Below are 56,797 nucleotides of genomic sequence, written 5' to 3' on the forward strand. Positions count from 1 at the left end.
GACTACGGTAACCAGCTGCGCGAAAAGCAAAAAGTCAAGCGCATGTACGGCATCCTCGAGCGTCAGTTCCGCCGCTACTTCGCTGAAGCTTCGCGTCGCAAGGGTAACACCGGCGAAACCCTGCTGCGTCTGCTGGAAGCGCGTCTCGACAACGTCTGCTACCGCATGGGCTTCGGTTCGACCCGCGCTGAAGCGCGCCAGTTGGTCAGCCACAAAGCGTTCACCGTGAACGGCAACGTCGTCAACATCGCGTCGTACGCGGTCAAGACCGGCGACGTCATCGCTGTCCGTGAAAAAGCCAAAAAGCAAGTTCGTATCGTCGAAGCGCTGTCGCTGGCTGAACAGATCGGTATGCCGAGCTGGGTGTCGGTTGATGCGAAAAAAATGGAAGGCACCTTCCGTTCGTTCCCAGAACGTAACGAAATCGCCAACGACGTCAACGAAGCACTGATCGTCGAACTGTACTCGCGTTAATTCGTAGCATAGTTAGTCACGTTTCCCGCCCGCTCCATCTGGAGTGGGCGTTTTCACTAATGCCATCAGCCTTATCGGCGTAACGAGCCGAGGGTATTGAAAAGGACATTTACATGCAAAACAGTTTGTTGAAGCCACGTATCATTGATGTTGAAGCCCTGGGCGCCGGTCATGCCAAGGTCACGATGGAGCCGTTCGAGCGTGGCTATGGCCACACGCTGGGCAATGCGCTGCGTCGCGTGCTGCTCTCGTCGATGGTCGGCTACGCGCCAACCGAAGTGACCATCGCCGGTGTCGTGCACGAGTACTCGTCGCTCGACGGCGTGCAGGAAGACGTCGTCGACCTGCTGCTCAACCTGAAGGGCGTGGTCTTCAAAGTGCACAACCGTGATGCCGTGACCTTGACCCTGAAAAAGGAAGGCGAAGGCGCCATCCTGGCCTCCGACATCGACCTGCCGCACGACGTCGAGCTGATCAACCCGGATCACGTGATTGCTCACCTGACCGCTGGTGGCAAGCTGGACATGCAGATCAAGGTCGAAAAAGGCCGTGGTTATGTGCCCGGTAACGTCCGTCGCCTGTCGGAAGACACCAACAAGACGATCGGCCGCATCATCCTGGACGCGTCGTTCTCGCCAGTGCGCCGCGTGTCGTACTTCGTTGAATCGGCCCGCGTCGAACAGCGTACCGACCTGGACAAGCTGATCATCAACATCGAAACCAACGGCGTCATCACGCCGGAAGAAGCGATCCGCCAGTCGGCCCGCGTCCTGGTGGACCAGTTGAATGTGTTCGCTGCCCTGGAAGGCACGGAAGCTGCCGCCGAAGCGCCATCGCGCGCGCCGCTGGTCGATCCGATCCTGCTGCGTCCAGTCGACGATCTGGAATTGACCGTGCGTTCGGCCAACTGCCTGAAAGCCGAAAACATTTACTACATCGGCGATCTGATCCAGCGTTCGGAAAACGAACTGCTCAAGACGCCAAACCTGGGCCGCAAGTCGCTCAACGAGATCAAGGAAGTGCTTGCATCGCGCGGCTTGACTCTGGGTATGAAACTCGAGAACTGGCCACCTGCCGGTCTGGAGAAGTAATTTGCAGCATCCCGGCCTGGCGTGTTGCCAGGCCGGCTATAACCCCCACTAACCGGTCCGCAAATTATGCGCATTTGTGCATAACTTGATCGAAGAACTGGAATAAAACCGAAAGGAATTACCATGCGTCACCGTCACGGCCTTCGCAAGCTGAATCGTACTTCGTCCCACCGCCTCGCCATGCTGCGCAACATGACCGTTTCCCTGCTGCGTCATGAAGCCATCAAAACGACCCTGCCAAAAGCCAAGGAACTGCGCAAAGTAGTTGAGCCGATCCTGACGATGGGCAAGACCGACACCCTGGCCAACAAGCGTCTGGCTTTCTCGCGTCTGCGTGACCGCGAAATGGTCTTGAAGCTGTTCGCTGAACTGGGCCCACGCTACGCCAACCGTAATGGTGGCTACCTGCGTATCCTGAAAATGGGTTTCCGCGTCGGCGACAATGCACCGATGTGCTACGTTGAACTGATGGACCGTCCTGACGTCTCCGACGTCGACGCTGCACCGACCGCCGAGTAATCGACGTTCTGTCTCGTTGCACAAAAATGCCGCTCGCATGAGCGGCATTTTTTATTTCGGCGCGCCATTCGCCGGCGCGGGTACCGTCGCCGGGTCGTCCGCCGCCCGCAGGTACACGCTGTCGAACGGGCCTTCGCCGCTCACTTGCAGCTCGGCCGGGCCGACGGTGTACGCGTAGTGGCGTACCCTGGGCGGCACCTGGTGAAAGGCGCCCGCTTTCAGGGCCCGTGCCGTTTTCTTGTCGATCACGTCACCGATCCCCACGAACAGGGTTCCCCGCAGCACCGTGAGGGTCTCGCCACGGGGGTGAAAGTGGGGCGCCACCACGTAGGCGCCGGGCACCCGCAGGCGCAAGGTGTAGGGGCCGTCAGCGGCCGGGTCGCCCTGCAGCATCGCGAACGTGGCGCCGCGCGGCAAGCTCGGTGGAGCCGGCAGCCAGACCAGGCCATCGGCATCGAGAAACACCGGCTCGCGCGTGGACAAGGCCGACGCGGGCCAGGCGGCGGCCAGCAGGGTCAGCACGATGGTGCGGGTGAAAGAGCGTTGCATGCGATCTCCTGGCTGGCCCACGTGGGTATTTCAGCGTTGTCGGCACCGTCACTTTCATCATAGCCAATGGGGGGCGCAGGTCAATGTGAGATACCGCGGGTTATAATTCACTTTGACAATAGCGGTGGGCGCAAGGGCTGTGCGCCACGCCACGAACAGCGATTTTCTAGAGGGTGTGACACGGTGGATACAAGGGCGGACAAGCGGGCAAGGGCGATAACGAAAGGCATGCGGGCATGAACGAACGCATCCTGTCGGTCGCCGTGACCAGCGACTTCGACGTGATTGCCGCGCGCCAGCGCGCCCGCCAGATCGCTCAGGCCTGCGGCTTCACCGCGCTCGATCAGGCGCGCATTGGCACGGTGGTGTCTGAACTGGCCCGCAATATTTTTAATTATGTGGGCGCCGGCACCGTCTCGTTCGCCATTGCCGGCCAGGCCGCGCCCCAGCAGTTATTGATCACGCTGGAAGACCACGGGCGCGGCATCGTCGACCTCGACCTGATCCTGGCCGGTGGCTACCGCTCCAGCACGGGGTTGGGGCTGGGCATCCTGTCGGCGCGCCGCCTGATGGACCACTTCGATATCGCCAGCGGCAGCGGCGGCACCAGGATCACCGTGGGCCGCCAGTTTCCCGCCCAGGCGCCCCTGATCAGCGTGGCCGACTTCGGTGCCATTGTCGGGAAATTCGATGCCCTGCCCACCAACGCGGCCCTGTCGGAAGCGCGCCACCAGAACCGCGAGCTGACCGACGCCCTCGACGCCTTGCAGGCGCGGCAAGATGATTTATTGCTGGCGACGACGCGCCTGGAAGACACCAACCGGCGCATCGAGGCCCTCAATGCCCTGCTCGACGACAAGGCCGCCGCCCTGCAGCGGGCCGACCGCAGCAAGGACGAATTTCTCGCCATTCTCAGCCACGAGCTGCGCGGCCCCCTGTCGGCTGCCGGCATGGCCGCCCAGTTGCTGCAATCGAAAATCGTCACCCCCGCGCGCGTGACCCAGATGGGCGAGTTGATCACGCGCCAGGTGGTGCACATGAGCAAACTGGTCGAGGACCTGCTCGACGTCTCGCGCGTGAGCCGCGGGTTGGTACAGATCGACAAGGGGCCAGTCGAGCTGCACGAGGTGGTGGCTGCGGCGGTCGAGCAGGTGCAGTCGGCCGCCAACCTGAAACACCATCAGATCGTCCAGCGCCTGGGCCGGGTGCGCCTGCTGGTACTGGGCGACCGCACGCGACTGGTGCAAATTGTCAGTAATCTGCTGACCAATTCGATCCGCTACACGGACGACGGCGGTGGCATCGAAATTCGCCTGGAAACGCGCGGCGTGATGGCGGCGCTGTGCGTGGTCGACAACGGCAGTGGCATCGGGCCGGACCTGATGCCGCGCCTGTTTGACCTGTACGTGCAGGCCGAGCGCTCGTCTGACCGCACCGGTGGCGGGCTCGGCCTGGGGCTGGCCCTGGTCAAGAACCTGGTCGAGGCGCACGAGGGCACCGTCACCGCCGACAGCGCCGGCGAAGGCCACGGCAGCACCTTCACGGTCTGCCTGCCCCTGTACCTGGAGCGGCGCGCGCACTGATCGTGCCGTTGTCGGCAGCGCGGGCAAACAATGGTCGGCTCGGTGTAAGATGCACGCTGCCGAAGTTCTCCCACCAGGATCATCATGTTTCAAGCGTTGCCCCGTCTGTTCGCCTTTTTATTGCTGATGTGGGGAACGCTGCTGGGCGCCCAGGCGGCCGATGATTATCTGCCACCCGAACAAGCATTCAAATTTTCCGCCCGCATGCAGGACGGCAGCCATGTCGCCGTCACCTATGAAATTGCCGACGGCTACTATATGTACCGCGAGCGTTTCAAATTCGGCGCCGACGGCGCCACCGTGGGCGAGCCGGTATTCCCCGCCGGTAAAGTCAAGTTCGACGACACGTTTCAAAAGAACGTGGAAACCTACCGCACATCGGTCACCATCGTCCTGCCCGTCAACGCACCGGGCCTGTTCACGATTACTGCCCAGTCGCAAGGCTGCGCCGACGCCGGCTTGTGCTACGCCCCCCAGGACGCCAGCGCCCGCCTGATGGGCAACAGCACGGCCAGCACCGCCCCCCCGGCGCTGGCCACCACGCCCGCCGCCAGCCTGGCGCCTGCGCCGGTCATGCCCGCAGCGAGCGTGCCCGCCGCCGGGGCGAGCGTGGCCACCTCGGAGCTGGGCAGCATCGCCCTGGTACTGGGCGGCGGCCAGTTGCTGGCCATCGTCCCCGCCTTCTTTTTACTGGGCCTGGGCCTGGCATTTACCCCGTGCGTGCTGCCGATGGTGCCGATCCTGTCGTCGATCATCGTCGGCGAGGGCGCCCACATCGCGCGCGGCCGCGGCCTGCTGCTGTCGGTGGCGTATGCGCTGGGCATGGCGATCGTCTACACGGCGCTGGGCGTGGCGGCGGGCCTGGCCGGCGAAGGCCTGGCCGCCGCCCTGCAAAATCCCTGGGTGCTGGGCGCCTTCGGCCTGTTGATCGTGCTGATGTCGCTGTCGATGTTCGGCCTGTACGAACTGCAGATGCCCAGCGCGCTGCAAAGCCGCCTGGCCGGCGCCTCCGGCAAGCAAAAGTCGGGCAAGCTCGGCGGTGTGTTCGTCATGGGCGCCATTTCCGCCCTGATCGTCGGCCCCTGCGTGGCCGCGCCACTGGCCGGCGCGCTGGTCTACATCAGCCAGTCGCGCGACGTGTTCATTGGCGGCGCCGCCCTGTTTTCGATGGCCATCGGCATGAGCATTCCCCTGCTGCTGGTGGGCGTGTCGGCCGGCTCGCTGCTGCCCAAGGCCGGCCGCTGGATGGAAGCGGTCAAGCGCTTCTTCGGCGTGCTGATGCTGGCCATGGCGATCTGGCTGGTCTCGCCCGTGCTGCCGCCCATGGTGCAGATGCTGGCCTGGGCCGCCTTGCTGCTCGGCTACGGCTTTTATCTGATGCGCCTGAGCGGCCAATGGTCGGCCAATGCCTTCGGCGCCGCGCTGGCGGTGCTGGGCATCCTGCAACTGATCGGCGCCGCCAGCGGCGGCCGCGATGCGCTCGCGCCCCTGTCGCACCTGGCCGCGGCCGGCCATGCGCAGACGGGCCTGCAATTTACCCGCGTCAAGACCGTCGCCCAGCTCGACGCCGCCCTGGCCCAGGCCGGCGGCAAGACCGCCATGCTCGATTTTTATGCCGACTGGTGTGTCTCGTGCAAGGAAATGGAAAAATTGACTTTTGTCGCGCCCCAAGTCAAGGCGCGCCTGGCCGATAGCGTGCTGCTGCAGGTGGACGTCACCGCCAATGACGAGGCCGACAAAGCCATGCTCAAGCGCTTCAATTTGTTCGGGCCGCCAGGCATCATCCTGTTCGACAAGACGGGCCAGGAAATTGCCGACAGCCGCGTCATCGGCTACCAGGACGCCGCCAAGTTCAGTACCTCGCTGGCAAAGCTGCGCTGAGCCGCCGTTGACGGCAGGCGTGCAGAGATGAAAAAGGGAGCCGAAGCTCCCCTGGTCGAGACGGGCCGATCGGCAGCTTAGCCGCGCGGTGGCGGGCCGCCCTGGGGGCCGCCATGAGGTCCACCCTGGGGGCCACCATGGTGGCCGCCATGACCCCGATGGCCGCCACGGCCACCGGGGCCTTCCAGGCCGTGTTCATCGAAAATTTTCTTTTGCGCCGGCGTCAGCACGGAATAAAAGGTGTTCAGGGCGCCCACGGACGACTTCATTTTCGCCAGGTGCTGTTCGCCCATGGTGATCATTTTTTCCAGGCGCTGGGGGGCGCTCAGGGTTTTCCAGCCGGCGCCGTCGGCGGCCGGGCGCAACAGGTCGCCGCTGGGCTTGATGGCGGCCTGGTAAGCGCTCCAGGCTGCTTCCTGGCCGCCCGTCAGTTGCAGCAGATCGTGCAGTTTGGCCTGGCGACGGGCCCAGTGCTCGCCCATCCTGGCGGCCCGTTGTTCGGGCGTCATGGCGTGGCCGGGACGGCCTTCCGGCGCCGCCGGGGTCTGCGCCTGCACGGCGAAGGCGCTGCTGCCCATGCCGAGGACGGCGAGGGCGATCACGAGGTGTTTGCGGACGGTGTTCATGGTGGCTCCTTTGAGCGTGAAATAAACTGCGGTGAAGTGCGGTGCATCGCGAGGACGCCTTGCACACAGTCCATCATGACGAGCGCGTGTAACATTGGCGTGTCCGCCAGCTCGTACTTTGTATCAATATGTTTCGTCCCAGTGTGTATACACATGGCGATACAAAGTCGCTGTGCAGCGGGGGGATAAGTGGGGATAATTCGCCGTATGGATACTCCTTCTACCATCTTGATCGTCGACGACGATCGCGATATCCGCTCCCTGCTGGCCGAATATCTCGAGACGAACGGCTACCGCGCGCTGGTCGCGGCCGACGGCACGGCCATGTGGAAAGTGCTCGACGAAGCGCGCCCCGACCTGCTGGTGCTCGACTTGAACCTGCCCGGCGACGACGGCCTGACCCTGTGCCGCAAGCTGCGCGCGCACTCGAGCCTGCCAGTGATCATGCTGACCGCCCGCGGCGAGCCGCTCGACCGCATCCTGGGGCTGGAAATGGGCGCCGACGATTACTTGCCCAAGCCCTTCGAGCCTCGCGAACTGCTCGCGCGCATCCGCAGCGTGCTGCGCCGCAGCCACGCGATGCCGTCCAACACGCCGTCTGACAACGCCCAGCAGATGAAGTTCGCTGGCTGGACGCTGGACCTGACGGCACGCCACCTGCTCAACCCGGACGGCCTGGTGATCATGCTGTCGGGCGCCGAGTTCCGCCTGTTGCGGGTGTTTCTCGAGCACCCCAACCGCGTGCTCAACCGCGATCAATTGTTAAACCTGACCCAGGGCCGCGACGCCGATCCCTTCGACCGCTCGATCGACATCCAGATCAGCCGCTTGCGGCAAAAGCTGGGCGAGGATGCGCGCCTGCCGCAAATCATTAAAACCGTGCGCAACGGCGGCTACGTGCTGGCCGGCCAGGTGACCGTGGAGCCGCAGGCATGAGGGCATTCTTCGGCTCGATGACGGGCCGGGTCTTTATTACCTTGCTGCTGGGTATACTGATGAGCGCGGCGCTGACCCAGTGGGCCGCCGACGCCGAGCGGCAGCGCGCCATCGAAGGGGTGCGCGATGTGCACGCCCTCGAGCGCGCAGAACAATTGATCATGGCCACCGAGGTGGTGCCGGCCTCGGCCCGGCTGGCTTACCTGGCGGTGGCCAACCGCCCCGGCGTGCGGCTCGAACAGGTGCACGCCGACTTGCCGCACGCGGCCCAGCCCAGCGAATTTGCGCTGGCGCTGAGCGGACGCATGGGCAGCGCCTACCAGATCGTCTCGATTGCGGGCCGTCCCGCCGCCTGCGCCGCGCCGCGCCCGCAACCGTCGATGTTCGGTCCGCGCCAGGGACCGCCGTGGCGGGGCACCTGCGAAGTGCTCGACATCCGCCTGCGCGACGGCGAGCAGCTGCGCATGTCGGTGCTGCCGCCACGGACTTTTCCCATCGCGGAAAAAACCAACTTTACCTCCATCATCGTGCTGTTTCTGGTCAGTATCGGTTTGCTGGCCTACCTGGTGGCCCGCATGACCACGCGGCCCCTGAAACAGCTGGCGCAAGCGGCCAAGGACCTGGGCAACGACATCAACCGGGCGCCGCTGGCGCTGACGGGCGCCAGCGAAATCCGCCAGGCCAGCGCCGCCTTCAACGCCATGCAGGCGAGAATTCGCCAGTACATCTTTCAGCGCACCCAGATGCTGGCGGCGATCACCCACGATCTGCAAACGCCGCTCACGCGCTTGCGCCTGCGGCTGGAAAAAGTGGGCGACCCCGATCTGCAGGAGCGCCTGATCGGCGACCTGTCGGCCATGCAGGCGATGGTGCGCGAAGGGCTCGACCTGGCGCGCAGCATGGACACCACCGAAGCGATGCATTCGCTGGACGTCGATTCGCTGCTCGACAGCGTGTGCGCCGACGCCAGCGACAGCGGCCAGCAGGTGCAACTGACGGGCTGCGCCAATGTCGCCGTGCTGGGCCGGCCAATGTCGCTGCGCCGCTGCCTGGTCAACCTGATCGACAACGCCGTCAAATATGGCCAGCGCGCCGCCGTCTCGGTCGACCGCCAGCCGGGCACGGTGCGCATCCGCATCCGCGACAGCGGTCCCGGGATTGCGCCGGCCGAACTGGCGCGCGTGTTCGAGCCGTTCTACCGGGTCGAAACCTCGCGCTCGCGCGAGTCCGGTGGCACGGGGCTGGGCTTGACCATCGCCCGTAACATTGCCGAGCAGCACGGCGGCACCGTCACGCTGCTGAACCGGCGCGAAGGGGGGCTGGAAGTGACGCTATTATTGCCAGAGACGTGAGGGGAGGGGCCGGCGTACCATCGCGCCGGGCCGTTTAAGGCAAGAATTGTCACCTGAGAAACAAGCTGTGCGACAATGTCTTCGCAGTTTTTCCCGACGGCTTTATTCTTTTCGATCCAACATCAAATAACGAAACAGCCGTCCACGAGACGGCCAGGAACCAGCATGAGCAAACCTTCCATCGGCGTCATCGCCGCCGCCCTCGCCATCGTCGGCGCCACTGCCTGGTACCTGGTCGGCGTGGGCAACCATGCGCCCGCCGGCGCCAACAAGGCCGGCGCGGCCCAGCCCGCCACGGTGGTGAGCGTGATCAAGCCACTGCGCCAGGATGTGCCGGTGGCCTTGCAGTCGAACGGCACCGTCACGCCCCTGAGCACGGTGGACCTGCGCCCTCAAACGACCTCGACCATCCGCACCGTCCACATCAAGGAAGGCCAGTTCGTCAAGAAAGGCGAGCTGCTGTTTTCGCTCGACGACCGCAGCGACGCCGCCAATGTCGACAAGGCCCATGCCCAGATCGCCCGCGACCAGGCGGCGCTGGCCGACGTCGAACGCCAGTACAAGCGCAGCGCCGAACTGGTGGCGCAGAAATTCCTCGCCCAGAGCGCCCTCGACACCCTCAACAGCCAGGTCGATTCGGCGCGCGCACTGCTCAAGGCGGACCAGGCGGCGCTGCGCGCGTCGGGCGTCTCGGCCAGCTACAACGCCATCCGCGCGCCGATGGCGGGCCGGGTTGGCGCCATCAATGTCTATCCGGGTAGCCTGGTGCAACTGAGCACCTCGCTCACCACCATCACCCAGCTCGACCCCATCACCGTCTCGTTCACCCTGCCCGAGACGGCGCTGGGCGACCTGCTGGCGGCGCAAAAGCGGGGCAAGGTGGCCGTGCAGGTTACGCCCCCCGGCAGCATCAACGCCAAGCCCGTGACGGGCACCATCAGCTTCATCGACAACACCGTCGATTCCCTGTCCGGCACCATCCGCGTCAAAGCGCAGTTCGACAACCGCGACAGCAGCCTGTGGCCGGGCCAGTACGTCAACACCCGCATCACCGTGCAAAACCTGGCGGACGCCGTGGTGATTCCGCAAACGGCGATCATCATCAACACCCGCGGCACGTTTGTGTATGTCGTCGACGCCGACCAGTCGGCGCGCCAGGTGCCGGTGGCGCGCCTGCACGCCTGGGGCTTGAATGCGGCCGTGTCGGGCCTGACGGGCGACGAGCAGGTCATCACCGACGGCAAGCAGAACTTGCGGCCGGGCGGCAAGGTCAAGCTGGCCGAGACGGGCGAGAAGCAGGGTGAGAAGCAGGGCGAGAAGCAGCTTGAGAAGCAGGGCGAGAACATCGGTGACAAGAAGGGCGCAGAGGGCGGCAAGGCATGAATATTTCCGAACTGTGCATCCGGCGTCCCGTCATGGTGGTGCTGCTGTCGATCAGCATGATCCTGGTCGGCATCCTGGCCTACCGCAGCATTCCCGTGGCGGCCCTGCCCAGCTATAACACCCCCGTCATCAACGTCAACGCGAACCTGTCGGGCGCCAGTCCGGAAACCATGGCCTCGTCGGTGGCCTTGCCGCTGGAAAAGCAGTTTTCCACGATTGCCGGCATCAACCTGATTACCTCGTCGAGCACCCAGGGCTCCACCTCGCTGACGCTGGAATTCGATCCCTCGATCGACATCAACACGGCCGCCGTCGACGTCCAGGCCGCGCTGCTGGGCGCCCAGCGCCAGTTGCCGGCGGAAATGACGGAATTGCCGTCCTACCGCAAGGTCAATCCGGCCGATGCCCCGGTGCTGTTCATGACCATGACCTCGCCGTCGATGAGCTTGTCGGACCTGAACGACTACGCGGAAAACCTGATCGCCCCCAGCCTGTCGACCCTGCCGGGCGTGGCCCAGGTGACGGTCAACGGCCAGAAGCGCTTTGCCGTGCGCGTGCGGGCGCAGGCGGACCTGATGAATGCGCGCAACCTGTCGATGGATGAACTGGCCATCGCCCTGCGCGCCGCCAACTCGAATTCGCCGCTGGGCATCCTCGACGGCCCCAGCCAGACGCTGACCATCCAGGGCAATGCGCAACTGATGAAGGCCAGCGAATTTGCCGAACTGATCGTCGCCAACCGCAACGGCGATCCCGTGCGCCTGAAGGATGTGGCCACCGTCGAGGACAGCTTTCAGTCCGTCAAGACGGCCGGCAGCTACAACGGCGAGCGCTCCATCGTGCTGCTGGTGCAGCGCCAGCCGAATGCCAACACGGTCGAAGTGGTCGACGCCGTGCGCAAACTGTTGCCCCGTTTCGAGTCGCAAGTGCCGGCCTCGATCAAGATCAACCTGGTCAACGACCGTTCCGTGTCGATCCGCGAAGCCATCCACGACGTCAACCTGACGCTGGCGCTGACGGTGGCGCTGGTGGTGCTGGTGATTTTCCTGTTCCTGCACCGCGCCGCCGCCACCTTCATTCCGGCCATCACCATGCCGATCTCCCTGCTCGGTGCGCTGGCGCTGCTCAACTGGCTGGGCTACAGCCTCGATAACGTCTCCCTGCTGGGCATCACCCTGGCCGTCGGCCTGGTCGTCGATGACGCCATCGTGGTGCTGGAAAATATCGTGCGGCACATCGAGATGGGCAAAAAACCCCTGCACGCGTCCCTGGTGGGCGCCAAGGAGATGGGGTTCACGATTATTTCCATCTCCATTTCGCTGGTGGCCGTGTTCATCCCGATTTTCTTCATGCCCGGCGTGATCGGCCTGCTGTTCCATGAATTCGCCGTCGTCGTCGGCCTGTCGATCCTGGTCTCGGCGATCGTCTCGCTGACCCTGGTGCCGATGCTGGCCAGTCGCCTGCTGCCACCCCACGTGGAAAATGGCGAGGGCGAAAAAAGCTTTATCGGCCGCCACTTCGAAGCCGCTTTCGCCAAGGTGCGCAACGGCTACGCCAGCAGCCTGGACACGGCGCTGGCGCACCGCAACATCGTGCTGCTGGTGGCGCTGGCCACTTTTGCCCTGACGGTGGTGCTGTACGTGACGATTCCCAAGGGGTTTTTCCCCGAGGAAGACCTGGGCCAGATCCAGGTGACCACCGAAGCGGCCGAGGATACGTCCTCGGCGGCCTTGCTGGCGCTGCAGGAAAAAGCCGTCGCCATCATGATGGCCGATCGCGCCGTCAAGGACGTCACCTCGTTCACGGGTGGCGGCAACAGCGGCCGCATGTTCATGGTGCTCAAGCCCCGGGGCGAGCGCGACAAGATGCCGGTGGTGCTCGACCGCCTGCGCAAGGCCACCCGCGCGCTGCCCGGCATCGCCGTCTACCTGCGTCCCGTGCAGAACTTGCAACTGGGCGGGCGCCAGTCGAAGAGCCGCTACCAGTACACCTTGCAAAGCGTGGGCGCGGGCGCCGAATCGCTGGGCACCTGGGCGACCCGGTTCCAGGACGGCATGCGCAACAACCCGAATTTCCGCGACGTCACCAGCGACTCGCAGAACCGCGGCTTGCAGGCGCAGCTGAAAATCGACCGCGACAAGGCCAACACCCTGGGCGTGGCCATGGTCGACGTGCGCACCGCCCTGTACGCCGCGTTCGGCGAGCGCCAGGTCTCGACCATCTACGCCCCGGCCGCCTCGTATTACGTGATCCTCGAAGCGGCCGAGCAGGACCGCCAGTTCGACGACGCCCTGCAGCGCGTGTCGGTGCGCAGCAAGGACGGCCAACTGGTGAAACTGGCCAGCTTCGCCACCGTCGAGCGCACGGTGGGGCCGATTTCCGTCAACCACCAGGGCCAGTTGCAGGCCATCACCCTGTCGTTCAACCTGGCGCCGGACGTGCCACTGGGCGTGGCCACCGCCGCCATCGACAAGATGGGGCGCGACATGCGCTTGCCGGCCGCCGTCATCACCCGCTACGGCGGCGACGCCGCCGTTTTCCAGGATTCGCAGTCGAGCCAGATCATCCTGATCGTCGCCGCGCTGGGCGTGATCTACGTGCTGCTGGGGGTGCTGTATGAAAGTTTCATTCACCCGCTGACGATCCTGGCGGGCTTGCCCTCGGCGGCGGTGGGGGCGCTGCTGACCTTGCGCATCTTCGGCCTGGACCTGACCATGATCGCCATCATCGGCATCCTGATGCTGATCGGCATCGTCAAGAAAAACGCCATCATGATGATCGACTTCGCCCTCGACGCCCAGCGCAACCAGGGCATGACCCCGGCCGCGGCGATTCGCGAAGCGTGCGTGCTGCGCTTCCGGCCCATCCTGATGACCACGCTGGCCGCCTTGATGGGGGCGCTGCCGATCGCCCTGGGCCTGGGCGCCGGCGCCGAGCTGCGCCAGCCGCTGGGCCTGGCGGTGTGCGGCGGCTTGCTGTTCTCGCAAGTCATTACCCTGTACATCACGCCCGTGATTTATTTGTTCCTCGACAAATACAGCGGCTCCGGGCCGATGGACGACCAGCAGTTTGCCGAGGCCGAGGCGGCCGGCACGGCGCATTAACGAAAATTTACATGGCTTAGGCCGGGCTTAGCGCGATACATTCTGTAACATGCGCGGGCCCGGACTCTTGTAAGCTGCGCAGATGGCTTGATTTTTACCGGGCCTGGCCAGAACGTCGCTGCTCCCGAAGGTGTTTCGCGCCGCGCGCCCAAACCGGGTAGACTGCGGCCATCAGCGGGACGGATATCTCCCTTCGAGGCCATCACACATTGATTGAGCAGACCCTTATTTTGCGCGACCACCCCCATCACACCCATACCGACGACGAGATCTGCGCCCTGTGCGGGCAAGCGTTGCCGGTCGCCGGCGTGAGCGAGTACGGCCGGAAAAAAACCAGTCGTACCGGCATCGCCGTCACGGTGCTGCTGCACTTGCTGCTGATCGCCATTTACTTTCTGCAACCGAACCACGAGCGCCACGCGCCGCCGCCGGCCGGCGCCACCATGGTGTACATCGCGCCGCTGCCGCAAGGCAAGCCGAAGAAGACGCCGCCCCAGCAGCAGGCGCCCAAGAAAGCACCGAAGAGCAAGCCGACACCGCAGCCGGTCAACGTCAAGCGGCTGCCCAACACCATCACCTTGCCGGACGATAAACCGCCGCCCGTGCAAGTGGTCGAGCAGGCCCCGCCCACCCCGGCCAAGTCGACGCCGCCGCCCGAGACGGACATGCAAGCCTATGTGGAAGCGCGGCGCAAGGCGCGTGGGGCCAAGGACCCCAGCGAGGCCCCGGGCGAAGAGAGCGAGAACGCCAAGGCCACCCGTATTTCGATGGCCAATATTGCCTCCGCCAACGGCCGCTCGCGTGGCGACGACAACAATGAATCGGGTGGTGTATTTTCGATCACCAACAAGACCTTCAACCGTGCCGACGTCAAGTTCCGCGGCTGGAATCCGACGTTCAAGCGGCGCTGGCTGCAGCAGGTGACGGTGGAGCAGGGCACGGAGCGCGATATCGAGACGGCCATCGTCAATAAGATGATCGAACTGATTCGCAAGGAAAAAACCGGCGACTTCGACTGGGATTCGCACCGCTTGCAGCGGGTGGTCAAAATGAGTGCACGGCCACAGGACACGGCCGAACTGCAGGCTTTCCTGTTCAAAGAGATGTTCCCGGAATACAAGCCGCCGCGTCGTTAAACGCACAAGGGGGCGGGCACGCATGCGCGCCCGCCCCCTTGTTGTCGAATACCGCTGGCGCGTGATTAGCGCTGCAGCAGTCGCGCAATATCGCGCGCGAAATACGTCAGCACGCCGTCCGCGCCCGCCCGCTTGAACGCCATCATCGACTCCATCATGACCTTGTCGTGGTCGAGCCAGCCGTTTTGCGCGGCCGCCTTCAACATCGCGTACTCACCGCTGACCTGGTAGGCAAAGGTGGGCACGCGGAACTCGTCCTTGACGCGCCGCACGATGTCCAGGTAGGGCATGCCGGGCTTGACCATGACCATGTCGGCCCCTTCGGCCAGGTCCAGGCCCACTTCGCGCAAGGCTTCGTCGGAGTTGGCCGGGTCCATCTGGTAGGTGTTCTTGTCGGCCTTGCCCAGGTTGGCCGAGGAGCCGACGGCGTCGCGGAACGGGCCGTAAAACGCCGAGGCATACTTGGCCGAATACGCCATGATGCGCGTGTGGATGTGGCCGTTATCTTCCAGCGCGGCGCGGATGGCGCCGATGCGCCCGTCCATCATGTCCGACGGCGCCACGATGTCGACCCCGGCCCGCGCATGGGTGAGCGCCTGCTTGATCAGCATGTCGATGGTCGCTTCGTTGACGATGTAGCCGTTCTCGTCGGGCAGGCCGTCCTGGCCGTGGGTGGTGTAGGGGTCGAGCGCGATGTCGGTCAGGATGCCCAACTGGGGAAAGTGCGCCTTGAGCGTCTTGATGGCGCGCGGCACCAGGCCGTCCGGGTTGGTCGCCTCGGCGCCGTCGTAGGTCTTGAGGGCGCCATCGATGACGGGAAACAGGGCGATCACGGGAATGCCCAGGTTGACGCAATCTTGCGCAACTTCCAGCAGCAGGTCGACCGATACCCGCTCCACGCCCGGCATCGACGCCACCTGCTGGCGCTCGTTTGCGCCGTCGAGAATGAAGACGGGATAGATCAGGTCGTGCGGCGTGATGGTGTTTTCACGCATCAGGGCGCGCGAAAACGGATCGCGGCGCATGCGGCGCAGGCGGATCGACGGGTAGGCGGCAGGAATATGGGCGGGCATGGTGGGCGTTAGTCCTCGGTGTCTACAGGGTCGACCAGCACGGCGTCGGGGTCGGTTTCCACATCGACCAGGCCGAGCAGGTCGATGATCTTGTCGTTCGCTTCGTCGATGCCCACGCGCTTGAGGGCGGAGAACAGTTGCACGGTGAACGGAAAGCCTTCGCCGTCTTCATCGACGTAGCTGGCGAGCATTTGCTCGGCCTTGCGCAGGGCGTTGGTGGACTCGTTGCGGTTGAGCTTGTCGGCCTTGGTCAGGATGCAGTGGATCGGCTTGCCGGTGGGGGCGAACCATTCGAGCATCTGGATGTCGAGGTCGGTGAACGGGCGGCGCGAGTCCATGATCAGCACCAGCGCGGCCAGTTGCTCGCGGCGCTGGACGTAATCGCCCAGCAGCTTTTGCCAGTGCAGCTTGGCCGAACCGGACACTTCCGCGTAACCGTAGCCGGGCAAGTCGACCAGCAACGCTTCGATTTCGTCGAGACGGGTGGGGTCCTTGCGGTGCTGGCCCACGTGGGCACCACCGATGGAAAAGTAATTGATGTGCTGGGTGCGACCGGGGGTCTTGGAGGCGAACGCCAGCCCCTTCTGATTGGTGAGGATGTTGATGGCCGTCGATTTGCCGGCGTTGGAGCGGCCGGCAAAGGCGATTTCTGGGGCGACGGTGGTCGGCAGATCGCGCAATTGGTTGACGGTGGTAAAAAATCGGGCTTGCCAGAGTTTGGACATGGAGTGGGGTAAATTGCAATAAAAGCTGGCGATAACGCAAGAAAGCTATTGTACAATAAGAGGTTACGATGTCCGCATCCCGCCTTGACGGGGGACCTGAAAAATTGCAGGCGCGAGACCGCCTGCTGCAGGGCATCGGCCGGGCGTCCCTCAATAAAATCAATTTTTACATGGTCAGGGTGTTTGAATGAATCGAGCTTTGTTCCCGTCCGCCGTCACGGCATTTGTGAAATCGCTGATCGTTCTGGCCATCGTCGCCGGCACGGCCCAGGCCCAGGACGCCGGCCACGGCGCCGCCGCCGCGCCGGCCGCGAAAGTCGATCCCGCCAAGGGCGCCACCCTGTACGACAGCGGCGACGCCGCGCGCGGCTTGCCCGCCTGCGTGTCCTGCCACGGCGCCGCCGGCAACTCGACCATCGTCGCCAACCCGAAATTGTCCGGCCAGGTCTCGAATTACGTCTACAAGCAGCTGGTCGACTTCACCGGCCCCAACCGCGTCAACCCCATCATGACGGCCTATTCGAAAATGCTGACGGACGACGAGAAGAAAAACGTCGCCGCCTACCTTGCCAGCCAGGTCCCCAAAGCGGGCGCGGCCAGGAACAAGGACACGCTGGAAACGGGCCGCAAGATTTATCGGGGCGGCATCGCCGACAAGGGCGTGGCCGCCTGCGCCAGCTGCCACGGCGCCGCCGGCGATGGCTTGCCCATCCAGTACCCGCGCCTGGCCGGCCAGCACCAGGATTACACGGTCGCCCAGCTGACCACGTTCCGCAGCGGTGGCCGCAAGAACAGCGCGCCCATGAGCACGCTGGCCCAGCGCATGTCCGACGACGAAATGAAAGCTGTTGCCGATTACATCGCCGGCTTAAAATAGGCGGCTATCACGCACGCGGTGAAGTGGGGCGGCACGCGTCAGCGGGCCGCCCTTTTTTGTTGCAACCAGGATTAATCAATGCGCAGTAAGGAAATCGAATCACGCCGTCGGCCCCCCTATCTTGGCGATGTCGTCGAGCTGGTGTCGTCGATGCGCTTTGCCATCAGCTTGCTTGCCATCATCGCCATCTCGGCCATGATCGGCACGGTGATGCCGCAAAACGCGCCCATGCCCAACTACGTCGACCAGTTCGGCCCGTTCTGGTTCGAGGTGTTCAAGCACCTGGGCCTGTACGCGGTGTACTCGGCGTGGTGGTTCCTGCTGATCCTGGTGTTCCTGATTGCCTCGACGGCCCTGTGCATCACCCGCAACGGCCCGCGCATGCTGCGCGACATGCGCAGCTGGCGCGAGAACGTGCGCGAGGAATCGCTGCGCAATTTTCACCACAAGGCGGTGTGGCGCACGGCCCTGGCGCCGGCCGAACTGGCACGCCAGAGCGTGGCGCGGCTGGCCGACGCGGGCTACCAGGCCAAGGTCGTCACCAAGCCGAACGGCGTCCTGGTGGCGGCCAAGAAGGGCGCGTTTAACAAGCTCGGCTACATTTTTGCCCACAGCGCCATCATCGTCATCCTGGTGGGCGGCATGCTCGACTCCGATTTGCCCATCCGCTTCCAGCAATGGTTCATGGGCAAGACGCCGTTTGCCGGCAACGGCCTGATCTCGCAGATTCCCGCCCAGCACCGGCTGGGACTGGGCAATCCCACCTTCCGCGGCAACACCGAGATTCCCGAAGGGGGCAGCAGCCCCGTGGCCATCATTCCGCAAGCGACCGGGGTGCTGGTGCAGGAGTTGCCGTTCACGATCGAGCTGAAAAAATTCCACATCGATTTCTATTCGACGGGCATGCCGAAACTGTTCGCCAGCGACGTCGTCATCCGCGACCACGAGACCAATCGCACCTTTCCGGCCACCATCGAGGTCAACAAGCCGCTCATCTACAAAGGGGTGGCGGTCTACCAGTCCAGCTTCGGCGACGGCGGCAGCAAGCTCACGCTGACCGGTTTCCCCATGACGGGCAGTGACGCGAGCGGCTTTCCCGTCAAGGGCGAAGTCAATGCCGCCACGCCCTTCAAGCGCGGCAACGAGCAGTACAGCATCGAATGGACGGGGTTTCGGCCGTTCAACGTGGAAAACCTGGGCAGCCAGGATGCCCGCGCCGTCAAGCAGGGCAGCAGCCTGAACGAGCAACTGTCGGCCAGCCTGGACAAGCATTCCGGTTCGGCCGCCAAGAACGCCAACAACAAGGACTTGAAGAACGTGGGCCCCAGCGTCCAGTACAAGCTGCGCGACAGCACCGGCCAGGCGCGCGAATACCAGAATTACATGCAGCCCGTCACCATCGATGGCGGCCAGGTCTACCTGTCGGGCATGCGCGCCAGCGAAGCGGAGGCATTTCGTTTCCTGCGCATTCCCGCCGACGACGCCCACAGCGTGCGCGACTGGATGAGCCTGCGCGCCGCCCTCGCCAACCCCGTCATGCGTGCCGAGGCGGCTGCCCGCTACGCGCGCCAGGCCATTCCGCCCGCTGCCAGTGCCGAAGCGGCCGCCTTGTCGGCCCAGTTGCAGGAGTCGACCGCGCGCACGCTGGCCATTTTCGCCGGCAAGGGTGCCGGCGACGGCGGCCTGGCCGCGGTGGCGAAATTCATCGAAGGCATCAAGGTGCCGGCCGAGGAACAGACCAAGGCGGCGAATATTTTCATGAAGATGCTCGACGGCAGCCTGTGGCAGCTGTGGCAAGTGGCTCGCGAGGGCGCCGGACTGGCGCCGGCCGCGCCCAGCGAGGCGCACGCCCGCTTCCTGCAACTGTCGATGCTGGCCTTGTCGGACAGCGTGTTTTACGGCGCCCCCGTCTACCTGCAGCTCGATGAGTTCGTCGAGGTCAAGGCTTCCGTGCTGCAGGTGACGCGCTCGCCCGGCAAGAAAGTGGTCTACCTGGGCTGCTTCCTGCTGATCCTGGGCGTGTTCTCCATGTTTTATATTCGCGAGCGGCGCCTGTGGATCTGGATTGCCGACAGCGATGGCGGCAGCGAAGGCTTGATGGCCATGAGCACCCAGCGCAAGACGCTCGATTTCGAGCACGAATTTAACGATATGACAGCCAAGCTGGCGCAATCGGCGTAAGCTGGCCCGGTTCAGGAGACTACGATGGAATTATCACAAACACCGCCCGGCGCCGCCGCCTACGTGCAGGCGCCCGGCTATTTCCGCCGCTTGCAGGTGCTCGACTGGCTGTTCGCCGTCGTGCTGGCGGCAGGCGCCGGCTTCGCCCTGCAGCGCTACGGCAGCTTCATGGATGTCTACGAGCAAGCCATCCTGGTCTGCGCCGTGCCCACCTTCGCCGCCCTGGGCTGGCACTGGAAACCGGTGCGCACGCTGATGCCGCTGGTGGCCGTGCTGGCGTTCTGCGCCATCGCGCTGTACGGGGGCAATCTCGATATGGCGAACAAGAAATTTTTCCTCAAATACATGCTGTCGTCGCAGTCGGCGATCCTGTGGATGAGCACCCTGTTCGTGTTTTCCACCGTGTTCTACTGGATCGGCCTGGTGGCCCGCTCGCCGTTCGGCGGCGCCGTCGGCTCCAAGCTGTGCTGGGCGGCCGTGGTGCTGGGCTGGACCGGCATGATGGTGCGCTGGTACGAGTCCTACCTGATCGGCAGCGACGTCGGCCACATCCCCGTGTCGAACCTGTACGAAGTGTTCATCCTGTTTTCGATGATCACCGCCATGTTTTATCTGTACTACGAACAGCACTACGGCACCCGCCAGCTGGGCGCCTTCGTGCTGCTGGTGATTGCCGCCGCCGTTGGCTTCTTGCTGTGGTACACCGTCACGCGCGACGCCGCCGACATCCAGCCGCTGGTGCCGGCCCTGCAAAGCTGGTGGATGAAAATCCACGTGCCCGCCAATTTCATCGGCTACGGCACCTTCGCCCTGGCCGCCATGGTGGGCGCGGCCTACCTGCTCAAGTCGCACGGCTACCTGGTCGACCGCCTGCCCCCGCTGGAAGTGCTCGACGACGTCATGTACAAGGCCATTTCCGTCGGCTTCGCCTTCTTCACGGTGGCCACCATCCTGGGCGCCCTGTGGGCCGCCGAGGCCTGGGGCGGCTACTGGTCGTGGGACCCGAAAGAAACCTGGGCGCTGATCGTCTGGCTCAACTACGCGGCCTGGCTGCACATGCGCCTGATGAGCGGGCTGCGCGGCAGGGTGGCGGCCTGGTGGGCGCTGGTGGGCTTGCTGGTGACGACGTTTGCCTTCCTGGGAGTGAATATGTTCCTGTCGGGTTTGCACTCGTATGGCAAGTTGTAAGGGCAGGTCATCAGCGGGTCAGCGCACGAAACAATGTAACAATTTGGTGTATGGTTAAGGCAAATTAAAGGATTGCGCCCCATCCTGTGAAGGTGCAGTTTCACACCACTGATTGTTAAGGAACGCCATGCAGATCCCACGCCGTCCGAACGGACTCGATGTACCGTACTCCTCCGAAATCACGCCGCAGGCCGTCTACGAACAGCGCCGTGAATTCATCCAGAAGATGGCGCTGGGCGCCGTCGCCGGCGGCGCCCTGTGGGAGATGGCCAACCGCGAAGCGTTCGCGCAGACGCCGGCGGCCAAACTGGCCGCCAAGCTCAACCCCGCCTACTCGGCGCTGGACAAGCCGACGCCGTTCAAGGATGCCTCGACCTACAACAATTTCTACGAGTTCGGCACCGACAAGTCCGAGCCGGCCGTCAACGCCCACACCCTGAAAACCCGGCCGTGGACGGTGTCGATCGAGGGCGAAGTCAACAAGCCCATGACGATCGACATCGATGCGCTGACCAGGCTGGCCCCGCTGGAAGAGCGCGCCTACCGCCTGCGCTGCGTCGAGGGCTGGTCGATGGTCATTCCGTGGATCGGTTACTCGCTGTCGAACCTGATCAAGAAGGTCGAGCCGACGGGCAACGCCAAGTTCATTGAATTCGTCACCCTGGCCGACCCCAAGCAAATGCCGGGCGTGAACAGCCGCGTGCTCAACTGGCCTTACGTCGAAGGCTTGCGCATGGACGAGGCGATGCACCCGCTGACCTTGCTGACGGTGGGCATGTACGGCCAGGTCCTGCCGAACCAGAATGGCGCCCCCGTGCGCATCGTGGTGCCCTGGAAATACGGTTTTAAATCGGCCAAGTCGATCGTCAAGATCCGCTTCGTGAAGGAGATGCCGAAAACCGCGTGGAATGTCTCGGCGCCGTCCGAATACGGCTTCTATTCGAACGTCAATCCTGACGTCGACCACCCGCGCTGGTCGCAGGCGAGCGAGCGCCGGATCGGCGAAGACGGCTTCTTCCAGAAAAAACGCAAGACCCTGATGTTCAACGGCTACAGCGATGTCGCCTCGCTGTACACGGGCATGGACCTGAAAAAGAACTTCTGATCATGGCGGCCTTCACCCCCGGCGCGCGCCAGGTCAGCGCCATCAAGGCGATGATTTTCCTGCTGGGCTTGATACCGGTGGCGAAGATGGCCTACCTGACGGTGAGCGGGCAGCTGGTCGAGCCGCTCGAGCACATCACCCGCGGCACGGGTGACTGGACCTTGTATTTTCTGTGCATCACCCTGGCGGTGACGCCGCTGCGCCGCCTGAGTGGCTGGAACTGGCTGGTGAAACTGCGCCGCGAAGTGGGGCTGTTTGCGTTTTTCTACGCCTTCCTGCACTTCATGACCTTCCTCTGGTTCGACCATTTCTTCGACCTGGCCGCCATGTGGAAAGACGTCGTCAAGCGGCCCTTCATCACCGTCGGTTTTATCGCCTTCGTGCTGCTCATTCCGCTGGCGGCCACCAGCACCAACGCCATGATCCGCGCACTGGGCGGCAAGCGCTGGCAATGGCTGCACCGGCTGATCTACCTGATCGCGCCGCTGGGCATCCTGCACTTCTGGTGGATGAAGGCGGCCAAGCACAATTTCCAGGAGCCGATCATCTTCGGCGCCATCGTGGCGCTGCTGCTGGGCATGCGGCTTTACTGGAAACTGCGCAAGCCGGCGCGCGCGGCAATGCCGGCGCGCGCCGGCGATCCGCTTACTTGACCACTTTTTCCAGCGCGAACAGGTCGGCCGCCTGTTCGCGTTCGCGCACCAGGTGGGCGGTGGCGCCGTCGATGAGCACTTCGGCGGCGCGCCCGCGCGTGTTGTAGTTCGATGCCATCGACTGGCCGTAAGCGCCCGCGCTCATGATGGCCAGCACATCGCCCGGTTCGGCCGACAGGATGCGGTCGTGCGCGAGCCAGTCGCCCGATTCGCACACGGGGCCGACGACGTCGTACAGGTCGGCCGAGGTGCCGCTGCGCGGCTGCACGGGCTGCACGCCCATCCATGCCTGGTACAGGGCCGGGCGCATCAGGTCATTCATGGCCGCATCGACCACGCAGAAATTCTTTTCTTCGCCTTTTTTCAGGTATTCGACGGTGGTCAACAGCACCCCCGTGTTGCCGACGATGGAACGGCCCGGCTCGAAAATGACCTTGATGGGCACGCCGTCATGGCGTTCGCGGCGCCACTGGTCGATGCGGTGGAACAGCCGGCCCAGGTAATCGGCCACCGGCACCGGCGGCGCTTCGCCCGCTTCGCCATAATCGATGCCCAGGCCGCCACCGATGTCCAGGTGGTGCAGCACGATGCCTTCGAGGGCCAGGTCGTCGATCAGGTCGATGAGCTTGTCGAGTGCTTCGAGCAGGGGCGCGTCGTCGAGCAGTTGCGAGCCGATGTGGCAATCGATGCCGGCCACTTCCAGGTGGGGCAGGGCGGCGGCGACGCGGTAGGTGTCCATGGCATCGTCGAAGGCGACGCCGAACTTGCTCGCCTTCAGACCGGTGGCGATATAGGGGTGGGTCTTGGCGTCCACATTCGGGTTCACGCGCAGCGAGATGCGGGCGGTCTTGCCCATGCTGCCGGCCACGGCATTGAGGCGGTGCAGTTCGGGGATCGACTCGACGTTAAAGCACAGGATGTCGTGGCTGAGCGCCAGGCGCATTTCCTCGACGCTCTTGCCGACACCGGAAAAAATCACTTTGCGGGGATCGCCCCCCACCGCCAGCACGCGCAGCAGTTCGCCGCCGGAGACGATGTCGAAACCGGCGCCGCGGCGCGCCAGCAGGTCGAGAATGGCCAGGTTGGAATTGGCCTTCATGGCGTAGCACACCAGCGCCGGGCGGCCGCTGCAGGCGTCGGCGTAGGCATCGAAATTGTGCAGCAAGGCCGCTTTCGAATACACGTACAGGGGCGTGCCATAGTGCGCGGCGACGGACGACAGCGCGGTGGTTTCGGCGTGCAGGACGCCATCGTGGTAATCAAAGTATGGCGTGGTGTGGGGCATGGCGGGCTGATCGTACTTGCGGGTTAATAGGTGGATACGGTGTTATGGCGACGGCGTGCCAGCGGGCTGGGCGGGTACGGTGGAGATCACCGGGGGCACCGGCGCCGGCTGCACGACGGGGGGCCGGGCGACGGTTTTGGGCATGTACAAGGGGCCGGTCTGGCCGCAGCCGGGCAGGGCGAGGCAGAACACAATTGCGGGCGCGAGCGCGGGAAGAGACTTCACGTTTAGAATCACTGTCTGATTGATGGAATTTGGACCACGACTTGGAGTGTAGCATGAGCGAAACAGAATTTTTGGACCTGGCCGAAAGCACCTTGAATACCATCGAGGCGGCCATGGACCGCCTCAACGATGAAGACGTCATCGACGTCGAATGCAAGCGCAGCGGTAACGTGCTCGAGATCGAATTCATCGATAACGGCAGCAAGATCATCGTCAACAGCCAGGCGCCCATGCAGGAATTGTGGGTGGCGGCGAAGGCGGGCGGTTACCACTACAAGCGGGTGGACGCGCAGTGGATCAACACCCGCGACGGCTCGGAACTGTTCGCCGCCCTGTCGACCCTGGCCAGCGGCCAGGGCGGCGCCACCGTCACACTGTAAGTTCCCACAGGGGGACGACCCGTCCCCCTCGCCTTGCACCCGTCAGAACAACTCGTTCTTGACCGCATCCTTCTGCTTCTCTTCGGCCGGCGTGCCGCGCGTGCCCACGTCCAGGCTTTGCACACCCGTCCCCGGCGGGTTCTCCGCATAATAATATTCGTCGCCATACTGGACCAGTCCGGCCGGCACCACGCGCTCTTCGACGGGCACGGTCTTGAGCGCCTTTTGCATGTAGTTGATCCAGATGGGCAGGGCCAGGCCGCCGCCCGTTTCCTTGTTGCCCAGGTTGCGCGGCTGGTCGTAACCGATCCAGGCGATGCCCACCATATTGCCCGCGTAGCCGGCGAACCAGGCGTCGATCGAATCGTTGGTGGTGCCCGTCTTGCCGGCCAGGTCGGCCCGTTTCAGTACCAGCGCCTTGGTGGCGGTGCCATAGCGCACCACGTCCTTGAGCATGCTGTCGACCAGGAAGGCATTGCGCTCGTCGATGACGCGGTTGCCGTCCACGCCCGCCTTGTCGGGCGCCGCCTGCGACAGGATCTTGCCGTCGGCGTCCGTCACTTTCGAGATCAGGAAGGGGCTGACCCGGTAGCCGCCGTTGGCGAACACGGCGTAGGCGCCGGCCATCTGCAACGGCGTCGTCGAGCCCGCGCCCAGCGCCAGCGTCAGGTAGGGCGGATTCTTGTCGGGATCGAAGCCGAAGCGGCTCGTGTATTCCTGGCCATACTTGGCGCCGATCTTGTGCAGGATGCGAATCGAAATCATGTTCTTCGATTTCGTCAGGCCGCGCCGCATGGTCATCGGGCCGTCGTACTTGCCGTCGTAGTTTTTCGGCTCCCACGCCTGTCCGCCCGTCTGGCCCGCATCGAAGGAAATCGGGGCGTCGTTGATGATGGTGGCCGGCGACAGTCCCCGCTCGAGCGAGGCCGAATAGATGAAGGGCTTGAACGAGGAGCCGGGCTGGCGCCAGGCCTGGGTGACGTGGTTGAACTTGTTGCGGTTGTAGTCGAAGCCGCCCACCAGGGCGCGAATCGAGCCGTCGGTGGCGTCGGCGGCGACGAAGGCCGATTCGATTTCCGGCATCTGCGTCACGCTCCAGGTGGCGCCGCCCTCCTGGGTCACGCGGATCACGGCGCCGCGGCGCAGGCGGCGGTTGGGCGCGGCCTTGTCGGAGAGCCATTCGCGGGCGAACGCCAGGCCGGCGCCCGATATGCGGATTTCTTCGCCCGAGGCGGTGACGGCGACGATGCCGCTGGCGTTCGCCTGCAGCACCATGGCGGCGATGATGTCGTCGCTGTCGGGGTGCTCGGCCAGCTCCGTCTCGATCGCTTCGTCGGCGTCTTCCTTCACGTTGGGAATGTCGATGTAGGCGTCCGGGCCCCGGTAAGGGTGGCGCTTTTCATAGTCCATCACCCCGCGGCGCAGCGCCAGGTAAGCGGCGTCCTGGTCGGCCTTGGTGACGGTGGTAAACACGTTCAAGCCCCGCGTGTAGGTTTCTTCCTTGAACTGCTCGTAGACCAGCTGGCGCGCCATTTCCGCCACGTACTCGGCGTGCACGCCGAACTCGCCGCTGTCGGTCTTGATTTTCAGGGGCTCGGCCTTGGCCGTTTCAAACTGGGCGTCCGTGATGTAGCCCAGCTGGTGCATGCGCACGAGGATGTACTGCTGGCGCATGCGCGCGCGCTTGGGGTTGACCACGGGGTTGTAGGCCGACGGCGCTTTCGGCAGGCCGGCCAGCATGGCCGCTTCGGCCACCGTGATGTCTTTCAGATTCTTGCCAAAATAAATTTGCGCCGCTGAACTGAAACCGAAGGCCCGCTGGCCCAGGTAGATCTGGTTCATGTAGACCTCGAGGATCTGGTCCTTGCTGAGGTTTTTTTCGATTTTCCACGCCAGCAACACTTCGTAGGCCTTGCGCTTCAAGGTCTGTTCGGACGACAGGAAGAAGTTGCGCGCCACCTGCTGGGTGATGGTCGAGGCGCCCTGGCGGGCGCCGCCGGTGGCGTTGTGCACGGCAGCGCGCAGGATGCCCAGGTAGTCGACCCCGCCATGCGAATAGAAGCGGTCGTCCTCGATGGCCAGCACGGCTTTTTTCATCACCGTGGGGATCTCGGCAAACCGCACGAGGGTGCGCCGCTCCTCGCCGAATTCACCGATCAGCACGCCGTCGGCGGAGAACACCCGCAGCGGCATTTTCGGACGGTAATCGGTCAGGGTGTCCAGTGCCGGCAGGTTCGGATAGGCCATCGCCAGCGCGAACACCACCACCAGCACCGCCGCCAGCGCGCCGCCGCCCAGCACACCCGCCACGATCAGCGCGATACGCCTGGGCGTGAGCGGCCGGCCGCCGGGCGTGGCCTGCGAGGACCGGGCCTGTTTGTCGGATTTTGTCGAGCCGTTCGATGACTTCATGCGCGCACATCTTTCAGTTAACTAAACCCGTGCATTATACGGGAGCCCTGCGGCAATTCCCGCTTCGGCAAGGGGGTACTGCAAGGGGGAAAGTTTGCCTCAAGGTCAACTCCGATGGCAGTTTATAATGGCCGGCCCCCCTTCCAGTGGTGCAGCCGACAACTGTGATGTCGGCCCGCTCACAGAGTGTGGCATCCACGCCCGTACACCGAATGTTCCAATGTAGAAATACCTTTACACCCCGCGAAGAGTGTTGCTACGATTTAATGTGCCGCCTTACGTGATTCAGCTAAGTGGCGGTTTTTTAACAAATTCCACGTCGTTGAGCGCGATTGATATCGGTTCGGCAATGTCATCTTGCAGGCCGTATCGGCATCGCGGTAGTTGAGGAGTACGGTCGGAATGATAAATCTAGCTTCCCTGTTCGGCAAAGTCAGCCCCCCGCTGGTCGGCCTGGATATCAGCACCTCGGGCATCCGCATGGTGGAGCTGGCCGACGCCGGCAAGGGCGCACTGCGGCTCGAGCGCTACGCGTCCGAGCCCTTGCCGCGCGGCGCCGTGGTCGACGGCAACATCGAAAACATGGAGCAAGTGTGCGAGGCCGTGCGCCGCGTGTGGAAAAAAAGCGGCACCCGGGTCAAGCTGGTCGCCATGGGCATGCCGCCCGCCTCCGTCATCACCAAAAAAATCATCTTGCCGGCCGGCCTGTCGGAAGACCAGCTCGAAGTGCAGGTCGAATCCGAAGCGAGCCAGTACATCCCGTTCGCCCTCGATGAAGTCAGTCTCGACTTCGACGTGCTGGGCATGGCCACCAATTCGCCCGAGGACATCGACGTCATGCTGGCGGCGGCGCGCAAGGAAAAGGTCGAGGACCGGGTGGCGATTGCCGAAGCGGCGGGCCTGAGCGCCACCGTGATGGACATCGAATCGTATGCGGCCCGCGCCGCCCTCGAGCGCGTCACCTCGATCCAGCCGGGGGCGTCCGAACAGATCGTCGCCCTGTTCCAGATCGGCGCCGCCGTCACCCAGATTTCCGTCATGATCGGCAGCGAAACCATTTATGAGCGCGAGCAGCCGTTCGGCGGCAACCAGCTCACCGCCGACCTGGTGCGCGCCTACGGCCTGTCGTTCGAAGAAGCGGACGCCAGGAAGCGCGCCGGCGAATTGCCCGATGGTTACCAGGCCGATTACGCCGCGCCGTTTCTCGAAAACGCCGCCTCGGAAATTTCCCGCGCCATCCAGTTTTTCTACACCTCGACGCCGTACACCCGGGTTGACCAGCTGTACCTGGCCGGCGGCTGCGCCGTGATGCCGGGCCTGCTCGATATCGTCGCCGCCCGCACCAAGATTTCCACCGCTGTCGTTTCGCCCTTCAAGGGCATGGCGCTGGCACCCGGCGTGCGCGAAGCGAGCCTGCGCGCCGAAGCGCCGGCCTACCTGGTCGCCTGCGGGCTGGCCCTGAGGAGGTTCGGCTGATGATACGCATTAACCTGTTGCCGCACCGCGAGGCCAAGCGCAAGCAGAAGAAAGCCGCGTTCGCCGCCCTGATGGCACTCGGCGGCATCCTCGGCGCCGTCGTCGTGCTGGCCGTGGGCGGCTACAACGCCACCCAGATCGCCATCCAGGAAGAGAAAAATGGCCTGCTGACGCGGGCGAACACCGAACTCGACAAGAAAATTGTCGCCATCGCCACCCTCAAGCAAGAGATCGAAGCGCTCAAGGCGCGCCAGCAAGCGGTCGAAGACCTGCAGGGCGACCGCAATCAGCCCGTCTACCTGCTCGACGAACTGGTCAAGCAGACGCCGTCGGGCGTGTATCTGAAAAGCGTCAAGCAGGACGGTCAGCGCGTCACCCTGACCGGCTTTGCCCAGTCGCAGGAGCGGGTGGCCGAACTGCTGCGCAACCTGGCCGGCAATTCGCCGTGGCTCGATCGTCCCGAATTGACGGAAGTAAAGGCGGCAATTTTGCAGCAAAGTAAAGCCGGCAAGAAGGTCGTGGAATTCGTCCTCACCGTGGGCATCAAGCGCCCGCGCGACAAGGATGGCGACAAGCCGGGCGTGAAAACGCTCGCGGCGGCGCCAGGCGCCACGTCCCAACCCGCGGCAGCGCCGAAGTAAGGAATGGCCATGGATATCAATCTCAAAGAGTTCAGCGCCTCGATCGGCAGCCAGTTCGAAGGTCTGGCCGGACGCCATCCGGGCCTGTGGCCGCTGGCCCCGCGCGTGCTGTGTGCGATCGGGGTGATGGTGGGCGTGGTCGGCCTCGGTTACTGGTTTTACTGGAGCAACCAGTTCGAGACCCAGGACCGGCTCGTCGCGGCCGAACTGGGCTTGCGCGACCAGTACAAGATCAAGATGGCCCAGGCCATCAACCTCGAGGCGCTCACGGCGCAGAAGGTGCAGGTCGACCAGTACGTCGAGCGCCTGCAGAAACAGTTGCCGAACAAGGCGGAGATGGCGGCCTTGCTGTCCGATATCAACCAGGCGGGCCTGGGTCGCGGCCTGCAGTTCGACCTGTTCCGGCCGGGCCAGGTGGTGGTGCGCGATTACTACGCCGAGCAGCCCATCGACATCAAGGTGACCGGCAGTTACCACGACATCGGCGCCTTCGCCGCCGACATGGCCAACCTGCCGCGCATCGTCACCCTCAACAATATGTCGCTCATCGCCGGCAAGGATGGCGCGCTGGTGCTCGACGCCGTCGCCAAGACGTTCCGCTACCTCGATCCGGACGAAGCCAATGCCCAGCGCAAGGCCCGCCTTGAACGCGAGCGCGCTGCCAAGGGAGCGGCCAAATGATGCGCCCGATCCGTCTTTGCGTCCTCGCTGCGGCCCTGCTGCTGGCCGGCTGCGGCGCCAGCAACGTGCACGAAGTGCAGACCTGGATGGACCAGGTCAAACGCGACACCAAGGTCTCCGTCAAGCCGATCGCCGAGCCGAAGACGTTTATTCCGTTCGCCTACATGGCGCGCGAGAGCCTCGATCCGTTCACGCCGAATAAACTGCTGGCCGAACTGGCGCGGGTGGCCGACACCAACGTCGACCGGCTCAAACCGGACATGGCGCGCCGCAAGGAGGTGCTGGAAAACTATCCGCTCGACACCCTGAGCATGGTCGGCACCATGCAAAAGGCGGGCGTCAACTACGCGCTGCTGCAGCTTGACCGCCAGGTCTACCAGGTCAGGGCGGGCCAGCGGATCGGCCAGAATTTCGGCACCATCATCGCCGTCGGTGAATCGGCCGTGAGTATCAAGGAAGTGGTGCAAGATGCGGGCGGCGAATGGGTCGAGCGCTTGGCGAAGCTGGAATTGCAGGAAAGTAAGGAGTCAAAAAAATGAGCACTTTAAAAATTTCCCGCATTGGACGACAGGCGGCACTGGCGCTGAGCTGCCTGGCCCTGCTGGCGCCCGCAGCGCTGGCCCAGGCGCCCGCCGCCGCGCAGCCCGCCCAAGCCCAGGATAACGCCATCGAATCGATCACCGCCAGCGCCCATGGCGGCAACGTGATCGTCAATATCGGCATGCGCACGGCGCCAAAAAAATTGCCGATCGGCTTTTTGATCAGCAACCCCAGCCGCATCGCCCTCGATTTCGGCGCCACCGCCAACGCCACCGGCAAGAACAGCCAGGACCTCAATGTGGGCGACCTGCGCAGCGTCAATGTGGCCCAGGCGGGCGAGCGCACGCGCCTGGTGCTCAACCTCAAGCGGCCCCTCAATTACGCCACCGCCATCGACGGCAAGTCCGTCATCGTCACCGTCGAAGGCTCGGGCGGCGTCGCCCAGGCCGTCAACAGCGCGGGCCTGCCCGTGAAGGTGCAGCAACTGCCGCCTGGCCGGCAAATGCTGCGCGACCTCGACTTCAAGCGGGGCGCCAACGGCGAAGGCCGCATCGTCGTCGATCTGCCCAACAGCCAGGTGGCGGTCGACGTGCGCCAGGTGGGCAGCAAGGTGCTGGTCGATTTCATGAACACGGGCGTGCCGGCCAGCCTGCGCCGCCGCCTCGACGTCACCGATTTCGGCACCCCCGTGTCGCTGGTGACGACCGCGCCGCAGGGCGAGAACACGCGCATGACGATCGAAGCGCGCGGCGCCTGGGAGCAGACGGTGTACCAGAGCGACACCCAACTGGTGATCGACGTCAAGCCGGTCAAGGAAGACCCCAACAAGCTGACCGCGGGCGGGCCCGGTTATCGGGGTGAAAAGCTGTCGTTCAATTTCCAGAACGTGGAAGTGCGGGCGGCATTGCAAGCCATTGCCGATATTTCGGGCCTGAACATCATCACCAGCGATTCGGTGACGGGCAACTTGACCTTGCGCCTGAAGGAAGTGCCGTGGGACCAGGCGCTTGACGTGATCCTGCAGGCCAAGGGCCTCGACATGCGCAAGAACGGCACGGTGCTGTGGATCGCGCCGAAGGAAGAATTGCTGAGCAAGGAAAAGCTCGAACTCGAGCAGCGCGCGCAAATTGCCGACCTCGAGCCCCTGCGTTCGGAAATTTTTCAGCTGAACTATCAGAAGGCCGAGTCCTTCCGCACCGTGCTGGGCATCGACGCCGGCCCCGAAAGCCGCAACCGCATCCTCTCCAAGCGGGGCAGCGCCATCATCGACGCCCGCACCAACCAGATGTTCGTCACCGACATCGCCTCGAAGATCGAAGACATCCGCCGCCTGATCCTCAAGACCGACATCGCCTCCAAGCAGGTGCTGATCGAAGCGCGCCTGGTGGAAGCGAACGACAGTTTCAGCCGCAACCTGGGCGCCAAGCTGGGCTTTTCCGACCTGCGCACCCAGCGCAACGGCGATGGCGGCTATCAGCTCAGCGGTAACAACCGCCTCGCCATCGGCGGCAACCTCACCGGCGCGGGCCAGGTCAGTGGCCAGGTCTCTGGCGCCGACTCCTTCGCCAACAGCCAGTTGATCAACCTGCCCGCCGCCGCCATCGGCACGGTGCCGCCGGCCACGGTGGCGTTTTCCCTGTTTTCGGCCGCCGCCAACCGCTTCCTCAACCTGGAACTGTCGGCGCTGGAAGCGGACGGCAAGGGCAAGATCCTGTCGAATCCCCGCGTGCTGACCGAAGACAAGATGGTCGCCGTCATCGAGCAGGGTATCGAATTGCCCTACCAGGTCGCCACCAGCAGCGGGGCCACCTCGATCACTTTCAAAAAGGCCAATTTGCGCCTGGAAGTGACGCCCCAGATCACCCCGGACGGCAACATCATGCTCGACGTCGAAGTGAACAAGGATTCCAAGGGCGACGTCACGCCGGCCGGTTTCGCCATCAACAACCAGCACGTGAAAACCAAGGTGCGGGTCGAAAACGGCGGCACCGTCGTGCTTGGCGGCATTTACCAGCAAACCGACCGCACCAGCGCCACCAAGGTGCCCCTGCTGGGCGACGTGCCCTTCCTGGGACACTTGTTCAAGACCACCGGCCGCGAAACGACGAAAACCGAACTGCTGGTGTTCCTGACGCCGAAAATCGTCGCCGACGCACCGCCCGCCCGCTAATGACATCGCATTGCGCCGCGGCCACGCCGGCGGCGCACCTTTGAATGGACCGATCATGCAATTGCTGAAAACTTCGCCTTCTTCCCTCCCGGTCGCCGTGCTGGCCCGTTACGCCGCCATCGGTTTGATGTCCGCTTCGCTGGCCGCTTGCGGCGGCGGCGGCGGCTCGGCCGGCACCACCGGCAGCGGTACCGTCACCCCCGTCACCCCGGTCACGCCGGTCACGCCCGTGGTGACCGTGCCCACCGTGGCGCTGGCGTTCACCAGCGTCGCGGGCCAGGTCACCAATTCGCTGAGCGCGGCCACCCCGCTGGTGGCCAAGGCCACCGTGCTCGACAAGGACGGCAAGGTGGTGGCGGGCGCACTGGTGGCGTTTGCAGCCGACAATACGCTGGCCGTGTTTTCGCCGTCCGTCGGCACCGCCCTGACGGACGCGAACGGCGTGGCCAGCGTGACCATGCGCGCGGCCAGCCTGGCCGCGGGCGGCGCCGGCAAGGTGACCGTCACCGCCGACGTGGCCGGCGCCAGCACCGTCACCACCGGCAATTTTTCCGTGGGCGCCACCGCGCTGACCCTGGGCGCGCTGACGCTGGCGCCGAACACCATCGCCGCCTATGGCTCGACGACGCTGTCGGTCGACGTGCTCGCCGCCGGCGTGCGCTACACCGACCAGCAACTGGCGGTCACCCTCAGTTCGGCCTGCGTGGCGCGCGGCAAGGCCACCCTGGCCGGCAGCGTCAACACGGCCAGCGGCACCGCCCAGGCGGTCTACCGCGACCTCGGCTGCGGCACCGCCGACACCATCACCGCCTCCGTGCAAGGGGCCAGTTCGCCCGTCAGCGCCGCGCTGGCCATTGCCGCGCCGGCGCCCGCCTCGGTGCAGTTTTCGTCCGCGCTGCCGACCAATCAGTCGATCGTCATCAAGGGGCAGGGCGGCCTGCTGCGCACCGAGACGGCCACGCTCAAGTTCAAGGTCTTCGACATTTTCGGCAACCCGCTCGCTGGCCAGGTCGTCACTTTCAGCACCACCTCGACGGACGTGACGATCAACAAGATGTCCGACACCACCGACCAGAACGGCGAAGTCATCACCACCGTCAATTCCGGCACCCAGGCCACCACCTTCCGCGTCCAGGCCAAACTGGCCAGCGGCATCGCCACCCTGTCCGACTCGATCGTCGTCACCACCGGCCTGCCCGTGCAGAAAGCGTTTTCGCTGAGCGTGACCACCAGCAACGTTGAAGGCTGGAACTATGACAGTGGCACGGCCACGCCGGCCAGCAACGTCAATGTGCTCATTGCCGACCTGTTCGGCAATCCCGTGCCGGACGGCACCCCGGTGGTGTTCCAGACCAACCTGGGCGCCGTCGGCAGTGCCAACAAGGGTGGCTGCAACACCTTCAACGGTGGCTGCACGGTGGACTTCCGCACCCAGGACCCGCGCAGCAACACCGCCAACACGCCCGGCACGGCCTGCAACAACTATGGCGTGGGCGGGGTCGGCATGAACGATGCCACCCGTGCCGGCGTGGCCACCATTTGCGCCAGTTCGACGGACGGCACCAACACCATCTTCAAGAAAACCACGATTTTCTTCAGCGGTAGCGCCGCCCCGAACGTCTACCTGAACGGCGCCACCACGCGGCTCGACGGCACGGTGGTCGACCTGGGCACGGTGCGCGCGGCCGAGTCGAAGGTGTTCAGCCTGCTGATCAGCGACCTGAACTTCAACCCGCTGCCGTTCGGCACCACCGTTTCCATCGCCAACATCACCAATGGCAATGCGGCCGGTGTCGCGCCCGCCACGGTGCAAAATATTTTCCCCCACTCCGCCAGCGGCGATGACCAGACTGGCAACACGATTAGCGGAAATCAGGGTTCATATCATACAATTACGATTGGCAGCTCGCAGCCAAGCCCGTGCCTGGGTCCGCTGGTGAGCAGCTTTAATGTGAACATCACCACGCCCCGGCTGGTAACGACAACCTACCCGTTCAAGGTGACCTTCAGTTGCCCGTAAGCGGGGCCGATACACTGCGAACATAGTGGCCGATCAAGCAAGCAACAACATTTACCTCGTCGGCCTGATGGGTGCAGGAAAAACCACCATCGGCCGCATCCTTGCCCGCAAACTGGGCAAGCGCTTCATCGACTCCGACCACGAGATCGAAGCGCGCACCGGCGCGTCGATCCCGTGGATTTTCGAAATCGAGGGCGAGGAGAGTTTCCGCCGCCGCGAGACCGAAGTCATCCGTGACCTGTGCGGCCAGGATGGCATCGTGCTCGCCACCGGCGGCGGCGCCGTGTTGTCGGCCGAAAACCGCGCGCGGCTGGCCGCCGGCGGTACCGTCGTCTACCTGCGCGCCAACGTCCACAACATCCTCCAGCGCACCGCCCACGACAAGAACCGGCCGTTGCTGCAGACGGCCGATCCCCGTCGCAAACTCGAAGAGCTGCTGCTCCAGCGCGAGCCGCTGTACCGCGAAATCGCCCAACTGGTGATCGACACGGGCCGCCCTAACGTACAATCGATGGTTCAAACCATTCTGGACCAGCTCGACCTGCTCGGCGCGCCCGCGCGCGCCCAGGCTCTGGCAGCCACCGACTCAATGACCCCGCAATTGTCCCCCCTTACTCTCAGCGTCGATCTCGGCGAGCGCAGCTACCCGATCGTGATCGGCGCCAACTTGCTGGGCGACGCCGATCTGCTGGCGCGCCACATCCAGGGCCGCCAGGTCGCCATCGTCTCCAACACCACCGTCGCCCCGCTGTACCTGGCCGGCGTGGCGGGCGCCTTGCGCGCGGCCGGCCGCGATGTGCTGGAAATTATTTTGCCCGACGGTGAACAGTACAAGACGCACGACTCGCTCATGCACGTGTTCGACGCCCTGCTGACCCACAAGTGCGACCGCAAGGTCACCCTGGTGGCGCTGGGCGGCGGCGTCATCGGCGACCTGACCGGCTACGCCGCCGCCAGCTACATGCGCGGCGTGCCCTTCGTGCAATTGCCCACCACCTTGCTGGCCCAGGTCGACTCCTCGGTGGGCGGCAAGACGGGCATCAACCACCGGCTGGGCAAGAACATGATCGGCGCCTTCTACCAGCCACGCGCGGTGCTGGCCGATACGGCCGCCCTGGCCACCCTGCCGCAGCGCGAACTGGCCGCCGGGCTGGCCGAAGTGATCAAGCATGGCGCCATCATAGACGCTAATTTTTTCAGCTGGATCGAAGCGAACATCGCCGCCCTGGTGGCGGGCGAGCGCGCCGCGCTGGCTTACGCCGTGTCGCGCTCGTGCGAAATCAAGTCCGAGGTGGTGCGCCAGGACGAGCGCGAGGGCGGCCTGCGCGCCATCCTCAATTTCGGCCACACCTTCGGCCACGCCATCGAAGCGGGCATGGGCTATGGCGCCTGGCTGCACGGCGAAGCGGTCGGTTGCGGCATGGTGATGGCGGCCGACCTGTCGCGCCGGCTGGGCTACATCGACGAGGCCGCGTTCGCCCGCGTGCAGCGCCTGGTCGCCGCCGCCGGCCTGCCCACGGTGGCGCCGGCCATGGCCAGCGCGCGCTGGCTCGAGCTGATGGAAGTGGACAAGAAAAACGAGGGCGGCGACATCAAGTTCATCCTGCTCAAGCCACTCGGTTCGCCCAGCATCGGCGGCGCCCCGCGCCAGCTGCTGCTCGATACCATCGCCGCCTGCAGCGCGCCATGAACTTCGACGACCGCCTGGCGCCGTATGCCGCCCATTCGGGTCTGGGGCGCGGGCGCGCCTTCGCCGAGGCGCCGGCCGGCTCGCGCAGCGAGTTCCAGCGCGACCGCGACCGCATCATCCACTCGACCGCGTTTCGCCGCCTCGAATACAAGACGCAAGTGTTCCTCAATCACGAGGGCGACCTGTTCCGCACCCGCCTGACCCATTCGATCGAAGTGGCGCAGATCGGCCGCACGCTCGCGCGCAGCCTGCACCTGAACGAAGACCTGGTCGAAGCGGTGGCGCTGGCGCACGACCTGGGCCACACGCCGTTCGGCCACGTGGGCCAGGACGTGCTCAACGAGTGCATGGGCCAGTACGGCGGCTTCGAGCACAACCTGCAAAGCCTGCGCGTGGTCGATTCGCTCGAAGAGCATTACGGCGACTTCGACGGCCTGAACCTGATGTTCGAAACGCGCGAAGGCATCCTCAAGCACTGCTCGGCGGCCAATGCGCGCCAGCTGGGCGAACTGGGGCGGCGCTTCATCGAGCGCACCCAGCCCAGCCTGGAAGCGCAGCTGACCAACCTGGCCGACGAAATCGCCTACAACAACCACGACATCGACGATGGCCTGCGCTCGGGCCTGATCACCATGGCGCAGATGATGGAAGTGGACCTGTTCGCCCGCTACCACCGCGAAGTCGAGGCGCGCTATCCCGGCCTGCCGGGCCGGCGCGCCCTGTACGAAACCTCACGCCGCATGATCACGGTGATGACGGCCGACGTGGTGGCCACCTCGGCCGCCCTGATCGCCGACGCGGCGCCGGACAGCATCGACGCGGTGCGGGCCAGTCCCCCCTTGATCCGTTTTTCCGACAGCATGAAGCTGGAAACGACGGCCCTGAAGCGCTTCTTGCACGCCAATCTGTACCGCCACTACCAGGTCAACCGGATGCGCGTCAAAGCCAGCCGCATCGTCAACGACCTGTTCGAGGCGTTCATGAAAGACCCGGTGCTGCTGCCTCCCGACTACCTGGCCGCCGACGGCGACCTGGCCCGGCAGGCGCGCAAGATCGCCGACTACATCGCCGGCATGACGGACCGCTACGCCATTCGCGAGCACCGGCGGATTTTTTCCATCGACGAGCTGTAAGCCTGGCGGCGGGCAAAAAAAGACGTTAGAACAGCGACGGCGCCGCCAGTTGCGCCAGCAGCTTCTTGACGGGCGCCGGCAGCGGCGCCGCGCCGATCTTGTCCAGGTCCCACCATACATAGCCGTCGACGGCGGCGGCGCGCGCCGACAGCGCCACCTGGCGCGGATGGATGTGCAGCTTGTAGTGGGTAAAACCGTGCGTGAGCGGCAGCAGGCTGTCGATGCTGTCGACCGCGCCAAAGCGCTGCGCCGACGCCAGCGGGTCCGGCAGCGCCACCTCGATGGCGGCGTGGCCGTCGACCTCGGGCAGCGACAGCAGGCCGCCCCAGATGCCGCTGTCGGCGCGCTGCTCGAGCAGCACCTGGCCGGCGTCGACCACCACCAGCATGGCGGCGCGCTTTTCCGGCGTGGCCTTGGCCGGTTTGCGCACGGGCAGTTCGGCCGTGCGGCCCGTCGCATGGGCCACGCAGCGCGCGCGCAGCGGGCAGCGTTCGCAGGCCGGATTGGCGCGCGTGCACAGCGTCGCGCCCAGGTCCATCAGCCCTTGCGTGTAGCGCTCGATGCCGTTGTCGGGCCGCAGCGCCTCGGCGCGCCGCCACAGGGCGTCTTCCACCGGCTTGATGCCGGGGTACTGCTCGATGCCGAACACGCGGGCGAACACGCGCTTGACGTTGCCGTCGAGGATGGCGGCGCGGGTGCCGTAGGCGAACGCGGTGATGGCGGCGGCGGTGGAACGGCCGATGCCGGGCAGGTCGGCCAGCAGCGCCTGCTCGACGGGGAACTGGCCGCCGTATTCGGCCACCACGCGCCTGGCGCAGGCGTGCAGGTTGCGTGCGCGCGTGTAGTAACCGAGGCCGCTCCACAGTTGCATCACTTCCTCGGGCGAGGCGGCGGCCAGCGACGCAACGTCGGGACAACGCGCGAGAAAGCGCTGGTAGTAGCCCAGCACGGCGGCGACCTGGGTCTGCTGCAGCATGATTTCGGAGAGCCAGATGCGGTAGGCGTCGCGCGTGTTCTGCCAGGGCAGGGCGTGGCGGCCGTGTTCTCGTTGCCAGTCGATGACGGCGGCGGAGAAGCCCGGGTCGGCCAGCTCGCCCTGGTCGGCGCTGGCGCGCGCGGCCTTCACGCGGCCACCTCCAGCACGGCCGGGGTGGCGGCGAGGGCGGCGGCGACACCGGCGGCCAGCTGGCGCAGCTGGCCTTCGACCCGCAGCAGGTTGCCCTGGGTGGTCTCGAAGGCGGTGATTTTCTGTTCGAGGCTGTCGGTGGCGTCGTGGATCCGGCTGATCGAGCTCAGTCGGTGTTTCAGCTGGTCCTTGTGCTGGCGGATCTGCGCTTCGAGCGGCGCCATGATCACTTTCAGCCACGCTTCGACGTCGGCGTTGGCGGCGTTCCAGGTGCGCCGCACGCGCGAGGCGATGGCGTCGAAAAAGCGTTCGACCAGGGCGGCGCGGCCCGTCAGCAGCAAGGTGGCGGTGCCGAACTGCTTCTGGTAGACGGCCTCGATGGCGTCGATCTCGGCGCGGTATTTGTCGAACGAGAACAGCATCGGCAGCGTCAGCGCGAGGCCGTGCTCGGCCGAGAATTTCTTGTACATCGATTCCATCATGGCGCCGATTTCCTGCACCTTCAGGCCAGCCGTGTCGAGGTGGGCGCGGGCCTGCTCGAAAAACACCTTGACGGGCGCGCGCATGCCGGTGGCGAAGCGGCTCGCCTGCATCGCCGCGCGCACGGCGTCGACGTCTTCCTGCACCGTTGCCATCCCCATCGCCGTAAACAGCTCCGTCGACAGGTGGGCGAACACGGCGCGCGTGCCGGCCAGCTTGACCAGGCTGGCGTCGAACTCCTTCTTTTCGATTTCCACCCGCCGCATCATGTGGGCGATCACGCCCTGGTTCTTGCCGCGCAGGCTGCGCAGTTCCTGCAACTGCTCGACCAGGTCGCGTCCGCGCGCGCCCAGCATGGCGTGCTGGGCGCGCGCCAGCTGCGCCATGTCGTCCTGCAGCTGGGCGCGGATGATGTCCTTCTTGGCCGGAATCAGTTCATTGAACAGCGCCGCCTCGAGCGCGCCCAGGCGGCTTTTTTCCAGCAGCGGCAGGTCTTGGTTGATCTTCGCCACCAGCGCTTTTTGCGCCGACACGGGATACACCTGGCGCGCGCTGAGCGCGAGCAGCTGGGCCACGCTGGCCTGCTGGCGGGCGATGTCGGCGTCGATGGCGGCGTCGGTCTTGAGCTCGTCCCACATGGCGTCGATTTTATTGAGCACGACGATGCGCCCGCGGCCGGCGCCGATATGGCTGCGCCAGAGCTCGATGTCGCTCTTGGTCACGCCCGTTTCGGCCGCCAGGATGAACAGCACTGCGTGCGCGTTGGGAATCAGGTTCAGGGTCAGCTCGGGCTCGGTGCCGATGGCGTTCAGGCCGGGCGTGTCGATGATGACCAGGCCCTGCTTGAGCAGGGGATGGGGGAAATTGATGATGGCATGGCGCCACAGCGACACTTCCACCATGCCGTGCGCATCGAGCGCGCTGGCGCTGTCGGGGTCGGCGGCGTCGTACAGGCCGTAGCGCTGCGCCTCGGCGGCGCTGACCCGCTTGGTCAGGCTGACCTGCTTGAACGTTTCCGTCATCTGGTCGCCGGCGTCGAGCGACAGCGGCAGCACGGTCCAGGCCGAGGCCTCGTCGCGGTAGTCGCTCGTCGAGCGCGTGCTGGCGCGCGTTTCGATGGGCAGCAGGCGCAGGCTGGGCGGGCAGGCCGGGTCGTACAGCAGTTCGGTGGGGCACATGGTGGTGCGCCCGGCCGCCGACGGCAGCAGGCGCTGGCCGTAGTCGGCGAAAAACAGGGCGTTGATCAGTTCCGATTTGCCGCGCGAGAATTCAGCGACGAAGGCCACCGACAGCTTGTCGTCGGCCAGGCGCAGCAGGGCGCGCGCGATGCGCTGCTCGGTGGCGCCATCGGTCAGCTCGGCCGCGTTGACCCACATCTGGTAGCTTTCCAGCGCCGTCACCACGCCCTGGCGCCAGGCGCCGTACTGTTGAAAATCCTGCACCATCTCACTCACCTTGCCTGTTTTTACGTCTGTTCGTGTGTCGCTTACTTTTGGCAGTTCACACAATAAAACGTCGAGCGCTGCCCCTGCACGATCCGGCGGATCGGCGTGCCACAGTTGCGGCACGGCACTCCTTCCCGATCATAGACGAAATATGTCTGTTGGAAATAGCCCGATTGCCCGTTGACCGCAAGAAAATCACGCAAGGTGCTGCCCCCTTGCACGATGGCCTCGGCGAGGATCTCGCGGATGGCCAGCGCCAGTGCGTCATAGCGGCCGCGCGCGATGCGCCCGGCCGCCGTCTTCGGATTGATCCGGGCGCGAAACAGGCTTTCGCACGCATAGATGTTGCCGACCCCGACGACGATATCGCCGCCCAGCAAGAACTGCTTGACGGGGGTGGTGCGGCCGCGGCTGGCGCGATACAGGGTCTCGCCCGTAAAACCGTCTTCCAGCGGCTCCACGCCCAGCCCCCGCAGCAGCACATGGGTGGCCAGTTCGCCGTCGTCGTTGGCATGCCAGAGCACGGCGCCGAAGCGGCGCGGATCGTTCAGGCGCAGGGCCTGCTCGCCATCGGGACCGCGCACGACCAGGTCGAAATGGTCGTGTTTCTTGAGCGCCGTGGCGGGATCGAGCACCCGCAAGTGGCCCGACATGCCCAGGTGAATGATCAGACTGCCATGCTCGAAATGCAGCAGCAGGTACTTGCCGCGCCGCCCCGTGCCGAGGATGCGCCGGCCCGCCAGCAGGGCCGGCAGGGCAGGCGGAAAGGGCCAGCGCAAACCGTCGCGGCGCAGCAGCACGCGCTCGACCAGCCGGCCCTCCAGGTGGGGGGCGACGCCGCGCCGGGTGACTTCGACTTCGGGCAGTTCAGGCATCAGGCGCCAGTCCCATGGTGCGCGGCATTGCCGCACGCGCGCGCATGGTTGCGCGTAGAATCGGAGATCAGTCGGGTCATCTTGGAATTGCCTTGAAAAACGCTTTCGTTATTGTAACTCTCGCCGCGGTATTGACGGCGTGCGCCACGCCGTCGGCGCAGGCCCAATCGGAGGCGGCGGCTGCGCCGGCCTGGTCGGTCGAGCGCACCACGCCCGTCACCGCCGCGCCGCCCGCCGCGCAGGCCGAGCCGCCCCTGCCCAACGTCGAGCTCACCAGCGAGCTGTTGTACAAGCTGGTGCTGGCCGAAATCGACCTCAAAAACGGCAACTGGCAGGGGCCCTACATGCTCATGATGGGCGCGGCCCAGCAAACGCGCGACCCCCGCCTGGCCCAGCGCGCCTCCGAAATCGCCCTCGCCGCGCGCCAGGGCGAGCCCACCATGGCGGCCATCCGGCTGTGGCGCGAACTGGCGCCCCAGTCCGACGAGGCGAACCAGTACTACCTGGGCCTGGTGGTGTTATCGGACGACATCAGCGAGGCCGAGGGCATATTCCGCGGCCGGCTGGCCGACGCCGCCCCCGCCCCCGCTGAACTGGGCTTGCTGCTGTTTCAAACGCAGCAACTGCTCGCCCGCGCCAAGGACCAGGCGGCCGCCAACGCCATGCTCGAGCGGCTGGTGGCGCCGTACGCCAGCACCCTCGAAGGACACATCGTGCTGGCGCAGGCGGCGTTCAGCCGCGGCGACAAGCTGCTCGCCCAGCAACAGGCGCAGGCGGCGCTGGCACAAAAGCCCGACGCCGAGATCGCCGTGCTGTTGCTGGCCCAGGTCAGCGCCGACGAGGCCAGCGCGCAGGCCGTGCTGGCGCGCTTTCTGAAAGCCCATCCGAACGCACGCGACGTGCGCGCCGCCCACGCCCGCCTGCTGGCGGGCGCGCGCCAGTTCGGCCCCGCCCGCGACGAGTTGCGCACCCTGCTCAAGGGGCAGCCGGACAATCTCAGTACCCTCTACGCGCTGGGCATCGTCTCGCTGCAAATGAGCGACAACGCCAGCGCCGAAGCCTACCTGGTGCGCTTTACGGAAGCGGCCGGCAAGCAGGCCGATGGCGATACCGATACCACCCGCGCCTACAGCCTGCTGGCCCAGCTGGCCGACGACCGCGGCGACCGCGGCGCGGCGCTGGCCTGGCTCGACAAAATCGATCCGGACGAGCGCGGCTGGTTCGCCGCCCAGCTCAAGCGCGCCCAACTGGTGGCCAAGGGCGGCGACCTGGCCGCCGCGCGCCTCCTGCTGACGGGATTGCCGGCGCCCACCGCGGCCGAGCAGGCCCAGGTGCTGTTGGCCGAGGGGCAGGTGCTGCGCGACGCCGGCCAGCAGGAACAGGCCTATAGCTTGCTGCAAGGGGGGCTGGTCAAATTCCCCGCGAACGCCGACGTGCTCTACGATTTCGCCATGCTGGCGGAAAAAACCGGCCGCCTCGACGACATGGAAAAAGCCCTGCGCCAGGTGATGGCGCAGTCGCCCGACAACCACCATGCCTACAATGCGCTGGGCTATTCGCTGGCCGAGCGCAATGTGCGCCTGCCCGAAGCGTTCGAACTGATCACCAAGGCCTTGCAACTGGCCCCGGACGACCCGTTCATCATGGACAGCATGGGCTGGGTGCAATTCCGTATGGGCAATCTGGACGGGGCCGAAAAGCTGCTGCGCCAGGCCTACACCTTGCGCAACGATGCTGAAATCGCCGTCCACCTCGGTGAAGTGCTGTGGCAAAAAGGGCAGCAGGCCGCCGCCCGCAAGCTGTGGCGCGAAGCGCGCACCAAGGACCCCAAGAACGACACCCTCAAGAGCACGCTGGCGCGCCTGCGTACCAGCATGTAATTTTTTACCACTCAATCCGCAAGAGAACCATGCAACGATCCTCCCTCATCGCAGCCGGCCTGTGCGCCGCGCTGCTGGCCGGTTGCGCCAGCGTGGCGCCCAGCACGGGCGGCGCCGCAGCGCCCGTTGCCGCCTACCGCGCCAACTTCGACGCCGCCGGCCGCCTGTCCGTCAACTACAAGCACAATGGCAATCCCGAGTCGCTGACCGGCAAGTTCACCTGGGTGCAGACGCCCACCCGCCTCGACGTCACCTTGTCCTCGCCCATGGCGACCATTGCCACCATCAGCGTCACGCCGCAGTCGGCCACGCTGGTGCAGGCGGACAAGGCGCCGCAGGTGGCCGCCGACCTGGAATCGCTGACCGCCGCGTCACTGGGCTGGACCCTGCCCGTGTCGGGCTTGCGCGACTGGTTGCAGGGCCGTGCCACCGCCGCCGACGGCAGCGCCTTTGTCGCCTCGGCCAGCGCCAGCAGCGTCACCACCCGGGACGGCTGGCGCCTGCGCTTCGTGTCCTGGCAAAGCGACGCGGCCGGGCACAGCATCCCCCGGCGCATCGATGCCGCACGCGACGCCGCGCTCGGTGCGGCCACCGAAGAGCTGGCGATCCGCATCGTCCTCGATGGCCCGCTCTGACATGCGTTCGCTGCACGGCTGCCCGGCCCCGGCAAAACTCAATCTGTTCCTGCACGTGACGGGCCGGCGCGCCGACGGCTATCACTTGCTGCAATCGGCGTTCCAGTTGATCGATTACGGCGACAGCCTCGACTTTGATCTGCGCGACGACGAGCGCATCGTCCGCACCAGCACCCTGGCCGGGGTGCCCGCCGAGAGCGACCTGGTGGTGCGCGCCTTGCGCCTGTTGCAAGCGGCCTACCAGCAGCGTCACGGCCACCTGCCGCCCGGCGTCGATGTGGCCGTGACCAAGCGCTTGCCGATGGGGGGCGGACTCGGTGGCGGCTCGTCCGATGCCGCCACCGCCTTGATGGCGCTCAATCACTTGTGGCAGGCGGGGTTCAGCACGGCGCAATTGATGGCGCTGGGCTTGCCGCTGGGCGCCGACATCCCGTTTTTTCTGTTCGGCCAGAACGCCTTCGTGGAGGGCGTGGGCGAGCAGATGGTGGCGCTGGAGACACCCGATTGCTGCTACCTCGTCATCGCCCCCGGTGTCGAAGTACCGACTGCATCAATTTTTTCTGCCAGTGATTTGACAAGAGACGCGAAACCGGTCAAAATAACGGACTTTTCCAGACACCTGAAGACAGAAGCAAGTCTGACGGGATACGGAAGGAACGATTTGCAAGCAGTTGCAACGCGCTTGTTCCCGCCGGTAGCCGAGGCGGTAGAATGGCTCGGTGCATACGGCGACGCCAGGATGACAGGTTCCGGAGCATGCGTGTTTTGCGCGTTTGCCAACGAAGCCGAAGCACTGGCGGTGTTGGCGAAGGTGCCGGCGGTCTGGCGTGCTTTTACAGCCAGTTCGTTGCAGCGACATCCGCTGCTAGCGCAGTTGCAAGTTGGTAGTGAAATCGAATAGAATTTGGCCTGGCACGATGTTTGACGATACAATGCGTCCACCATCGTGACAAGCAAAGCAGTTGCGTAGGGGAATCGCCAAGCTGGTTAAGGCACTGGATTTTGATTCCAGCATACCAAGGTTCGAATCCTTGTTCCCCTGCCATTCATTTTGTCGGACTGTCGATGCGCTATTCGCGTCCAGCCGGCTAGATCGCCGGACCCGCGCTCGGGTCACTCTTTAGCACAGCGCCAGTCGACCTTCGGTAGGCTGGCCTTACCGCAACACTTCAACTCATCTTCTCTTGGGACTCCCATGGCTTACGAAAACCTGATGGTTTTTACCGGCAACGCTAACCCCGCGCTGGCAGAAGGAGTCGCAAAAAATCTCGGCATCCCGCTCGGCAAGGCCGTTGTCTCGAAATTTTCCGATGGCGAAGTGATGGTCGAGATCAACGAAAACGTCCGCGGTAAAGACGTCTTCGTGTTGCAGTCGACCTGCGCACCGACCAATGACAGCCTGATGGAAATCATCCTGATGGTCGACGCCCTCAAACGCGCGTCGGCCGGTCGCATCACCGCCGCCATCCCGTATTTCGGTTATGCCCGCCAGGACCGTCGTCCCCGTTCGGCGCGCGTGGCCATCTCGGCCAAGGTGGTGGCCAATATGCTGGAAAAAGCCGGTGTCGAGCGCATGCTGATCATGGACTTGCACGCCGACCAGATCCAGGGCTTTTTTGACATCCCGGTTGACAATATTTATGCATCGCCCCTGCTGCTGGGCGACCTGCAAAAAAAGAACTACGACGACCTGCTGGTGGTTTCGCCCGACGTCGGCGGCGTGGTGCGCGCCCGTGCGCTGGCCAAGCGCCTCGGCTGCGACCTGGCCATCATCGACAAGCGCCGCCCGAAGGCGAACGTGTCGGAAGTGATGAACATCATCGGTGAAGTCGAAGGCCGCAACTGCGTGATCATGGATGACATGGTCGATACCGCCGGCACCCTGACCAAGGCGGCCGAAGTATTGAAGTCGCGCGGCGCCAAAAAAGTGGTGGCGTATTGCACCCACCCGGTATTGTCCGGTCCCGCCATCGACCGCATCGCCGCCTCGCCGCTGGACGAACTGGTGGTGACGGACACCATCCCCCTGTCGGCCGCTGCCGCCGCCTGTGGCAAGATTCGCCAGGTGTCGTGCGCGCCCCTGCTGGCTGAAACGTTCAAACGCATTATCAAGGGCGATTCGGTCATGTCGCTCTTCATCGACTAAGAAACTGCTTGCTGTCGATGACACGGCGCCCCGGCGAACAGCCAGGGCGCCGTTGCCGTTTTAAAGAATTCACCGTTTTACCGGCCGCAGCGTCGCTGCAGCCGACTTTGGAAACGCCTGGTCGCGGGCGTTTCAACCGCAGGGCAATTCAGTCCTGCATTTTTTGGAGCAACACATGAAAGTTATCGCATTCAATCGCACTTTGCAGGGGTCCGGAGCGAGCCGCCGCCTGCGTACTTCCGGTCAAACGCCTGGCATCATCTACGGTGGCGTCGACGCTCCCGTGATGATCTCGCTGGACGGCAACGCGCTGTACCACGCGCTGAAAAAAGAAGCCTTCCACGGTTCGATCCTGGACCTGGAAATCGACGGCGCCAGCCAGCAAGTCGTCCTGCGCGACTTCCAGATGCACGCATTTAAGCAACTGGTCCTGCACGCTGACTTCCAGCGCGTCGATGCCAAGCAAGCGATCCACAAGAAAGTCGCCCTGCACTTCGTCAACGCTGACCTGTCGCCTGCCGTGAAACTGAACGGTGCCGTCATTTCGCACGTGCTGACCGACCTGGACATCACCTGCCTGCCAGCCGATCTGCCAGAATTCATCGAAGTCGATCTGGGCAGCATCGAAGTGGGCCACTCGATCCACGTGTCGGCACTGAAACTGCCTAAAGGCGTGACCGTTGTTGCCCACGGCGATGACCAGACCGTTGCTACCGCTGCCATCCCAGCCGGTAAAGTCGCTGACGAAGCCGCTGTTGCCGCGCCTGTCGCTGCTGAAGCCGATGCCAAGAAGAAGTAATTTTTCTTAGGCAGTCAAAGCCCGCTCGGCTCCGGCCCGGCGGGTTTTTTTTCGCGCTGGCGTTCTCGCGGGTTTCCCGTTTTGCTTTACCCTGCACAATCCGCACTTAACCAACTCATTGATATGTCCATCCGCCTGATCGTCGGCCTCGGCAACCCCGGCCCCGAATACGAACAAACCCGCCACAACGCCGGCTTCTGGCTGGTCGACCAGTTCGCCAATAGCCTGCCCGGCTGCCGCCTCCAGCACGAATCGCGCTTCAATGCCAAGCTCGGCAAGGCCAAGGTGGGCGGCAACGATCTGTTCCTGCTCGAACCGCTCACCTTCATGAACCGTTCCGGCCTGTCGGTGGGGCAGTTGGCGCGTTTCTATAAAATCAATCCGGACGAGATCCTGGTGGTCCACGACGAACTCGACCTCTCGCCCGGCACCGTCAAGATGAAGAAGGGCGGCTCCTCGGGCGGCCACAATGGTCTGAAAGACATCACGTCGGCGCTGGGCACCCAGGATTACTGGAGATTGCGCATCGGCATCGGCCACCCCAGGAGCCTCAGTTCCCAGCAGGCGGTGGCCGACTTCGTGCTGCACCGGCCCAGGAAGGAAGAGCAGTCGCTGATCGACGAGTCGATCGACAAGGCCTTGCGGGTGCTGCCTCTGGTGTTGGAGGGCAAGTTCGACCAGGCCACCATGCAACTGCACACCGCCTGAGGCGATGCGATCCCTGACCTTTCATGCCGGGCCGGCGGCGCTGGCGCGTATCGCCGCGCACGGTGTGCAGGCGGCCGACATCGGCATCATTCCCGCCGCCGCGGGCGGCCCCAAGGGCTTGATCTTCCAGGCGCTCGATCAATTTTTGTTTGGCGACTGGCTGCCCGCCGCGCCGCGCCCGCGCACCCTGATCGGCGCCTCGATCGGCGCCTGGCGCATGGCCGCGGCCTGCCAGCCCGATCCGGTGGCCGCGTTTGCCCGCCTGGGCCAGCTTTATTGCAACCAGCGCTACACGGCCAAGCCGTCGCAACCGGAAATTGATGGCGTGTGCCGCGCGCTGCTGGCCGATTTCATCGGCGGCCACGCCCAGGCCATGCTGGACCATCCCCAGCACCGCCTGCACCTGATCACTAACCGCGGCATCGGCGCGCTGGCCGCCCCGGTTGGCCGGATGGGTGAAATGCGGGGCTTCGCCGGCGCCGCGCTGCGCAACCTGGCGGGCCGGCGCGCGCTGGCCGGCATGGTCGAGCGCGTCGTGCTGGGCGATGCCCGCGGCGGCGCCGACTGGCTGCACCAGCCTTTCGACGATTTTCGCACCCATTTTGGCAGCTTAAATGCGGACAACCTGGCGCCCGCCCTGCTGGCCTCGGGCAGCTTGCCGCTGATCATGCAGCCGGTGCGCGCGCTGCCCGGCGCGCCGCCCGGCCACTACTGGGACGGCGGCATCATCGACTACCACCTGGCCTTGCCGTACGCGCGGCAGGCGCCGGACCTGGTGCTGTATCCCCATTTTGGCGAGCACATCATCCCAGGCTGGCTGGACAAGGCGATGCCCTGGCGGCGCGCCGCCCGCGGCCCCCGCCGCGCCTGGCTCGACAATGTGCTGATCGTGGCGCCTTCGCGCGCATTTCTCGCCACCCTGCCGCGCGCCAAGCTGCCCGACCGCAAGGATTTTACGTATTACGGCCTCGACCACGACGCCCGCATCGCCGCCTGGCAGCGCGCCATCGGAGAAGGCGAGCGCCTGCGCGACGATTTCGCCGCCTTCGCCCTGCGGCCCGATGTGGCGCGGATACAGCCGATCTGATCCTGGTCGAAAAAAAACCGCTGCAAGCAGCGGTCAGAGATGGTTCAGGAATACTTAAGCGATCAGCGGCGTGCGCGGCGGCGCGCCAGCAGCATCGCCGCCAGGCCCAGGCCCAGCAGGGCTGGCACGCCCGGTTCCGGCACGGCAGTGCCGAAAAACTCCAGTTCGCCCAATTGGTGCGAGGCGTTGCCGTTGATGGTGGCGGTCGACAGGTAGCGGAAAATGCTATAGGCGGCAGGGGCGGCGAAATCGCTGCCGACCAAGTACTGATTGACCTGGTTGCGGTTGGCCCAGGCCGACACGCTGCTGGTGTAGGCAAAAATCGTCGTGTACGTGATGCCGTCGTTGGACCCCTGGATCTGCCAGTTGCTCGAATCGCGCCCCGGCGTGTCGTTGGCGGACGCGGCCGTAAAACTGCTCAGGGTGAAGCGCTTGGCGCCGAAATCGGCCTCGACCCACACCGTGCCGGCGCCGCAGCACCACTTGTTGACGGTGGCGCCCAACTGGTTGTCAAATACATTGAACGGCCCCTCGCCGTTAAAACCCTGGCTGTCCGACGAGCGGAATACGGCGTTGTAATTGACGTTGGCGTTCGGATTGCCATTGTTTTCCGGGTCGGTCAGGTCGCCGCCCACCAGGGCGCCGGTGCCGATGCCCCGGATGACGGACGCGTGGGCGCCGGTGGCGAGCAAAACTGCCAGGAGCAGGCAGGCGTGAAGGAATTTTTTCATGATGAGAGGCAGTGAGAGCTAAGATGATTTAAGTGTAGCAAAAAACATGCCACAAAGCATAAGTTGTTGAATATTAAGAATATATATTTTTCGAAGAATCGGCGTGCGCGCAAGGTGTAAGGTTTCTCGACAGAACTATTAGTTGCAATTAAATGAATACCGGCTGGCTATTTTTGCGGCAGTGTGGAGCCGGCCCGGTTACAATATAGGGTTTGGGGCGGACGCTTGCTGTCCGGTCCCGCCAATCGGATCAGAAAGTATTCCCATGAGTCTCCAATGCGGCATCGTCGGCCTGCCCAACGTCGGCAAGTCCACCCTTTTCAATGCGCTGACCAAGGCCGGCATTCCTGCTGAGAACTACCCGTTCTGCACCATCGAGCCGAACGTCGGCGTCGTCGAAGTGCCGGACCCGCGCATGCAGGCGCTGGCGGCGATCGTCAAGCCCGAGCGCATGGTCAACGCCATCGTCGAATTCGTCGACATCGCCGGCCTGGTGGCGGGCGCATCGAAGGGCGAGGGCCTGGGCAACCAGTTCCTGTCGCACATCCGCGAAACCGATGCCATCGTCAACGTCGTGCGCTGCTTCGAGGATGACAACGTGATCCACGTGGCCGGCAAGATCAGCCCCCTCGACGACATCGAAGTCATCCAGACCGAGCTGGCGCTGGCCGACATGGCGGCGGTGGAAAAGGCCATTCACCGCGAAAACAAGAAAGCCCGCTCGGGCGACAAGGATGCCGCCAAGCTGGTCGCCATTTGCGAACGCCTGATGCCGCACCTGAACGAAGGCAAGCCCGTGCGTACCATGGGCCTGGACGCGGACGACATGGCGCTGATCAAAACGCTGTGCCTGATTACGGCCAAGCCGGCCATGTTCGTCGCCAACGTCTCCGACACGGGCTTTACCAATAACCCCCTGCTGGACCAGTTGACCGCCTACGCCAACGCGCAGAACGCCCCCATCGTCGCCATCTGCGCCTCGATCGAGTCCGAAATCGCCGACCTCGACGATGACGACAAGGGCGCGTTCCTGGCCGACATGGGCATGCAGGAACCCGGCCTGGACCGGCTGATCCGCGCCGCCCAAAAACTGCTGGGCCTGCAGACCTATTTCACCGCCGGCGTCAAGGAAGTGCGCGCCTGGACGATCCACGTGGGCGACACGGCGCCGCAAGCGGCCGGCGTCATCCACACCGACTTCGAGCGCGGTTTCATTCGCGCGCAAACCATCGCCTATGAAGACTTCATCGCCTTCAAGGGCGAAGCGGGCGCCAAGGAAGCGGGCAAGATGCGCGCCGAGGGCAAGGAGTACGTGGTCAAGGATGGCGATGTGCTCAACTTCCTGTTCAACGTCTGATCGTTCGCGACAGCATTAAAAAAGGCGCCGCGGCGCCTTTTTTTCCATGCGCGCCGTCCTCCAGCCGCCAGCTCAACCACCATCTCCGCTATTGCCCACGTACGCCATGCCCACCATTGCCAGCCTCACCATCTACCCCATCAAATCGTGCGCCGGCATCGACCTGCACGAAGCGACGCTCACGCCGTCGGGCCTGTCGACGGGCCAGGTGGCCGATCGCGAGTGGATGGTGGTCGATCTGGCGGGCCGCTTCCTGAGCCAGCGCGAGCTGCCGCGCATGGCGTTGTTGCGGCCGGCGCTGACGGAGCAGGCCCTGATGCTGACCATGCCGGGGCAGTTGCCGTTCGCCCTGCCATATGCCCACCAGGTCGACGCGGCCAGCGTGCGCGTGAGCGTGTGGGACGACAGCGTCGACGCCTGTGACGGCGGCGATGGCGCCGCCGCCTGGATCAGCGCCGCGCTGGGCGTGGCGTGCCGGCTGGTGCGCTTCGCCCCGCATGCGCTGCGCCTGACGGGGCAGCGCTGGACCGGCGGGGCCGGCGCGCCGACCCGCTTTGCCGACGGCTACCCTTTGCTGGTAATCGGCGCCGCCTCGCTCGAGGACATCAACACGCGCCTGCGCCAGGCGGGCAGGGCGGCGCTGCCGATGAACCGCTTCCGTCCCAACCTGGTGCTGGCCGGGCTGGAAGCGTTCGAGGAAGATTACGTGGCCCAGTTCGAGATCGGCGAGGCCGTCATCTGCCCCGTCAAGCCGTGCCCGCGCTGCCCGATCCCGTCGGTCGACCAGGCCACCGGCGTGCCCGGCCCCGACCCGCTCGACGTGCTGCAAGCGTACCGCCGCAAGGCGCTGCTCGACGACGCGGTCTGCGTGGGCATGAATTGTGTCGTCAGCGCCGGCGCCGGCACCGTGCTGGTGGTGGGGCAAAGCGTCGACGGCCACCTGGCGTTCGACTAGTGATCGACTAGAGATCGGCTAGTAAGAACCTATCCCGGTAGGTCGGAGTCGCTGCTTGCCGGTGCGCCGCTGCGACGCCTGGCAACCGATGGCGGGCCGTCATATATGACTTGCCTCGTCTTCGCATGGCTCGCCATGCGTCATCCTCGCGCCTTGCCCTCGGCTGCCATGCATCGCCTACGCGCACGTCGCAATCCGCTTCCTCCTACCTGCCGGGATAGGTTCTAAGCGCACTGATTCGAGCTAGATAGTCCGGGCAGGGTGGGGCGGCCATGCCGCCGGCACGGCCGCGGCGGGGCGAATGGGCGGCGAGGCGAACGTGCAAAAAAGTATCTGGCGACAACTTTTTTCATTTGCAAGCGCCGCAAGTTGGCGTAAGGTTGCGATAATTGGTGAAATTCCCCATCCACAAATTAGTCAGGAGTGTCATGTCCGAACAGCTTGCCTCGCCGCCCGCACTGGAAGCCGAGAACGAGTCCCTGCGCGCGCGCCTGGCCTATCTGATTGAGCAGGCTGAACTGAACCATTCGATCATGTGCCGGCACCAGGCTTTTGATCTGGAAATCGTCGGCGCCGGCACCTTCCCCGAACTGATCGGCACGATTTTCCGCAGCCTGCCGGCCATTTCCAGTCTCGACATGGTGACCCTGACGCTGGTCGACAAGGACGCCGACATCCACACCGTGATGGACAAGCTGGGGGTCGATTTTGCCGCCTTCCCCGAGCTCATGTTCATCGACAGCGAGCACGCGCTGGGCTTCATGCCGGCGCGCCGCGACGTTCCAGCGGGGGCGCCCAAGCCGCAACTGGGGCCGTATGTGGCGGGCCTGCACCAGGACTTGTTCCCGAATGCGCCGGCGCAGCTGCAAAGCATCGCCCAGGTGCCGCTGCTGCGCAACCGGCGCATCATCGGCAGCCTGAACCTGGGCAGCGTCGACGCCACCCGCTTCACGGCCGCGCTGGGCACCGACTTCATCGAGCACATGGCATCGATCATCGCCATCTGCCTGGAAAACGTCATCAGCAACGAGATGCTCAAGTATATCGGCCTGACCGATTCGCTCACCGGCGTCTACAACCGCCGCTACATCGACCGCCGCCTGCTGGAAGAAATCGGCCGCGCGCGCCGCCAGGCCTATCGCATCTCCTGCATGTACATCGACATCGACCATTTCAAGCTCGTCAACGACAGCGTCGGCCACCAGGGCGGCGATGAAGTGCTGCGCGAAGTGGCCACCCGCATCAAGGCCGAGCTGCGCATCTCCGACGCCCTGGGCCGCTTCGGCGGCGAGGAATTCGTCGTGCTGCTCATCGATGCCGACCTCGACAGCGCCACCATGGTGGCCCAGCGCATCCGCGCCAGCATCGCCAATATCCCGTTCGAACTCTCCAGTGGCGAGTTGATGCCCGTGTCGGTGTCGATCGGCGTGGCCACCCTCGACGATTTCGAGCGCGATCACGCCATCGAGGGCGTGGCCCAGCAACTGGTGGCGCAGGCCGATTCGGCGCTCTACCAGGCCAAGGAAACGGGCCGCAACCGCGTGGTCAGCTTCGACGATTGATCCGCGGCGGGCGCCTGCGCCCTATTGCAGCAAGCGCCCCTCGGCCCGGCTCACCGCATCGCCCGAGCCCCGCAGCACCACCACGTCGCCCGCGTCGAGCACCGTCGCCGGCGTCGTCTCCAGGCGCTGCTTGCCGCGCCTGACGGCCGTCACCTCGGCGCCGACGCTGCCCAGTTCAAGTTCCTCGATGCGCTTGCCGACCGCCCCCGCGTCGTCACGCAAGGTCACCGTGTGCAGGCGCACGTACATCCGCTCGGGGTCGTCGGAGACGTCGCCGGCGCCGTGAAAATAGCCGCGCAGCGAGGCATAGCGCTCGTCGCGCGCCTCCTGCACCCGGTGCACCACGCGGCGCAACGGCACCCCCATCATCACCAGCGCGTGCGAGGCCAGCATCAGGCTGCCCTCGAGCGCTTCGGGCACCACTTCGGCGGCGCCGGCCCGCTTGAGCAGATCAAGGTCGGTGTCGTCGTGGCTGCGCACGATCACCGGCAGCGCCGGCGCCATCTCGTGCGCCAGGTGCAGCACCTTCAGGGCCGAGGCGGTGTCGGCATAGGTGATCACCAGGCAGCTGGCGCGGTTGATGCCGGCCGCCACCAGCGACTCGCGGCGGGCGGCGTCGCCGTAGGCCACGTGGGCGCCGGCCGCCTGCGCCTCCTGCACCCGCTCCGGGTCCAGGTCGAGCGCCTGGTAGGCGATTTTTTCTTCCGTCAGCAAGGTCGCCAGCGACTGCCCGCTGCGGCCGAAACCGGCCACGATGACGTGCTTTTGCAGGGCCATGCTGCGGCTGGCGATCTGGGTCAGCTGCAGTGACTGCAGCATCCACTCGTTGGCGGCGATCTTCATGACGATCTGGTCGGACTTGGCGATGATCAGGGGCGCCACCAGCATCGACAGCACCATCGAGGCCAGCACCAGCTGGATGATGAACGGGTCGATCAGGGCGGCGCCGGCGGTCAGGTTGAGCAGCACGAAGCCGAATTCGCCCGCCTGCGCCAGCGCCAGCCCGGTGCGCATCGACACGCCGTCGGAGGCGCCGAACAGCTTGGCCAGCACGGCGATCAGGGCGAACTTGAGCAGCACCGGCCCGCACAGCAGCAGCAGCACCAGCGCCCAGTGCTGCAGCACCAGGTCGACATTGAGCAGCATGCCGACGGTGATGAAAAACAGGCCCAGCAGCACGTCGCGGAACGGCTTGATGTCTTCTTCCACCTGGTGCTTGTACTGGGTTTCCGAGACCAGCATGCCGGCCACGAACGCGCCCAGCGCCATCGACAGCCCGGCCTTCTCGGTGATCCACGCCGCGCCCAGGGTGATGAGCAGCAGGTTGAGCATGAACAGCTCCTGCGAGCGCCGCTTGACCACCAGCGTGAACCACTTGCGCATGAGTTTCTGGCCGAAGAACAGCAGCAGCACCAGCACCACCAGTGCCTTCAGGCTGGCCCAGCCCAGGGTGGCGGCCAGTTCGGTGGGCTTTTGTGCCAGAGACGGAATCAGGATCAGCAGCGGCACCACCGCCAGGTCCTGGAACAGCAGGATGCCGATGATGCGGCGGCCGTGCTGGCTCTCCAGTTCGAGCCGCTCGGTCAGCATCTTCGAGACGATGGCGGTGGACGACATGGCCAGCGCGCCGCCCAGCGCGAACGCCGCCTGCCAGCTCACGTGCAGCGACGGTGGCAGCAGGGTCGCCAGCAGCAGGCCGAACAGCATGGTGGCGGCGATCGTCGCCACCACCTGCGCCAGCCCCAGGCCGAACACGATCGAGCGCATCGCCTTGAGCTGCGAGAGCGAAAACTCCAGGCCGATGGAAAACATCAGGAACACCACGCCGAATTCGGCCAGTGCGTGGGTGGAGGCGTTGTTGTCAGCCAGCCCCAGTGCATGGGGGCCGATCAGGATGCCCACCGCCAGGTAGCCCAGCATGGGTGGCAGGTGCAGCATGCGGAACAACACCACGCCAAGGACGGCGCTACCGAGCAACAACAGGGTCAGTTCGAGGCCGGACGCCATGCTAAGGCCGCTCCGGGGCAGCGCGATGACGGTGATATAAAATGACTGGCAAGTTTTTTGCTTTCTCAATTCGTTTATACTGGCTGAACGAGTGTAACCCATGAAAAAACAATGTTGAAAGCTTTTGACGAAAACCTGACAAAGCGCTCGATGCAGCTGGCACGCGAGACGCTGGCGATCGAGGCCGACGCCATTCGCGCCGTCTACGAGCGCCTGGCGACGGACGACAGCGTGGGCCACGCCGTCAACCTGCTGCTCGCCTGCAGCGGGCGCGTGGTGGTGTCGGGCATCGGCAAGTCGGGCCACATCGCCCGCAAGATCGCCGCCACGCTGGCCTCGACGGGCACGCCCGCCATGTTCGTCCACCCGGCCGAAGCGGCCCACGGCGACCTCGGCATGGTGACCCCGCAGGACGCCTTCATCGCCATCTCGTATTCGGGCGAATCGGCCGAGCTGATGGCCATCCTGCCCATCGTCAAGCGCATGGGCGCGCCCCTGATTGCCATGACGGGCAAACCCGGCTCCTCGCTGGCCGTGATGGCCGATGTCCACCTCGACGTCTCGGTGGCCAAGGAAGCCTGCCCGATGAACCTGGCCCCCACCGCCAGCACCACCGTCACGCTGGCGCTGGGCGACGCGCTGGCGGTGGCGCTGCTCGACGCGCGCGGCTTTCGCGAAGAAGATTTCGCCCGCTCGCACCCGGGCGGCGCGCTGGGCCGGCGCCTGCTCACCCACGTGCGCGACGTCATGCGCAGCGGCGCCGACGTGCCGGCGGTGGGCGAGGACGCCAGCCTGTCGCAGGCGCTGCTGGAAATCACCCAGAAGGGCATGGGCATGACCGCCATCGTCGACGCCGGCGGCCACCCGGTCGGCGTGTTCACCGACGGCGACCTGCGCCGCCTGATCGAACGGGTCCAGGATTTCACGAAAATCATGATCCGCGACGTCATGCACGCCGACCCGCGCCGCGTGCGCGCCGAGCAGCTCGCCGTCGACGCCGTCGCCATCATGGAACAACACCGCATCAACCAGATGCTGGTGGTCGACGCCGACGACCGCCTGGTTGGCGCCCTGCATATTCACGACCTCACGCGCGCCAAGGTAATCTGATGACCGACCCTGTAACCGACACCATGCTCGATCACGTGCGCCGCGCCGCCGCCGTTCGCCTGCTCATTCTCGACGTCGACGGCGTGCTCACCGACGGCAGCCTGACTTACGGCGCCGACGGCGAAGTGACCAAGACCTTCAATGTGCTCGACGGCCTGGGCATCGAGCTGCTGCAGAAAACCGGCGTCGCCGTGGCCATCATCAGCGCGCGCAAGTCGCCGGTGGTGGTGCGCCGCGCCGCCGACCTGAAAATCGCCCACGTCTACCAGGGCACTCACGACAAGCGCATCGCCTTTGCCGAGGTGCTGGCGCTGACGGGCCTGTCGGCCGCGCAGTGCGGCTACATCGGCGACGACGTCATCGACCTGCCGCTGCTGCGCCAGGTGGGCTTTGCCGTGGCCGTGCCCAGCGGCCACCCGGAAGTGCAGCACCGCGTCCATTACGTCACCCGCGCCAACGGCGGGCGCGGCGCGGTGCGCGAAGTGTGCGACCTGATCATGCGCGCCCAGCACACCATCGATGCGGCGCTGGCGCCGTATTTCGCCTGACATGGCGCCCGCCCAGCACAGACGCACGGCGCACCGCTGGCAGGTCGGCGCCAGCATTGGCGCCGCCGTGCTGGTCGCGCTCGGCAGTTTCTGGCTGGTCCAGGTGATCAACCGGGGCGACTTCGCCAGCAGCGAGGTGTCGAAAAGCGAGCCTGACTACATCGTCGAGAATTTCAGCGTGGTCAAGATGACCGCCGATGGCAAGCCGCGCTACATCGTCGCCGGCGATAAGCTGACCCACCATCCCGACACCGACA

49 protein-coding genes and 1 tRNA gene (2 of these 50 running past the window's edge) are annotated in these 56,797 nt (G+C 65.0%); 38 read left to right on the plus strand and 12 right to left on the minus strand.

Annotated elements, in window-relative coordinates; all coding sequences use genetic code 11:
* The 3 genes from rpsD to rplQ all read left to right on the plus strand — a co-directional run.
* A protein-coding gene (gene rpsD, locus ACP7EY_RS06815) for a 30S ribosomal protein S4 (protein WP_426191765.1) crosses the window boundary here: on the plus strand, positions 1-474 show its 3' portion. The gene continues 150 nt to the left of window position 1, outside the view; 474 of the gene's 624 nt are visible here — the last part of the coding sequence; its start codon lies beyond the left edge, outside the window; the stop codon is at positions 472-474.
* Positions 475-587: 113 nt separating this feature from the next.
* Complete coding sequence (locus ACP7EY_RS06820; protein WP_426191767.1) at positions 588-1,565, plus strand: DNA-directed RNA polymerase subunit alpha; 978 nt, start codon at positions 588-590, stop codon at positions 1,563-1,565.
* Between the two features lie 123 nt (positions 1,566-1,688).
* Positions 1,689-2,084, plus strand: coding sequence for a 50S ribosomal protein L17 (rplQ, locus tag ACP7EY_RS06825; protein ID WP_426115692.1), 396 nt, complete (start codon positions 1,689-1,691; stop codon positions 2,082-2,084).
* 51 nt (positions 2,085-2,135) lie between these two features.
* Here the strand turns inward: rplQ and ACP7EY_RS06830 are convergent, their stop codons facing one another.
* On the minus strand, positions 2,136-2,633 hold the full coding sequence (locus ACP7EY_RS06830) for a cupin domain-containing protein (protein WP_426191769.1): 498 nt from the start codon (positions 2,631-2,633) through the stop codon (positions 2,136-2,138).
* A 236-nt stretch (positions 2,634-2,869) separates the two neighbouring features.
* Between ACP7EY_RS06830 and ACP7EY_RS06835 the strand changes: the two genes are divergently transcribed.
* Together ACP7EY_RS06835 and dsbD are read left to right on the plus strand one after the other, a co-directional pair.
* Positions 2,870-4,216: an ATP-binding protein gene (locus ACP7EY_RS06835; protein ID WP_426191771.1), complete on the plus strand. Its 1,347-nt coding sequence runs from the start codon at positions 2,870-2,872 to the stop codon at positions 4,214-4,216.
* A gap of 84 nt (positions 4,217-4,300) precedes the next feature.
* On the plus strand, positions 4,301-6,097 hold the full coding sequence (gene dsbD, locus ACP7EY_RS06840; RefSeq protein ID WP_426191773.1) for a protein-disulfide reductase DsbD: 1,797 nt from the start codon (positions 4,301-4,303) through the stop codon (positions 6,095-6,097).
* Positions 6,098-6,174: 77 nt separating this feature from the next.
* On the opposite strand, the gene ACP7EY_RS06845 is transcribed toward dsbD, so the two are convergent.
* On the minus strand, positions 6,175-6,723 hold the full coding sequence (locus ACP7EY_RS06845; RefSeq protein ID WP_426191775.1) for a Spy/CpxP family protein refolding chaperone: 549 nt from the start codon (positions 6,721-6,723) through the stop codon (positions 6,175-6,177).
* Positions 6,724-6,930: 207 nt separating this feature from the next.
* Here ACP7EY_RS06845 and ACP7EY_RS06850 point away from each other — a divergent pair, with 207 nt between their 5' ends.
* The 5 genes from ACP7EY_RS06850 to ACP7EY_RS06870 all read left to right on the plus strand — a co-directional run bounded on the left by ACP7EY_RS06850 (position 6,931) and on the right by ACP7EY_RS06870 (position 14,634).
* A complete protein-coding gene (locus ACP7EY_RS06850; protein ID WP_426191777.1) occupies positions 6,931-7,659 on the plus strand; it encodes a response regulator in 729 nt (242 codons plus the stop codon).
* On the plus strand, positions 7,656-9,011 hold the full coding sequence (locus ACP7EY_RS06855; RefSeq protein WP_426191779.1) for an ATP-binding protein: 1,356 nt from the start codon (positions 7,656-7,658) through the stop codon (positions 9,009-9,011). Before ACP7EY_RS06850 ends, ACP7EY_RS06855 begins: the two co-directional genes overlap by 4 nt.
* A gap of 165 nt (positions 9,012-9,176) precedes the next feature.
* Entirely contained in the window at positions 9,177-10,394 is a 1,218-nt protein-coding gene (locus tag ACP7EY_RS06860; protein ID WP_426191783.1) for an efflux RND transporter periplasmic adaptor subunit, read from the plus strand.
* Positions 10,391-13,498, plus strand: coding sequence for an efflux RND transporter permease subunit (locus ACP7EY_RS06865; RefSeq protein WP_426191785.1), 3,108 nt, complete (start codon positions 10,391-10,393; stop codon positions 13,496-13,498). The genes ACP7EY_RS06860 and ACP7EY_RS06865 overlap by 4 nt, the downstream gene beginning before the upstream one ends.
* A gap of 230 nt (positions 13,499-13,728) precedes the next feature.
* Positions 13,729-14,634, plus strand: coding sequence for a hypothetical protein (locus ACP7EY_RS06870; protein ID WP_426191787.1), 906 nt, complete (start codon positions 13,729-13,731; stop codon positions 14,632-14,634).
* Between the two features lie 65 nt (positions 14,635-14,699).
* Here ACP7EY_RS06870 and hemB read toward each other — a convergent pair whose 3' ends face one another.
* On the minus strand, positions 14,700-15,707 hold the full coding sequence (gene hemB, locus ACP7EY_RS06875) for a porphobilinogen synthase (protein ID WP_426191789.1): 1,008 nt from the start codon (positions 15,705-15,707) through the stop codon (positions 14,700-14,702).
* 8 nt (positions 15,708-15,715) lie between these two features.
* Entirely contained in the window at positions 15,716-16,432 is a 717-nt protein-coding gene (yihA, locus tag ACP7EY_RS06880; RefSeq protein WP_426191791.1) for a ribosome biogenesis GTP-binding protein YihA/YsxC, read from the minus strand.
* Positions 16,433-16,619: 187 nt separating this feature from the next.
* On the opposite strand from yihA, the gene ACP7EY_RS06885 reads away from it, so the two are divergent.
* The 5 genes from ACP7EY_RS06885 to ACP7EY_RS06905 all read left to right on the plus strand — a co-directional run bounded on the left by ACP7EY_RS06885 (position 16,620) and on the right by ACP7EY_RS06905 (position 22,436).
* Complete coding sequence (locus ACP7EY_RS06885) at positions 16,620-17,309, plus strand: c-type cytochrome (RefSeq protein WP_426191793.1); 690 nt, start codon at positions 16,620-16,622, stop codon at positions 17,307-17,309.
* A gap of 78 nt (positions 17,310-17,387) precedes the next feature.
* Positions 17,388-19,490: a cytochrome c biogenesis protein ResB gene (locus tag ACP7EY_RS06890; protein ID WP_426191795.1), complete on the plus strand. Its 2,103-nt coding sequence runs from the start codon at positions 17,388-17,390 to the stop codon at positions 19,488-19,490.
* A 24-nt stretch (positions 19,491-19,514) separates the two neighbouring features.
* Entirely contained in the window at positions 19,515-20,678 is a 1,164-nt protein-coding gene (ccsB, locus tag ACP7EY_RS06895) for a c-type cytochrome biogenesis protein CcsB (RefSeq protein ID WP_426191797.1), read from the plus strand.
* A 127-nt stretch (positions 20,679-20,805) separates the two neighbouring features.
* Positions 20,806-21,783, plus strand: coding sequence for a protein-methionine-sulfoxide reductase catalytic subunit MsrP (gene msrP, locus ACP7EY_RS06900; protein ID WP_426191799.1), 978 nt, complete (start codon positions 20,806-20,808; stop codon positions 21,781-21,783).
* A 2-nt stretch (positions 21,784-21,785) separates the two neighbouring features.
* Entirely contained in the window at positions 21,786-22,436 is a 651-nt protein-coding gene (locus ACP7EY_RS06905; protein ID WP_426191801.1) for a sulfite oxidase heme-binding subunit YedZ, read from the plus strand.
* On the opposite strand, the gene lysA is transcribed toward ACP7EY_RS06905, so the two are convergent.
* A complete protein-coding gene (gene lysA / locus ACP7EY_RS06910; RefSeq protein WP_426191803.1) occupies positions 22,429-23,721 on the minus strand; it encodes a diaminopimelate decarboxylase in 1,293 nt (430 codons plus the stop codon). The two genes, ACP7EY_RS06905 and lysA, sit on opposite strands and share 8 nt — an antisense overlap.
* Before the next feature lie 42 nt (positions 23,722-23,763).
* Positions 23,764-23,946, minus strand: coding sequence for an LPS translocon maturation chaperone LptM (gene lptM / locus ACP7EY_RS06915; protein WP_426191805.1), 183 nt, complete (start codon positions 23,944-23,946; stop codon positions 23,764-23,766).
* 53 nt (positions 23,947-23,999) lie between these two features.
* Between lptM and cyaY the strand changes: the two genes are divergently transcribed.
* Positions 24,000-24,326, plus strand: coding sequence for an iron donor protein CyaY (gene cyaY / locus ACP7EY_RS06920; protein ID WP_426191807.1), 327 nt, complete (start codon positions 24,000-24,002; stop codon positions 24,324-24,326).
* 42 nt (positions 24,327-24,368) lie between these two features.
* Here cyaY and ACP7EY_RS06925 read toward each other — a convergent pair whose 3' ends face one another.
* Positions 24,369-26,738 carry a penicillin-binding protein 1A gene (locus tag ACP7EY_RS06925; RefSeq protein WP_426191809.1) on the minus strand — a complete coding sequence of 790 codons (2,370 nt, stop codon included), beginning with the start codon at positions 26,736-26,738 and terminating at the stop codon, positions 24,369-24,371.
* 402 nt (positions 26,739-27,140) lie between these two features.
* Between ACP7EY_RS06925 and ACP7EY_RS06930 the strand changes: the two genes are divergently transcribed.
* The 8 genes from ACP7EY_RS06930 (at position 27,141) to ACP7EY_RS06965 (ending at position 37,089) form a co-directional block, all read left to right on the plus strand.
* Positions 27,141-28,214: a pilus assembly protein PilM gene (locus ACP7EY_RS06930; protein WP_426191811.1), complete on the plus strand. Its 1,074-nt coding sequence runs from the start codon at positions 27,141-27,143 to the stop codon at positions 28,212-28,214.
* Positions 28,214-28,855 carry a PilN domain-containing protein gene (locus ACP7EY_RS06935; protein WP_426191813.1) on the plus strand — a complete coding sequence of 214 codons (642 nt, stop codon included), beginning with the start codon at positions 28,214-28,216 and terminating at the stop codon, positions 28,853-28,855. Before ACP7EY_RS06930 ends, ACP7EY_RS06935 begins: the two co-directional genes overlap by 1 nt.
* 9 nt (positions 28,856-28,864) lie before the next feature.
* Complete coding sequence (locus ACP7EY_RS06940) at positions 28,865-29,536, plus strand: type 4a pilus biogenesis protein PilO (protein ID WP_426191815.1); 672 nt, start codon at positions 28,865-28,867, stop codon at positions 29,534-29,536.
* Entirely contained in the window at positions 29,533-30,075 is a 543-nt protein-coding gene (locus ACP7EY_RS06945) for a pilus assembly protein PilP (protein ID WP_426191817.1), read from the plus strand. The genes ACP7EY_RS06940 and ACP7EY_RS06945 overlap by 4 nt, the downstream gene beginning before the upstream one ends.
* Positions 30,072-32,246, plus strand: a complete 2,175-nt coding sequence (gene pilQ, locus ACP7EY_RS06950) for a type IV pilus secretin PilQ (protein ID WP_426191819.1) — start codon at positions 30,072-30,074, stop codon at positions 32,244-32,246. Before ACP7EY_RS06945 ends, pilQ begins: the two co-directional genes overlap by 4 nt.
* Positions 32,247-32,301: 55 nt before the next feature.
* Positions 32,302-34,266, plus strand: coding sequence for an Ig-like domain-containing protein (locus ACP7EY_RS06955; RefSeq protein ID WP_426191821.1), 1,965 nt, complete (start codon positions 32,302-32,304; stop codon positions 34,264-34,266).
* Positions 34,267-34,333: 67 nt separating this feature from the next.
* Complete coding sequence (gene aroKB, locus ACP7EY_RS06960; RefSeq protein ID WP_426192099.1) at positions 34,334-35,956, plus strand: bifunctional shikimate kinase/3-dehydroquinate synthase AroKB; 1,623 nt, start codon at positions 34,334-34,336, stop codon at positions 35,954-35,956.
* The gene (locus ACP7EY_RS06965; RefSeq protein WP_426191823.1) at positions 35,953-37,089 is read left to right on the plus strand and encodes a deoxyguanosinetriphosphate triphosphohydrolase; all 1,137 of its coding nucleotides are present in this window, start codon (positions 35,953-35,955) and stop codon (positions 37,087-37,089) included. Before aroKB ends, ACP7EY_RS06965 begins: the two co-directional genes overlap by 4 nt.
* Before the next feature lie 25 nt (positions 37,090-37,114).
* Here the strand turns inward: ACP7EY_RS06965 and mutY are convergent, their stop codons facing one another.
* Genes mutY through mutM form a run of 3 tightly spaced genes read right to left on the minus strand, consistent with a single transcriptional unit; the run spans position 37,115 to position 41,015 of the window.
* On the minus strand, positions 37,115-38,215 hold the full coding sequence (mutY, locus tag ACP7EY_RS06970) for an A/G-specific adenine glycosylase (RefSeq protein WP_426191825.1): 1,101 nt from the start codon (positions 38,213-38,215) through the stop codon (positions 37,115-37,117).
* Positions 38,212-40,140 (minus strand): dynamin family protein, encoded by a 1,929-nt coding sequence (locus ACP7EY_RS06975; protein ID WP_426191827.1) that lies wholly within the window; start codon positions 40,138-40,140, stop codon positions 38,212-38,214. Before ACP7EY_RS06975 ends, mutY begins: the two co-directional genes overlap by 4 nt.
* A 41-nt stretch (positions 40,141-40,181) precedes the next feature.
* Positions 40,182-41,015: a bifunctional DNA-formamidopyrimidine glycosylase/DNA-(apurinic or apyrimidinic site) lyase gene (mutM, locus tag ACP7EY_RS06980; protein WP_426191829.1), complete on the minus strand. Its 834-nt coding sequence runs from the start codon at positions 41,013-41,015 to the stop codon at positions 40,182-40,184.
* 92 nt (positions 41,016-41,107) lie between these two features.
* Between mutM and ACP7EY_RS06985 the strand changes: the two genes are divergently transcribed.
* The 8 genes from ACP7EY_RS06985 (at position 41,108) to ACP7EY_RS07020 (ending at position 48,270) form a co-directional block, all read left to right on the plus strand.
* Entirely contained in the window at positions 41,108-42,895 is a 1,788-nt protein-coding gene (locus ACP7EY_RS06985; RefSeq protein WP_426191831.1) for a tetratricopeptide repeat protein, read from the plus strand.
* Between the two features lie 29 nt (positions 42,896-42,924).
* Entirely contained in the window at positions 42,925-43,530 is a 606-nt protein-coding gene (locus ACP7EY_RS06990) for an outer membrane lipoprotein LolB (RefSeq protein WP_426191833.1), read from the plus strand.
* Position 43,531: 1 nt separating this feature from the next.
* Positions 43,532-44,431, plus strand: coding sequence for a 4-(cytidine 5'-diphospho)-2-C-methyl-D-erythritol kinase (gene ispE, locus ACP7EY_RS06995; protein ID WP_426191835.1), 900 nt, complete (start codon positions 43,532-43,534; stop codon positions 44,429-44,431).
* Positions 44,432-44,498: 67 nt separating this feature from the next.
* A tRNA-Gln gene (locus ACP7EY_RS07000) sits at positions 44,499-44,575 on the plus strand.
* A 150-nt stretch (positions 44,576-44,725) separates the two neighbouring features.
* A complete protein-coding gene (locus ACP7EY_RS07005; protein ID WP_426191837.1) occupies positions 44,726-45,676 on the plus strand; it encodes a ribose-phosphate pyrophosphokinase in 951 nt (316 codons plus the stop codon).
* A gap of 175 nt (positions 45,677-45,851) precedes the next feature.
* On the plus strand, positions 45,852-46,475 hold the full coding sequence (locus ACP7EY_RS07010; RefSeq protein WP_426191839.1) for a 50S ribosomal protein L25/general stress protein Ctc: 624 nt from the start codon (positions 45,852-45,854) through the stop codon (positions 46,473-46,475).
* Between the two features lie 123 nt (positions 46,476-46,598).
* Positions 46,599-47,183, plus strand: a complete 585-nt coding sequence (pth, locus tag ACP7EY_RS07015) for an aminoacyl-tRNA hydrolase (protein WP_426191841.1) — start codon at positions 46,599-46,601, stop codon at positions 47,181-47,183.
* Between the two features lie 4 nt (positions 47,184-47,187).
* Positions 47,188-48,270, plus strand: coding sequence for a patatin-like phospholipase family protein (locus ACP7EY_RS07020; RefSeq protein ID WP_426191843.1), 1,083 nt, complete (start codon positions 47,188-47,190; stop codon positions 48,268-48,270).
* A gap of 62 nt (positions 48,271-48,332) precedes the next feature.
* On the opposite strand, the gene ACP7EY_RS07025 is transcribed toward ACP7EY_RS07020, so the two are convergent.
* On the minus strand, positions 48,333-49,001 hold the full coding sequence (locus ACP7EY_RS07025) for a PEP-CTERM sorting domain-containing protein (RefSeq protein ID WP_426191845.1): 669 nt from the start codon (positions 48,999-49,001) through the stop codon (positions 48,333-48,335).
* A gap of 265 nt (positions 49,002-49,266) precedes the next feature.
* Here ACP7EY_RS07025 and ychF point away from each other — a divergent pair, with 265 nt between their 5' ends.
* The 3 genes from ychF (at position 49,267) to ACP7EY_RS07040 (ending at position 52,875) form a co-directional block, all read left to right on the plus strand.
* Positions 49,267-50,358, plus strand: a complete 1,092-nt coding sequence (gene ychF, locus ACP7EY_RS07030; RefSeq protein ID WP_426191847.1) for a redox-regulated ATPase YchF — start codon at positions 49,267-49,269, stop codon at positions 50,356-50,358.
* Between the two features lie 106 nt (positions 50,359-50,464).
* The gene (locus tag ACP7EY_RS07035; protein ID WP_426191849.1) at positions 50,465-51,313 is read left to right on the plus strand and encodes an MOSC domain-containing protein; all 849 of its coding nucleotides are present in this window, start codon (positions 50,465-50,467) and stop codon (positions 51,311-51,313) included.
* Between the two features lie 428 nt (positions 51,314-51,741).
* Positions 51,742-52,875, plus strand: coding sequence for a DUF484 family protein (locus ACP7EY_RS07040; protein WP_426191851.1), 1,134 nt, complete (start codon positions 51,742-51,744; stop codon positions 52,873-52,875).
* Between the two features lie 21 nt (positions 52,876-52,896).
* Here ACP7EY_RS07040 and ACP7EY_RS07045 read toward each other — a convergent pair whose 3' ends face one another.
* Positions 52,897-54,882, minus strand: a complete 1,986-nt coding sequence (locus ACP7EY_RS07045; RefSeq protein ID WP_426191852.1) for a monovalent cation:proton antiporter-2 (CPA2) family protein — start codon at positions 54,880-54,882, stop codon at positions 52,897-52,899.
* Positions 54,883-54,993: 111 nt separating this feature from the next.
* Between ACP7EY_RS07045 and ACP7EY_RS07050 the strand changes: the two genes are divergently transcribed.
* The 3 genes in view from ACP7EY_RS07050 to lptC are tightly spaced (each overlapping or abutting the next) and all read left to right on the plus strand, a layout consistent with a single transcriptional unit that may run on beyond the window.
* Positions 54,994-55,992: a KpsF/GutQ family sugar-phosphate isomerase gene (locus ACP7EY_RS07050; protein ID WP_426191854.1), complete on the plus strand. Its 999-nt coding sequence runs from the start codon at positions 54,994-54,996 to the stop codon at positions 55,990-55,992.
* A complete protein-coding gene (locus tag ACP7EY_RS07055; protein ID WP_426191856.1) occupies positions 55,992-56,540 on the plus strand; it encodes a KdsC family phosphatase in 549 nt (182 codons plus the stop codon). Before ACP7EY_RS07050 ends, ACP7EY_RS07055 begins: the two co-directional genes overlap by 1 nt.
* On the plus strand, positions 56,512-56,797 hold the start of the coding sequence (gene lptC / locus ACP7EY_RS07060) for an LPS export ABC transporter periplasmic protein LptC (protein ID WP_426191858.1). 341 nt of this gene lie beyond the right edge of the window; 286 of the gene's 627 nt are visible here — the first part of the coding sequence; it begins with the start codon at positions 56,512-56,514; its stop codon lies off the right edge, out of view. The genes ACP7EY_RS07055 and lptC overlap by 29 nt, the downstream gene beginning before the upstream one ends.

Source organism: Massilia sp. DWR3-1-1 (genome assembly GCF_049898325.1).
In the GTDB taxonomy this organism is placed as follows: Bacteria; Pseudomonadota; Gammaproteobacteria; order Burkholderiales; family Burkholderiaceae_D; genus JAFCUW01.

Excerpts from the sequence above, each read along its gene's own strand:
- ACP7EY_RS06820 (WP_426191767.1), top strand. The coding sequence starts at position 588 with ATGCAAAACAGTTTGTTGAAGCCACGTATCATTGATGTTGAAGCCCTG.
- rplQ (WP_426115692.1), top strand. The coding sequence starts at position 1,689 with ATGCGTCACCGTCACGGCCTTCGCAAGCTGAATCGTACTTCGTCCCAC.
- ACP7EY_RS06830 (WP_426191769.1), bottom strand. The coding sequence starts at position 2,633 with ATGCAACGCTCTTTCACCCGCACCATCGTGCTGACCCTGCTGGCCGCC.
- ACP7EY_RS06835 (WP_426191771.1), top strand. The coding sequence starts at position 2,870 with ATGAACGAACGCATCCTGTCGGTCGCCGTGACCAGCGACTTCGACGTG.
- dsbD (WP_426191773.1), top strand. The coding sequence starts at position 4,301 with ATGTTTCAAGCGTTGCCCCGTCTGTTCGCCTTTTTATTGCTGATGTGG.
- ACP7EY_RS06845 (WP_426191775.1), bottom strand. The coding sequence starts at position 6,723 with ATGAACACCGTCCGCAAACACCTCGTGATCGCCCTCGCCGTCCTCGGC.
- ACP7EY_RS06850 (WP_426191777.1), top strand. The coding sequence starts at position 6,931 with ATGGATACTCCTTCTACCATCTTGATCGTCGACGACGATCGCGATATC.
- ACP7EY_RS06855 (WP_426191779.1), top strand. The coding sequence starts at position 7,656 with ATGAGGGCATTCTTCGGCTCGATGACGGGCCGGGTCTTTATTACCTTG.
- ACP7EY_RS06860 (WP_426191783.1), top strand. The coding sequence starts at position 9,177 with ATGAGCAAACCTTCCATCGGCGTCATCGCCGCCGCCCTCGCCATCGTC.
- ACP7EY_RS06865 (WP_426191785.1), top strand. The coding sequence starts at position 10,391 with ATGAATATTTCCGAACTGTGCATCCGGCGTCCCGTCATGGTGGTGCTG.
- hemB (WP_426191789.1), bottom strand. The coding sequence starts at position 15,707 with ATGCCCGCCCATATTCCTGCCGCCTACCCGTCGATCCGCCTGCGCCGC.
- yihA (WP_426191791.1), bottom strand. The coding sequence starts at position 16,432 with ATGTCCAAACTCTGGCAAGCCCGATTTTTTACCACCGTCAACCAATTG.
- ACP7EY_RS06885 (WP_426191793.1), top strand. The coding sequence starts at position 16,620 with ATGAATCGAGCTTTGTTCCCGTCCGCCGTCACGGCATTTGTGAAATCG.
- ACP7EY_RS06890 (WP_426191795.1), top strand. The coding sequence starts at position 17,388 with ATGCGCAGTAAGGAAATCGAATCACGCCGTCGGCCCCCCTATCTTGGC.
- ccsB (WP_426191797.1), top strand. The coding sequence starts at position 19,515 with ATGGAATTATCACAAACACCGCCCGGCGCCGCCGCCTACGTGCAGGCG.
- msrP (WP_426191799.1), top strand. The coding sequence starts at position 20,806 with ATGCAGATCCCACGCCGTCCGAACGGACTCGATGTACCGTACTCCTCC.
- ACP7EY_RS06905 (WP_426191801.1), top strand. The coding sequence starts at position 21,786 with ATGGCGGCCTTCACCCCCGGCGCGCGCCAGGTCAGCGCCATCAAGGCG.
- lysA (WP_426191803.1), bottom strand. The coding sequence starts at position 23,721 with ATGCCCCACACCACGCCATACTTTGATTACCACGATGGCGTCCTGCAC.
- cyaY (WP_426191807.1), top strand. The coding sequence starts at position 24,000 with ATGAGCGAAACAGAATTTTTGGACCTGGCCGAAAGCACCTTGAATACC.
- ACP7EY_RS06925 (WP_426191809.1), bottom strand. The coding sequence starts at position 26,738 with ATGAAGTCATCGAACGGCTCGACAAAATCCGACAAACAGGCCCGGTCC.
- ACP7EY_RS06930 (WP_426191811.1), top strand. The coding sequence starts at position 27,141 with ATGATAAATCTAGCTTCCCTGTTCGGCAAAGTCAGCCCCCCGCTGGTC.
- ACP7EY_RS06935 (WP_426191813.1), top strand. The coding sequence starts at position 28,214 with ATGATACGCATTAACCTGTTGCCGCACCGCGAGGCCAAGCGCAAGCAG.
- ACP7EY_RS06940 (WP_426191815.1), top strand. The coding sequence starts at position 28,865 with ATGGATATCAATCTCAAAGAGTTCAGCGCCTCGATCGGCAGCCAGTTC.
- ACP7EY_RS06945 (WP_426191817.1), top strand. The coding sequence starts at position 29,533 with ATGATGCGCCCGATCCGTCTTTGCGTCCTCGCTGCGGCCCTGCTGCTG.
- pilQ (WP_426191819.1), top strand. The coding sequence starts at position 30,072 with ATGAGCACTTTAAAAATTTCCCGCATTGGACGACAGGCGGCACTGGCG.
- ACP7EY_RS06955 (WP_426191821.1), top strand. The coding sequence starts at position 32,302 with ATGCAATTGCTGAAAACTTCGCCTTCTTCCCTCCCGGTCGCCGTGCTG.
- aroKB (WP_426192099.1), top strand. The coding sequence starts at position 34,334 with ATGGGTGCAGGAAAAACCACCATCGGCCGCATCCTTGCCCGCAAACTG.
- ACP7EY_RS06965 (WP_426191823.1), top strand. The coding sequence starts at position 35,953 with ATGAACTTCGACGACCGCCTGGCGCCGTATGCCGCCCATTCGGGTCTG.
- ACP7EY_RS06975 (WP_426191827.1), bottom strand. The coding sequence starts at position 40,140 with ATGGTGCAGGATTTTCAACAGTACGGCGCCTGGCGCCAGGGCGTGGTG.
- mutM (WP_426191829.1), bottom strand. The coding sequence starts at position 41,015 with ATGCCTGAACTGCCCGAAGTCGAAGTCACCCGGCGCGGCGTCGCCCCC.
- ACP7EY_RS06990 (WP_426191833.1), top strand. The coding sequence starts at position 42,925 with ATGCAACGATCCTCCCTCATCGCAGCCGGCCTGTGCGCCGCGCTGCTG.
- ispE (WP_426191835.1), top strand. The coding sequence starts at position 43,532 with ATGCGTTCGCTGCACGGCTGCCCGGCCCCGGCAAAACTCAATCTGTTC.
- ACP7EY_RS07005 (WP_426191837.1), top strand. The coding sequence starts at position 44,726 with ATGGCTTACGAAAACCTGATGGTTTTTACCGGCAACGCTAACCCCGCG.
- ACP7EY_RS07010 (WP_426191839.1), top strand. The coding sequence starts at position 45,852 with ATGAAAGTTATCGCATTCAATCGCACTTTGCAGGGGTCCGGAGCGAGC.
- pth (WP_426191841.1), top strand. The coding sequence starts at position 46,599 with ATGTCCATCCGCCTGATCGTCGGCCTCGGCAACCCCGGCCCCGAATAC.
- ACP7EY_RS07020 (WP_426191843.1), top strand. The coding sequence starts at position 47,188 with ATGCGATCCCTGACCTTTCATGCCGGGCCGGCGGCGCTGGCGCGTATC.
- ACP7EY_RS07025 (WP_426191845.1), bottom strand. The coding sequence starts at position 49,001 with ATGAAAAAATTCCTTCACGCCTGCCTGCTCCTGGCAGTTTTGCTCGCC.
- ychF (WP_426191847.1), top strand. The coding sequence starts at position 49,267 with ATGAGTCTCCAATGCGGCATCGTCGGCCTGCCCAACGTCGGCAAGTCC.
- ACP7EY_RS07035 (WP_426191849.1), top strand. The coding sequence starts at position 50,465 with ATGCCCACCATTGCCAGCCTCACCATCTACCCCATCAAATCGTGCGCC.
- ACP7EY_RS07040 (WP_426191851.1), top strand. The coding sequence starts at position 51,742 with ATGTCCGAACAGCTTGCCTCGCCGCCCGCACTGGAAGCCGAGAACGAG.
- ACP7EY_RS07045 (WP_426191852.1), bottom strand. The coding sequence starts at position 54,882 with ATGGCGTCCGGCCTCGAACTGACCCTGTTGTTGCTCGGTAGCGCCGTC.
- ACP7EY_RS07050 (WP_426191854.1), top strand. The coding sequence starts at position 54,994 with ATGTTGAAAGCTTTTGACGAAAACCTGACAAAGCGCTCGATGCAGCTG.
- ACP7EY_RS07055 (WP_426191856.1), top strand. The coding sequence starts at position 55,992 with ATGACCGACCCTGTAACCGACACCATGCTCGATCACGTGCGCCGCGCC.